Raw genomic sequence first — 57,671 nt, forward strand, 5'->3', positions numbered from 1 at the left:
AGTGTTGCAGCGATTTCTTGCTCATAATTTAGCATACTATGTAATGAAGAGCCTTGTTAATTGATAATTGTTAACTTATTACTCTCTCTCAACTTCAACAATTTCACTATATTCAAACTCATTCGGGCTTTGCTTCACTAAAGGATATCTTTCCCCGCTCAATTCAATAAAATCTTGTTCGCAATCTGGTTTGGAAGAATAATAAGTCAACACATATTCTCTACCAACTCGGTATGACATTTCGTCTTCTACTTCACCTCTCCATTGAGTCTTAGTTACCAAAACTATCAATTGATTTGCTAATTTTGGAATGATTTGAGCTATGTGTTTTCGGTAAATTACATCCAAGCTACCGAAAGGTGAATCCATCACAATTGGAAATGTGCTGCTATCGGCTACCATCAGCATTTTATTTTGACTCCAATCCCGCACTCTATCGATAATGCTGCTAATAAACGATAAGCTCAAAACCTGGTTTTCTCCGGTGGATGCTGCAACTGGCATTGCGAAACCAGAAGTATTTTCTATCAGCGTTAATTCGTATTTTTCGCTGATTGTGGGAATATAAGGTGTAAAGGAAATTTCGCTAAATATTTCTTGAACTCGTTTTTCTAACTGCAAGCGAAATTGCTGCTCTTGCAATACTTTGACTTGTGTTAATCTATCTATCGCGTCTTGGGTGGCGGTGATGCGACGCTGGGCTAATATCTGTTTTTCTTCGTTTAATTTCTGCTTGGATATTTGTTTATTTAAACTTTCTAATTCAGCTTTTAAGTTAATTACCTTTTGCTGATTAGCGCCTTGTTCTAAAGTTAACTCTGTAATTTTTTCTTCTATTTTATCCAACCGCTTTTGTAAACTTCTAATCTCTTCACTCGGATCTTTTCTTAGTCTTTCTTCGATATTATCTAACTCTGCTTCAATTTCAGCTATAACCTGTCTTAACTGACTAATTCTAGCTTGTTCTTTATCAATTTCTTCCCAAAATAATCCTGCTTGCTTATCTATTTCATCAACTTGAGCGCTGATTCTGATTGCTGTTTCTTCAACTTCCGAGGAGCCAGCTTTCTCCAACCAGGTTTCGACATTTGCGCGAGTTGTATTTCCCTCACTTAAACTTGTACCGCAAATACAATTATGTGAGTTTAATAAATCTTGAATAAATTCCCGCGAAATCCCTGTCGTTAACTTTCCTTTCTGCTTCAAATTATCAATAATTTCTCGAAACTGTACGGTTGTTTCCGGTAACAATACTGTATAGCCGCGTGTAGATATGGCTTTTTTGATAGTTTCTCTAGTTTGCCGTAAATCATCTTGATGCGACGCTTTCTGTTTTTCTAATTCCTGCCGTCTTTCCTGTAAATCCTTTGCCGCATTCAGTTCCCGCAACCGCTTACTAGTTTCTTTTTTAAAAGTATTTTGATATTCTAACTCTTTAATTATTTCTTGCTGACGCTTGTTGATTATTTCAATTTCAAGTTCAATTTTACCCTGTTGTTTCAGTAATTTTTTAATTTCCGAATCACCAATTATTCTCAACTCATTTTCTAAACTTTTCTTTGCTTCTTGTAAATGTCGTATCGAACGATTGATTACCTCTATACCCAAAAATATCTTAGTAGCTTCCGCAATTTCCGCTTTCTTATCGGAACGAACTATTTCTTCAATTCTTTCGCCATCGAAAAAAAAGTATTGATGTAAACTAGCTGGTAAAATCTGTCCGATAATCTCTTCCGGTTGTTGCGGTGGAAGGTACCATCTACCGTCATCTCCAGCTACCTGCATATATATTTCTGTTTTACCAACGTCAAGATCGTTTTCGTGTTTGTAAACTCGACATTGACGTTTTACACGATAACGTTTACTATCATGTTCCCATGCTAACTCCACCCAACATTCCACACTCTGCCCAATTTTTGCTTCGGCGATCGCCCTTTTATTTACAAGTTGATCGATGGAGGCAAAAGCCGCACTAAATTTTTCGTATAATACCCATGTAAATGCATTCAGCAAACTCGTTTTACCCGCACCATTATTACCGTAAATAATAGTAGTATTGTTTGAATTTGTCCCCGCAATCTGGATTTCGCAAGTTTTACCGTAAAAAGAACGAAAATTACAAAGCTTGATAGAAGTCAGCTTCATTTTACAGCTTCCTTAACGATTGCTAAAATATCTTCGTTAATATGACCTAAACTTTTTTTATCAAGTCTGCTTTTTTCTAAATGCCATACTTGCTCGATTATTTGCCTTACTTCCGGTGATGCGCTAGTTATTGGCTCTTGTACTTCATCTATATTATGCTGTTTTTTCATTACGGTTTTTAACATAGCAATTCAAGCTATATTTTACCCGTAGTAGCTATACTCTGTTATCCGTAAAGTCACTGTAACGATGTTTGCTCGGATTATCCTTTTAAGCCCGATTATTAATAGCTAACTGATAGATGAATGTATTATTTGAAACCTTATAACGCGTTTAATAAACAATTTTTATGTATAATAAAGTGTAAATTAATTAAAATCATTTTTTAGTATTTATCTCGAAAAAATATTTATTTTAGAACCACTTTTCTGGTATTATCTTTATATAAGGAGTATTTTTATAATGGAAATATTAGTGCCCATAAAAATTTTACTTACATCCAATTATAAAAATATTTATCCCTATACCTAATTATCCCACATCACGGTAATTTTTATCTTATTTTTCAACGCAAAGGAGCGCAAAGTTTTTTTGATGAAATTCAAAAATCATATTATCCAATGCCCAATGCCCAAATCAAACATCCATCAACCCATACCGCTTTTGTAAATCTAATAATTTCATCCTGGCTTCACCAGCATTATCAGCTAAATCGGCAAATTCAACAAACCGCCGCAACTCTTTTCTCAACAAATTACGCTCCACCTCCAAAGTGTTTCTATCTAAATCTGGAGGCAGTACAATCATATCGAATATAGTTGCACGTTCCTTACCCGGATGAGGACGTAAAACACGCCCCCGGCGCTGGATAAATTGACGGGGATTACTTGAAGAAGCTAATATTACAGCAGTTTTAATAGCAGGAATATCAACGCCTTCATCCAAACAGCGAATTGCAACTAAACCTTGTAATTCTCCACTTTCAAATTGACTTCTTAAAGCTTCTCTTTCTACTAAAGAAGTTTCCGCCGTATAGGTACTAACTCTATAACCTAAATCTACTCCCAAAATGCGAGTTACTTCCTTTAATTGACGCAAATTCGCACGCCCTTCTGCTTCTTGGGAACCATCGCTGCAATAAAATAATGTATGAGTAGTTTCGCGACGACTTAACATTAATTCCCGCAAAGCAATTAACTTATTTTCAGCAGCACTTACCAATCTCGCACGTTGAATTAACAACGATTTGATATCTTCATTGTCTTCAATATTAATTAAGTCGCCACTTTCTCGCTGTTTATACTGTAAAAGCCGTCCGATTTTTTTCGTCAATTTGGCATAAGCAAGACTTTCAGATTCGGTTAATTCTATCAACACCGGATAATAAAGATAGCGCACCAAAGCACCTTGATTAATGGCATCTCTCAAAGTAAATTCCGGTTGCAAAACCGCACCAAAATAATTAAATACAGACTGAGTTCCTACCTCATCAAAATATCTTTCTGGTGTCGCTGATAACCCCAACCTTAATCCAATATTGTGCGGTAAACTTTCCTCCAACTTTGGCGAGCCTAAATTATGTGCTTCATCGCCAATAATCAAGCTTCTTTCAGGAAAATATTTTAATTGAGATTGGAAACCATCACTTATCAACGTAGAATTAGTAGTAATTATTGTCAGAAACTGTTGAGAAGCAGCACGTACATTATAAAGCTGCTCCGAAAGTTGCGTTTGCCAAGTACGAACACTTTCAAAAGCTAAAATCGGCTTTAAACCAAACTTTTCACATTCCCGCGCCCACTGAGTCACAAGATGGCGGTAAGGGCACACCACCAACAATACTTGCAAATTAATTTGACTATATAATTCCCAAGTAATTGCCAGTGCTGTAATAGTCTTACCGCTACCAGTCGCCATTTTTAGAGTACCCCTACCATTATTAGCAAACCAATTATTTACAGCTTGCTTTTGGTAGCCTCGCAATTGCAGAGATGGCGGAATTTTCGGACATCCCGGTAATAGCTGTTTTGCTTGATAAGTACCTTTCTTTTCCCCCGCACGATAAGGAATTTTTAGGCGAAAAGTAGTTGGTGTTTTTAGCTGAGATTTTTTTTGCGTCAGATACATAAAATGGCGGCTACCCTGGCGATGATTAGTGACTCGTAATTAAAGGGATGGGGGGATGGGGAGATGGGGAGATGGGGAGATGGGGAGATGGGGGGATGGTAAGCCACTGCGTTGGGCGGGTTCCCCGACTTGTAGCAAGTGGCGCAACCCGGAGGGGGAGATGGGGGAGATGGGGTTAAAATTTCTAACTCCTAACTCCTAACTCCTAACTCCCAATCCAAAACAAAAGCATCCGTTGTTAAAATCCAAAATCCTATGCCCCATGCCCCATGCCCAATTCCCTACTTCAGTTGTAATTACGCCAAACGGCAACTAAAGAACCTTGCACCTGTACCTGCCCTGCATCAACTTCAATTGGCTGATATTTAGAGTTTGCAGGTTCGAGGGTAATTCGTTCGGTACTTGTACGATAAAACCGCTTTAATGTGGTACCGTGCCCGTCTACCATTGCAGCGACAATGGTACCGTCTTTAAGCATATCGGGTTCCTGTACCGGACGCAGAAATACCATGTCTCCATCAACTATGGAATCCTCAATCATGCTGTCGCCAGTTACCCGCAAAGCATAAGTTTGGAATGGTAATTTTATCTCTTTAAAATCCAAATGTTCCACAGCATCGGTAAAGGGTTCGATTAAACCACCAGCAGCTATGGTTCCCAAAATCGGTACGCCGGGTTCTTCGGGATGCAAAACTCTAATAGTCCGGGCTTTACCTTCACTCCACTCAATATATCCTTTGTTGCGTAAATGCTCCAAACGACTTTGAATAGGTGCTGGCGACTTCAAATTCATCGCTTGCATCATCTGACGAATTGAAGGTGAATGTTGACGCATTCGGATATATTCCGTCAGCCAATCGTAAAGTTCTCTTTGTGCTTCTGTCAGTTTTTCCATAGATTTATAGGGAAGTAAAATACAAATGTCCTAAGAACATTAGTACTACAAAAAACCTCATAACGGCAAAGTTTTTTGCCTTTTATATTGCAAATTCTCAAACAAATTTTGAATTGGGAGTTGTTAACAGGAAGATTTTGGATTATGAATCGCGGAGAAATCCAAAATCTGTCGATGCTTAGTTTGAGGAGAAGAACATCTACGCCCTCAACGCCTTCCTCAACTTTCCGCAAAATCTACAATCCCGTACACTTGCTACAACGGTCGTGTTCCTCCGCAACGCAGTGTACTCAAAATTTAAACTGGTTCGGCTTCTAAAATACTGGCAAGTAAAGCCTTTTGAGCGTGGAGTCGATTTTCTGCTTGATCCCAAACTCGCGAATGTTCGCCTTCAATAACATCATTTGTTATTTCCTCATCGCGATGCGCTGGTAAACAGTGCAAAACAATCGCTTTTGGGTCGGCAAAACTCAACAATTCCTGATTAATTTGGTAAGGTTTGAAAATTGGCATTCTGTCGTCTGCTTCTTTTTCTTGCCCCATACTTGCCCATACATCAGTATAAAGTATATTAGCATTCTTTGCTGCCCCACAGGGATCTTTTGTAATAACAACTTCAGTTTTTCCACCTGAAATTGCGCGTGCTTGTTCTACAACATCTGAACAAGGTTCGTATCCCGGAGGAGTGGCAATTTTCACGTTTATTCCCACCAAAGCGCAACCCAACATCAAAGAATTTGCAACATTGTTACCATCGCCGACATAAGTTAAAGTCAAACCCTTTAAAGTTTGAAATTCCTCTTGAATTGTGAGCAAATCCGCCAAAATTTGACAGGGATGCTCTAAATCTGTTAGCGCATTAATTACCGGAATTTGGGCATAATTTGCAAAGGTTTGTAATTCTTGCTGTTCAAAGGTACGAATTGCCAAAACATCAAGATATCTATCCAAAACTCTTGCCGTATCTTGAATTGGCTCGCCGCGACTAACTTGAGTTACATTAGGATTAAGGTCAATAACCTGCCCGCCTAATTGATACATTGCAACCGTAAAACTAACTCGCGTTCTAGTAGAAGCTTTCTTAAACAAAAGTCCCAATACTTTATTACATTGCAACTTCAACTTTTGTGCTTTCAGCTGAGTTGCCATTTGCAAAAGTTCTTCAACCTCCATCTGACTCAAATCTGCTATGCTCAATAAATCTTTTTGGCTTAACGCTGTCATATTTTACTTACTTTAAGGAATGGTTAACGGTTAACTGTTAATAGTGGACGGCGAACAGTTAGCAGTTTTCAATCTATGAATTGCTTGGCGATCGCCCTTCACTGACTTAAGATAACTTGTAGCGGCAGCAACAAAGTTTTAATTTTTTTTATGTTCAAGATTCTGTATTTTTATTAAAGTAGCTTTGCTTTCGGGTTCAGGTAAATCATTCTCTAGACAGATAAAAATATTCGCGTCTTAATATAATCGTTTTAATTGAGTCAGAAGCAAGGCATAAATTACGATAATTTTTCTGACTTCAAACAATCAATTATTTTTGATGAAAGCTTTTTCATCGATTGATATTAAATTAGGGCTTTACAATATTATTTTTTCTGGTACAATTCTAAATGGTTATAACTTAATTATGCCAGCATGGCTCAGTGGTAGAGCAACGCACTTGTAATGCGTAGGTCGTCGGTTCAAATCCGACTGCTGGCTTTTTGATTTAATATCTTGTGTTTATGTTGTACATTTGTACAGTGACACATTATCGATTTTATTTTATTACTTTTAGTTTAATCGTCTTTTTAATCAGTAGTCAGAAAAATTAACTTCTTTGAAATGTAAGAATTTCCGTAATATCAGTCAGCATAATTTGATTAGCTTTAGCTTGATTATTCATTCTAGCCATTTGAGGAGTTTGATTTTGCTGGATTCTTCGGCTTGAATAAGCTTTATCGTAAAGAAGATAACCAGCTAATTCCCACTGAGAGCGAATTATGTCTGTAACCATGAAAATTTGTTTTTTGGCTACATCTCGATAGTTAGGAGAAATAACAGTGCAAAGACTTCCTGTTTGTTGTGCTACTGCACAGTTTTTGGCGATTGCAGCTATTGCTATCTTCCAATCATCCCAAATCATGTTAGCCAAATCTTCAGGTTTGTCAGAATATTGTTGGTTAGCCATACCATAGTAAGGAATGTCGATGACAATGTAATCAGGACTTTCAACTGGGAAGCTTTTTGTTGAGTTGTGTTGAAAAATTAAATGTTTGTATTTTCCGCGTGGAGTCAGATCAAACATTTTTAAATCAATATCATAGACGTGCTGACCCATCCATTCATGACGCGCTTGATATACACGCCAAATTTGACCAGAACCTGCCATTGGTGCTACTACCAAATTATCGGGCTTAGTGTAATACCACAAACAATTGGCATAAATTTCACCAGGAATGTAACCCCTATCTTCTCCGATTTTTTTCTCGATACGGCTGTAATTAACTGTGCTGAAATTCCAGTTGTCAGAAGGTTTAATGATAGGACTAAATAGTGGTTGTGCCGAATGTTTTTTATTGTTACTCTTAATAGCCCGTAATATTGCGGTTGTGGATAAAGCTGTCTGGTTTTTAATTGTTGCTTCAGTCCTTAAATCAGTTATGACACTTTCAAATATTTCTTGCGGAGTGCTTGCAAGCTTCTGGTACTTTGACAAATTATTTTTAGTGATATTAAGGTTTGATTTAAAATTTTCGTAATCCAAATCTATCTTAACTGAGCTTTGTTTCTGGCTTGTTATTTCTTCTTTTGTTTGAGTTTTCTGGCTAAATAATTTTCCTAATCGGCGTTCAATCCTTATTCGCAATTCAGTAGCATCAAGTTGCACCTCTTTATTTAATTGGAACTTTTTAGAAAGAGCTTCTAGCGCATTTACTTTATGCCAAATCTCTTGAGTTTCTTCTACAGTTTCAACTTGGCTTAACAATTCTGTCGCTGTTTTTAAAAATTGGATGATAACGGTTTCTTGATTTCCACTAACAATTGTAGGGACTATGGCAAATTCGTGTTTAGATGAAGCTTCTTTCATAGATTGATTCCCTGCTGACTACCAAAAAATAGTTCGGACGATAGAAAATGAAGCTAGAATCCTAGCTTTTGTTTCAATATTTTAGACACGGGCTAAATTTTATCTGGATCGAGAAGTTCTGCGCTGTGTTTGCGATTGAGATGCGGCTTGTTGTTCTTCTTGCTGCTGTAATAACTCTTCAGTAGTAAGCTGAAAAGGCGATAAACGCATTCTCGCATTAACTACTGCTGAGGCACCAAATAAATCTACAAGTGCTTCACCAGGACCAAAATTCTTAGTCATCGAAATTTGAGCATCTGCGGCTTTTTCTAATGCTCTTTGTGCTTCACTGGCTCGGTTATGGCGATGAATAATACGACTGTTTAAATTGTTCAAAATATCATCAGGTATTTGAGCATTCCCATTTAAAATGTTTATTGCATCTTGATTGGGTATATTAATATGCTGATAATCAGGTTTATGATCGTAAATAATAACTGAAAAGCCCATTTGTAAGGCAGCACAAATGTAATTGGCACAAGAATTTGTTTTTCCGCTCCCGGTCGCACCTGCAATCAAGCTTTGATAGAAAAGAGTTTTAGGATTAATATCAATACCAATGTTTGTGTCGATAATCAGGTATTGTGTACATTCCCAAATTAGATGTCGCTGTTCCCACATTAATGTAGCGACTTTATTTTTAACTTAAGAAGGTAGTGTTAGTCTAGGTTATCTTCTATTTGGATTTCTTGTTCGTATTGTGAGATGGCTTCTTCAATTACTTCATTACTAACATCGGAAATATCTGATTTAGAATAAATTGTAGCTAGGATTATTGCTTGATCGGTTTTCAAATAATAAATTACTCGATAGCCTCCACTTTTTCCTTTTTGAATGTTGCTATTTTTAAGACGAACTTTGAAAACCTGATATTTAACTCCAGCAATTCTATCCCCAGGAATTTCACCAGCCTGAAGCTGCTCAATTAAAGGTTGGATATCGCTACGAATTGAACGATAGCGTTTGGCGAGTTGTCGTAGATCCCTTTTAAAACGAGGTGTAAGAGCTACTTGAATCGGTGATGATTCACTCTGCATCAATCCCATCCCACATTTGTGAAAGGGGAATAGTTTGTCCGCTTAATGCCTCTCGTATGCCTTGATGAATGCCTTCTATAGCTATTTCTGTCGGTGTTTCATCTGGATCGGCTTCATCATCTTCGGAAAGTAAAACAATAATACGAACGCGCTGTGGCTTGGTAACTTCTAGCGATCGATCTAGTGTAAGTTCCCCATTTTCATTAATTGTGGCTGTGGTTTCAATTGCTTTCATATATCGTGTTAGTGTGTTGTGTGATGATTAGATTTTCACCAAAGAACGAACGCTGAGAATCTCATCTTTTGTTAAAGGCTTAATATCAGATGTGGGAACAATAACAACAGCTATTGATTCTCCTGTAGCATTAAATACTTCTAAAACACATCCATCTTCACCTGTTTGGGGGTGAGGAACAAAATCAATTAATGTTGCAACATCGTCTTTTTTTAATTGATGTTCGGGCAAATCAGTTTTTAAAGCTACACGTTGATATAGTATTATTTCTACCATTTTTTCCACTTTTTAGAGGCGAATAAGGTTAAAGGTTAAAGGTTAAAGGTTGAATTAAATAATTCCTAACTCTGGTGGTACTAACTCATCCCCTTGTCTCCCCATCTCCCCATCTCCCCATCTCCCCATCCCCCCATCTCCTCAATCCGGTCTTAAATCGTTCGATATCTCAATAATTCCCTTAGAACCATCAATCCGGACTCGCTGGCCGTCTTGTAATAACCAAGTAGCATTATGTACGTCCATGACTGCGGGAATACCGTATTCGCGGGCGATGATTGCACCATGACTCAGCCTTCCGCCTGCTTCGGCTATTAATCCGCCAGCCCTTGCCAGTAAAGCAACCCAGCCGGAATCGGTGTAAGGAACTACCAGAATTGTTTGTTTATCTATATCTGGAACAGCCTGTAAATTCCGTAACACTTTAACTTTACCTTCAATTTGCCCGTGACTGGCGGGAATTCCGGTTAGCATTCCATCGGGAACGAGAGAAGGAGTAGATAAGAAAACTGATAGCGGAGGTGCATTACCGTAAACTAGCAGCGGTACGGGATTAAGTTCGCCATCGGAAGCGAGTTGCCTTTTTCTTATTTTGACTAACTCTGTTAAATTACTAATCAGTTGATAATCCGAATCCCTAATAATTCTGCGTATTTCTTCGATTTCTAAGAAAAATATATCTCCGGGTTTTTGAATCGAACCGTTTTGCAACCAATTTCGTTCTAAAGCGATAAAAGTCCAGCGTAACTGTGCGAGCAGTCGGGAATAAACTTCTGTAACTCGTCCTTTCAAATCTACGCGACTTTGTACGACTCCCCCCCGCTTGCGCTTGTTTTTAGGAGGTTGGTTTCCTTGCATCAACTGAATAAACAATAGTTTTACAGCTTCCGGCTCTTCTCTCCAAGTGGGAACGGCGATATCGGTTCCCACATCACTCAAATAACCGTAACGGTTGAGCAAGGTTTCAAAGTCTTCGAGAATTTTTTGTCCCGGTGTGGAAACTGCCAAATCTTCAAATACCGTTTCTGAATCAAATTCCGGTAATATCAATTTTGCTTCTGCGGCTAATTCCCCAAGCTCTCGAAGGGCTGCAACTTCGGGAGCTGCCCTGTTATCAATGTCACTATCTTTTGGTTTAAAAATTCCTTGTCTAATCGCAGCGCTCAAGGGAGCCATAATACTGTAATAAGTGGCGCTACGAAGCAGTTCTAAAATAAATTCAATTCTTTCTAATAGCTCAGCTTGTGAAAGTTCAAGTAATGACTTTTGTTTTAATTCAGCTAATCCCGGCTTAAACCGCTTGCGGAAATCTCGTTTAAAATCTCTTTGTAAACTTAATTCTCTTGTCAGCAACCGCAGCAATCCGGGTAAATTTGACAAAGTAGAATTCAGAGGCGGTTTGCTCATCTTTGCGCCTCTAGTCAGAAATTCCAAACTTTCGGGAGGTAATCCCATGCGTAAAAAAATCTTTCCTAAAAGACTGGCGTTAAAATAAGCTCTAGAAAAGTGAAGCGTTGCCGTTTCGTTAAAATCTAAACCAATAGCACGCTCGCCCAATACTACCGCAAAAATTCCTCCCCAAGAACCGCAAGTTAAAGGACGATTAATTGACCAAGTTAAGGGGTGAATAATTCCCGGAATTACTTCTGCGGCAATTTTCCGCGTCCAAATTGGTAGTAAAGTGGTGATCGGACGAACTTGCAATATCCACAAAGTTTGACCGTCATAACTCCACTCGATATCTTGAGGAATACCGTGGTAGTGCTGTTCGATTTGGCGGGCTAAGTAAGCTACTTGCTTGATTAAAACTGCGGGGATCTGTCCTTCACCTTCCAAATGTACCGAAGACAAATTCTCAGTTTTCACCACAAAAGCCCGATATTGTTCCGGCGTATATCTCCCGGAAACTACTTGAGCCGCACTACCTGTCGCTGCTTCAATTACTACAGCATCATTTTCTTGAGTAATTGGATCGCGACTAAAAGCAACTCCAGAAAATACTCCTTGGATTTGTTGTTGAATCAATACCGCCATTGCAGTTTCTTTTAAATTGCGATCGCGACGATATTGAGCGGCGGCTGGATGCTCGTAAGAAGCGCGAACTGTATTAATAGCTTGCTGTAAACCTTCTTTTGTCGTAACGTTCAAAACAGTTTCGTACTGTCCGGCTGCGGAAGCTTCTTCGGTATCTTCTCCCAACGCTGAAGAACGTACTGCAAGGGGAGATAAATCCGACGGTTGAAGATAATCTATCAGCGTTTCTGGCTCATCCATCGGAGTCAGTACCCAACCTTTGGGAACTGGATAACCAACACGCTTCATTTCGGAGGATCTAGCTGCTTTATTTCCTACAATGGCAGCATCTAATTCATCATCCAGAGAAAGTATTTTTTGATCGCCGCGCAACAACTGAAACATCGCTTGCGATTCTGGTTTCGCTTCGGATGCTTTTAAATTTAAGTCATCGGGTATCTGTTGGTAAATCCAAGCAAGCAAACCCGCTAAAACAACCGCCGCCAAAATGTGGGATATATTGTCAAAATGCAGTACCGCGACAATCAAAGGAAACAAAATCAACACTCCATATTTTGCTAATTCTTTGGAACGCAAAAGCAGAAAGCTGATACTACCTACTAACAATACAAACGCCGCCGCCATCGGATCGTGTAGCGCAAATCCCCAGACAACATTAGTAGTACCCGCGCCCTTCCCCATCCAAAATCGACCTATTACCAAGGCAATTAAAGCAACCAATTCCCAATAGGAACCACTTGGAAAAAAAGCACGCGCGATTAAAACTGCAATCACTCCCTTAAGGGCTTCCGACAAAACAGCCAGAACTCCCACCACAGTACCACCGTGATAGAAAGCAGCACTAACGCCAATATTACCAGTACCGATTTGGGCCAACCGACGCTTAGCGAAAGCATTGGTAATCCACGAAATCACTGGTAATCCACCTAAAAGGGGACAAAAAATAAAAATAAATAAAGCACCCCACAGTTCAAGCATATAATTTATTTTTGATTTCTCTTCAATCTAATAATTAACAAAAATCTAAAATCTAAAATTTAACTAAAATCTTATTTTGACAAACGGGAAAACGGTCTAAGGGGTGATAATATAATCCACACCCCTTAGAATCCAACATCAGCGTTTAACGAATTGTCACTGATAAACAAAAACTAAAAATTATTGTTGTGTTTTTGTTCAACATTACTTTACAAAAAGGTAAGTAAAGAAAAGTCTACAGGTTTAACACATACGTAATACATTTCGTGCCCTAATATAAGCGAGTAGCTAGTTTCCTAGTTTACCGCGTAAGCCACCTGTAGTGCCCAAAATATAAGTAATGCAATCGAACCCAAGAGCAGAACGGTAGAAATAGTTACAGCTTTAGGAGTATCCGCACCCTTAAACTTCATTATTCCTCGATTTAAATCGGACATAAAAATAATCCTCCCTTATCAATCTGACGAAACGATCCGCCTCGATTTTAGTCCGTTACTTCCTATATAAGCAGATATAAGGAAAACATTCAGATAACAATTTCCTTAAGAAAAGTAAACAAAAATGGGAATGGGGCATTGGGCATTGGTAACTGGTAATTGGTAACTGGTAATTATTCTTCTCCCCTTGTCTCCCCATCTCCCCATCTCCCGTCGTGTATATTGGTGTAATTTGTGCCATCACACGAAAAAAGGAGATAAACGGTGAGATTTATTTTATTAATTATTGTTGCAGCGATTATTGGATTATTTGTAGTTACAGAAATTGGATTGCGGTTGTTGTTTGGTTTTGGCAATCCTTTAACTTATGTCGGTGATGAAAAAATAGGTTATTTATTAACTCCTTCTCAACGTACCCGTCGGTTTGGCAATCGTATCGAAATTAATCAGTATTCGATGCGAGGTGCGAATATTCAAGAAACACCTTTACCTTCAAACTTGCGAATACTGCTTTTAGGAGATTCTATCGCTAATGGTGGTTGGTGGACAGATCAAGAGAATACGATTTCTAATTTGATGATGCTTTCTCTGACATCTGAAGTCTCGCATTTATCTGATTTATCTGAAAATATTACGCAAGTCGAAGTATTAAACGCTTCAGCCAATTCCTGGGGACCGAGAAACGAATTAGCTTATTTACAAAGGTTTGGCGGCTTTGGCTCAAAAGCTATCGTGCTGCTAATTAATACCGATGATTTATTTTCAACCACACCAACTTCACTACAAGTAGGACGCGATCGCAATTATCCCTCAGAAAAACCGCCTCTGGCTGCTTTGGAAATATTAAACCGCTATATTATCAAGCAAAAACCCATACCAGGATTGAAAGAAATACAAAACGAAACTGGCGATCGCGTTGGTAGTAACTTAAAAGCCATTAGAAAAATTCAAGAATTCACAAAAGAACACAACGCTCAATTTGTACTGGCTATGACTCCATTGAAGCGAGAAATCGGGGAACCGGGACCTCGCGACTATGAAATTAAAGAACGCCAACGCCTACAAGAATTTACTCAAGCTGAAGGTATTCTCTATATAGATTTTCTACCGATATTCAATTCTTCTCAAGATCCAAAAGCCTTGTATCACGACCACATCCATTTTAATTTACAAGGAAATAAGTTAATTAGTGAAGTAATTGAACAAAAACTATTGGAATTACTACAGAAAGACGCAAAAACTAACTCTAAACTAGGATTAATTAAGTCATAGTCAAAATAATTCATGTAGAGACGTTGCATTGCAACGTCTAAAAGTTAAAAAATAAATAGAATTAAAAAATATTTATAAGAAAGGAAAACTTTTTAGTACTTTTACATCATTATTTTAAGTAAACGTTCCATACCAGAAAAATTTTAGCAGAATAAACTTATTGAGTTTAACTTAAATTTCAATAAAGTCAATAAAGGAAAGACGTAAATAAAAACATCTCGATTTATAAACTTATCTATTGCTAAAAGCAAAAGGTGAAAAATATGGACGTTAATAAGCTTTTAAGCCGATATAGAGCGGGAGAAAAAGATTTTAATGGAGCTATTCTCCATCAAGCAAATCTTCAAAATACTGACTTAAGCGGTATAAACCTGTGTGCGGCAGATTTAAGCGGAGCCGATTTAAGTGGGGCTAAACTTAAAGGATGTAATTTAAGTCGAGCAAATCTAACTGATGCCGATTTAAGTGGAGCCGATTTAAGTAATGCGAATCTTAGCGAGATAAATCTAATTGGTGCAGATTTAATTAATGCCAACTTAGAAAGAGCTAACTTGCAAAAAGCCGATTTGCGAAGTGCAAATTTAACAAATGCGAATATGTATGAAGCAAATCTCGCAGAAGCAGAACTTAGCGGTGCTGACTTAACTCAAGCTAATCTGAAAGATGCTAATTTGCCTAATAGCAATGATGCGGATTTAATCAAATCTAAGATCGCAAAGCAAGATACTGAAACAGAAATCCACACAGGTACATCCCATCGATGGGTAAGTTGGGCTGGTAGCCGTTAACATATTGTGTAGAGACGTTGCACTGCAACGTCTCCCTATATTTGCCGTAAAATCGACGTATTGTATTTACCCTTATCCAAAACTGGGTTTGTGTCGGATTAAATTCATAAATTCTTCGCGAGTTCTGGCATCTTCAGCAAATACTCCTCGCATCGCACTAGTAACAGTCCAAGAGCCAGGTTTTTGCACGCCTCGCATTACCATACACATATGACTAGCTTCTATAACCACAGCTACCCCTTGAGGTTTGAGCAAACCTTGTAATGCATCAGCAATTTGTACGGTAAGACGTTCCTGCACCTGTAATCGTCGTGCATACATTTCGCAAATTCGAGCAACTTTAGATAATCCGATTACCTTTCCATTGGGTATATAGGCAACATGAGCGGGCATCCCTGCCCGTCCGAATTTAACTAACTTTTTTTGTATTGCTATTCTTTCTTCTACGACTATTTTAATTATCTTGTGCGAGAAGATAAATATCATTAGATTCAATATCTGTAATTTTTTTATGAATTTTATACTGCTGTACGGGATTAGTCATCACCGAAATTACCGTTTCAATTGGCGGACAATCTTCTTCCTTACACTGTAACTGACTAAGAGAGATGGAAATATCATCATCAATTTCAAAATACTGATAAATCCATTTTTTGACTTGCTTAATTTGCCCAGAATTGATTTCAGTTGCAACTCTACTGAATGAAAAATTCATATTTATTCTTCAATTATCCGTTTTATTGGTTCTAAGTAATTATGCTTCGTTCGTCAAACAACATAGACATAACTACGCGATATTAGAAGCATTAATTGTTGTCTAAGTTCCCTGAATTAGCAAATAATTATATTCAACAATTCAAATTAATTAATATTTTAAAGTACCCTTTCGGGTACCCTATTTTCTGCGGAATTATAAAAATACACGCTGTTGATTTTTATAGGAATTAATAATTATGAGAAAAAAATTATGCCTCAAACTACACTTGCATACAAAACCCGTACCTATGACATAATTGCTTTTGGAGATGAACTTCCCGGTATACTCAGCTTAATTTGTGCAGCACGTGAATATTACCGCCGTACAAATCAATACCCGCGTAGCTTGCTAATGTTCAAAGGCGATTCGCGAAAAGGCGTAGGCGGGCACTTAGTACGCGGTGGTTTAAGCTACTTAGATCGATCGTCTATTCCTTTAGAAATTCGCAGAGCATACAATTTGCAATCTTTCGGAGATGCACCCGCTATCTACGAAGAATTTCTGCAAAAAGTTGGAGTAGTGCAGGTTGCTTTAGATCCTTACCTAGCAGATAAAGTATTGCGGGAGATGCTGCAAGAAATTCACGTCGATATATTAAGCAATATTGAAATTGAGTCAGTTACCAAGCATGGAAATCGAATTGTTGGAATTAATTTAACTAAAAAAGAAACATATTTAGCCAAACAATTTATTGACTCCACCGTAAATGCAGAATTAGCTCAAGCTGCTGGAGTGAAAAAGCTCAAAGGATTTGAAACTTTCGGCTTACCAGATTCAGAACTTTCAGTTACTTTAGTATTTCAAACTCAAGGCTTAAGCTTACAAAGACTCCAACACATAGAAAAACTTTACCTCGAACGTTTTACCAACCTTAACGATACACACGCTCAAAAATGGTTAAATCAAGCCGCAGGTAATAACCCCGAAATTGCCAACCGTCTCAGAGAAGACTTAATCGATCAAAATGGCAACTTCAAAACCATGTACGTAGGTAAAGACTACATCGATATCCGCTGCAAAGCTCTTTCCATCGCTTACCATTCCTTCCGAGGAACACCTTTAAATTTAGAAAAAAGCGGCGCAATTCTTGATAATGGTAACGTTGCCATTCTTTCAGGTGGCAGATTATCTTGGAACGCATTTTTATATGATGTAAATGCCGACGATGCAGAAGCATTAGCACGAGGTAAAGCCAAACCTACTTCAAAAATGCTTGCGGAAATGAATTATGTAATTCAATGGTTTAAAGCGATTGGCGCAAATACAGTTACTCCATTTGAAGAATTATACATTCGTCACGCAGGTAACGTTACGGGAGCGATCGATCCTTTAACCGGAGCAGAAATGCTTGCAGGTGGAGTTAGACAAGATGAAGCTTTAGGAACCTTTGGTTATCATTTTGATATTCGTGGAGGTATCAAAGGTTTAGATATAAGAGCAGAACAAAAACGTATAGAAAACCTTTTACACCTGCAACAACCCTTATTTAATATTGGCATTCAACACGCCATAATCAAAGATATACCTAATTTAGCAGTTATCAGTCCCGCTTCAGGGTTTGAGGGCTATGCAAGTTCCGCCGGTAGAATTGTAGAATTTAATTGCGGTGTTGCCCAAGGAATTGGCATTGCAGCAGGAATGGCGCTTCAAAGTAATATTAACCTCGGTGACTTTTCCAATAAACAAGTGCGAAATATATTAACGCAAACCGGAAGAGTTGCGAAAATATACGGTCAAAATTATATCGCTCAAGCACAAGAATTGGGTAAATTCGAGAATGGGATTGTAGCTTAAGGATATAGGGAGTAGGGAATGGGGAACAGGGAACAGGGAATGGGCAACAGCAAAAATTTGTTTCCTCCGTGTTTTGCAAGAGCGTTTTTTGCGTCTTTTAGGCACTGGGATATGTGAAAATATTCAGAAACCCGGCTTTTAAAAAAAACCGGGTTTGTTAACAGGAATATATAGGTTTTTTATTTGGAAGAAATACAAAGATTATTTTATGCCCTATTCCCTACTCCCCATTCTCTATTACCTATTCTCCAATTCCCCTTAAAACCTAAAACCGACACCACCCTGTACGGAAAGAGCAGTACTACTCTTCTCACGATAAGCATCAAAAGCAATAATCGCATTACCGAAAATCACAGTATTGCTGTTAGGTACCATGTAATCAACACCCGGTTGCAAAGCAAAACTGATTTTATTACCGACGGGAGAAGGGTTATCTCCACCAGCTAAAACTAATCCAGCCCCCAGATAAGCATCAGTTTGCCAGTTAAGAGGAACATCGTAAGAAACCATAGGTACAACTGCCGTGCTTTCGCCAATTAAAGCCTGTGTACGGAAAGATATGGGTGTTTCTAGAAGCTTGTAGCGGACGGCAAGAACGCCTCCAATTTGAGTACCATCGGATACACCAACTGTACCGCCAACACCAACATAACTACCGTATGCAACTTGAGCTTTTACTGGTTTCGCGGGGTAAGCTAAGCTCAAACTCGAACTAACTAAAATTACGGACGCTAAATATTTAAAACACTTCATTTTTCCACCCATGAACAGTGAACAGTTATCAGTTACCAGTTATCAGTGAGCAGTTACCATTTACATATCACTAATTAACAAGTATTAGTTTTAGATTTATAACTCTTAACTCTTAATTCCTAAGTCCTAATTCCTAACTCTTTTTACGGACAATACTTATTATGAAGTCCTCCTTGAGTACAAATGTAGGCTTTTTGATTATCATCTAAATTTTTAACTTGGCTAAAATCAACTCCTCTGATGACAGCAGATTGAACTCCTGTTGTGGGGGTTTCGACAAACTTGTCTGCTGGATTTTGCTGCCTTGGAGAAAGTATTGTACCTTGAAAATCTGCTCCTGCTAAATTTGCCCCCCGCAAATCTGCAAGACTAAGATCGGCATTTCGTAAGTTAGCGTTTTGCAAGTTGGAAGAGCGTAAAATAGCACCAGTAAGTCGCGTGGCACTTAGATTAGCATTACTCAGATTGGCGCGGTCAAGATAAGCTGAAGACAAGTCCGCTCCCTGCCATTCGGTTTTGATTAAATTAGCGTTAGACAATTGTGTCCCGATCGCCACAACGCGACCTAAACGAGCGCCGTATAAATCGGCATCGTTTAATTTGGCTTCACCTAAATCGGCCCCTGTAAGACTGGCATTTTCTAAAACAGCATTGCGTAAATCGGCTTTTGCTAACCTAGCGCTACTGAGGTTAGCACCAACCAAACGTGCGGCGGATAAGTTGGCTTGATTCAAGTTTGCTCGACTTAAATTTGTACGAACCATTAAGACGCGACTAAGATTAGCACCGCTTAAATCGGCTTGTTTTAGCTGGGCTTGACTAAAATCGGTAATCCAATCATCATAAGTATCCCAACGTTTATCTTCACCAGGTCCCCGAAAACGACTACCGCTAAAACTGGCTTTATCTAAATTTGCGTACTTGAAATCAATTCCCCATAAATCAACTTTGTCTAATGCCAAGTTTAAACCAGAATTTTTTGTCGAATCATTTTCAGACAATTGGGTGCGGCTTAAATCAATCCCATTCGTGTTACCGTTATAAACAAATAGAATTTTATTAATTGCCTGCTGATTGGCATACAAATTTTGTTCTCGTAATTCGCGTTCTCTGGTTTTATTACTAGATAAAGAATCCAACTCACGTTCTAATAAAAGATTCATCCTCTTAAGTTCTGGAATCGCTGGAAGACCAATACTTACTAAAGCTTGCTGGATACTTTTTAATAAATTTGGGTCGTTTTCTTTCACCAGCAAACCAGCAAGAAATATGGTTGCTTGGGTATCTCTTAAGGTTCCTAAAGCTACAATTGTATTTTGTTTACTAACTCCAGAGTTGGCATAATATTGTTTTTCAAGTGCCAGAAACTGTCTGCTGTTATTTTGCTTAACTGCTTTTTGATTTTCTTGAGTTTGAATATAAATTTGAGTTGCGACTAAAGTAGTTAAGACACCAGCCATACTCAACAGCGCCACTCCCAGCAAAGTCAAGCTGGGGTTTTGCCGCATCCAAACCCATAAACTATGCTTTTTTTGGTTTTGGTTTTGAGGTGTAACTACGATTGATTCTATGGCTGCTTCTTCATCTCCCTGCCCCCAATTAGATTTATTCCTTCTGCGTAACAATGACGGGTTGAAAGGAATAGTGGCATCCACTGTATAAGTATCTGCAACTCTATCATGGAGTGAGCGACCTTGCCGCAGCATCGGAAAACCCATTGCTTCAGCAAGCGACATCAACAATGCTAATACCGCGAAAAAAGCAAGGTTTGGGAACAAAAAAGTGTAACGCCACAACATATAGGCTGCGGAAATTGGTAGAGCTATACGACTTCCTTCCCGCAGCAAAACAGCCCTATAACCGGGCGGTTGATTTTTCTCAGTTATTACTTTAATGCCAAACAAACGCTTAGCAGTAGTACTGCCGGTTTTAGCTAGCAAATACCATTGCCAGCACGAAAGTGACAGAGGAGCTAATATTGCGATCGTCCATAAGAAATTTGTAGACCACGCGACATTGCGAGTACCATAACTTACAGGTAAAGCCAAAGGATAAGCAATTGTTCTTTCTGCTGCTACCAGTACCGGATTAAGCGGTACACGCTCCATATTCGTTTTAGTATTTGTATACGCACCAATACCAAAAGGCACCAAACCGCTCACGGCGCAAAGCGTAATTTCTGCTACCCAAGCCGCAACCCGCCGAGAAGAAAGCGAAAGCGGATTAGTTTTTCCGGGTTGTTTTGGGTTTCCCAATTGTTTACTACTTCTCCTTACCGTTGGAGTTGCCATTTACCACCATTCCTATAAATTGATTTTTACGCAAAAAAGGTAGCGATTGTTGAAATAAATTATTCTTTTATTTAAGAATTATTACCAGCCACGAAAAAATTGTATCCGAGGTACACTAATCCTGCTAGTAATGCCATACTTATAACAGAAGCAATCAGTTTTAGTGCTGCCTGTAACATAGCAAAACTGACACAAAATCCTACAATCACAACTACCAGTTTGGCTATAACTGGTAAATGGTAAAACCAATTCATGGATTTAACTGTGTGATAAATAATACCATTATTTTTCAGTTTATAAGTTGTTAAAATCGGCAAAGGTGCTAGTTCTGCTGAGTCAGAATCAATTTGAGTAACTAGCTTCTGGAGGCGATACTCGTTCAAATTTTCTTGTGTTTGAGGATTCATTAATATTTTCTACCTCTCCGAAAAGGAAATTTACATAACAACAAATAAACCGGCATTCCGTAATTGGCGGTTCTGTATGTGATTCTATCTAATAGAACTGTGTACAAGACAACTATGGATTGCCCAATTTAATCGTTTGATACACTATGTGTGTCTAGAAAATAATTCAAAACTTAAATATACAACAGGTGATTTAGTTACAATTTGAACTCAAAACATACGGATTAATAATATTTAAACTAGAAATAAGATTTTCCTTCTCTCGAATCCAGAATAACTAAATCCACCGTTTTTTTAATACGGTTGAATAAAATTACCATTCTCGTTACTGTAAAAATGAAACCCTCTACGTTAATTAAATTTTTCCCTGTAGTTTTGGCGATAATCATTATTTTCGCTAACCTTCAATTAGCCCGAGCAGAGGTAGTACAAATTGAACGCGATTTTCAACCCGATCCCTTAACTCTTAGCGGGAAATCTGGAGGATTTGAGAAAAGTAATTGCGGCAATATTAGTGCAACACCCAATCAAGTTCTGGAAGTAGCAGAATCACTACCTTATTTACGCTTAACAGTAGAAAGCAAAGGAAAACCAACACTGTTAATTGAAAGTCCAGAAGGTCGCTTTTGCGTATTAGGGGATAATTATTCTCAAGAGAAACCAGAAATTTCTGGATATTGGCAGGCGGGTAAGTACTCGCTGTATATAGGCGATTTGTCCGAACAGCAGAATGATTACACCATCTCAATATCTCAACAGAAGATGCCACAAAAATAGTTAAAAGTCAAGACTATACCATTCTATATTTTCGATTTTGACAACCGATGCGTTTATGCAGGAATTTTCGATTTTAGATTATCGAAGACAAATTAGTAATGCGTCCGTCGTTTTTGGACTGTGACAATTATTTTATCAATTTAGCAACGATCAATCTTCAATTGATTTTGCTGGTACTTCAATTGCTGTTACGTCAATAGTTCCTTCTGGGGTGAAGCGTATGAGATTTCGGTTTTCCACAAGCAATTTTTCGCCACAGCTAGGACACTGTAGCTGAGTATTGTTTAAACCTGTAATCTCAGTTCCGCAAACCGGACAGTTATCAGCAACCAAACTACGCTGCAACCACCAGCGAAAACCGAAAAAAGCCAGAATAGGTGCTAAAAATAGCAACCCCAGAATAATCAATAACGAATTAACTAACCAACCTAAGCCGAATGTACCCAGCAACCAAAAAATTGCGAACAAGACGAGCCAAGGACGCAAATGGGAGAAATTTGATTGAAATGTTCTAAAGCTCATTTTAAAATAATCCAAGTCTCTTTCTAGGATAGCGAGTTTATTCCAAAGTCAAGGCAAGTCCTAGAAATAAAATATTAAAAAATTATACAGTCGGGAGATGGGGAGATGGGGAGATGGGGAGATGGAGTAATATGGATTTTTTCTTTAATAATTTCCTCACCTCCTCACCCCCTAAGTATTAACTCCTAGCTATTAACTCCTAACTCCTAACTCCTAACTCTTTTTTACTGAAGATAAAAACTCCTGCTGCAATCGTTTTTGAAAGGCTTTGATACCGAATTCTGAAAGAACTTCCTTTCTCAACCATTCTCCATCACAACGTTGGTCATCTCCTTTGAGAATTTCGATACAAGCTGCTGCTACAGAATCGCGATCGCGATGCGGTACTCGCCATCCTAATTTACCATCTTGCAATGGATCGGCCGAACCATCAGCATCACCAGATAATACGGGTACGCCACAAGCCATTGCTTCTAAATAAACAATACCGAAACCTTCTTGAGACGGCATAATGTAAGCATCGGCAAGGTGATAATGGCGTACTAATTCCTCTGTAGCAACGAACCCAGCGAAAACGACTTTATTTTCTACCCCTAAATCTTTGGCTAACTGCATCAAGCGGGGTTTGTCGTCACCACGTCCAATTACTAAATATTTAACTTCGGGAAAAACTTCCGCAATTTGCGATAATGCTCGAATCGTAACATCTACTCCTTTGTAAATATCACCAGACCATAATCGCGTTACGCTCATCAGAACTTTTGCTCCTGCGAGATCGTAACGTTCTAATAAATCCGCCGGTTTGGCTCCAGGAGTAAAGCGATCGCCATCGACAGCGCAAGGCATAATTTGGATTTTACTGGTATTTAAACTATTGGCAGTACTAGCAATTTCACGAGTATAGCGACTGACAGTCCAAATTTGTGAAGCTTTTTGAAGATTGGTTTTAGTCCACTGAGGTAATGGCTGCCAAACCTCTTTACCATGAGTAATTACAGTATAAGGAATTCCCAAAGGTTGGCACAACGTACCAACTAAAGGTGCTAAATAAGCATGACCGCAAAATACACGATCTGGACGTTCTTGAATTAAACGCTTTAGTAAAGCCAAAGCCATCTTCATCCGTGCTATTTGAGAAGACTTAGCTTTGAAATAATGGAATTGTAATCGTTCCGATTCAAAAGGATTTGCACAACCTTTTTGATCTCGTAATAAAAAGACTTCTCCATTTATCGGTTCTGACAATGTGTTATAAGCTTGAAACACATCTTTTACATAAGACTGAATTCCACCTTCGCGAGAAAAAACTTCTAAAAAAACGAAAATGTGGTTGAGTTTTTTATTCTCTTTAGTGTTAATCAAGTTTAAGTAAGTGTTTTTACCTGATGGCGTCATTAACATTTTTTATATTCTCCTTCTTGGTGCTGCTGTCGATCGCGATGTATTATTCAATTGCAGTCACACTAATTTCATTTAATAACTTTATGTCAGTAATATGGTGGCGAAAATAATAGTTACATTCACACATAAGTATTTTAGACGATGCAGTTTTAGCGATTGTGCCTTTACTCCTTTTATTATTACTATTTTCTAGATGAGATGAAAAAATCGCTATCAATAAAATTATTTTAGCCTCTGAGTCGCACAGCAGTGGGTGAAAGACTAGCCACGAGCTACTTTTTGAGTCGCACTTGCTGTCAAATCCTAACAAAGAGAGAACTGCAATTTTAATGCTGTGTATACGGTATTTATGAAATTATTTTATACAGTTATTTTCGATTTAAAGTATTTATAAATTTTGCTTGGATTTTAATCAAATTCTCACGAGAAAATTATTGAATAATTTCTCATACCGCTTCAATTATTTTCTGTTCTTAGATACTCGCAGTTGTCTTACCCAGTAAGTAGTTGTGGTTGCTTATTGCTTACGCTAACAGGAACCTGCACCAGATTCCGATCTATTTCCCTAAAGTTAAGTCATCAAAAAATAGTCAAGACTTACGCAAAGCCCCCCAATTCATCGGGGGGTTGGTGAGTCTACTCCCGTGCGGAGGTTCCTAAGCCACTGCGTTGCGGAGGAACACGACCGTTGTAGCAAGTGGCGCTCCGTTGAGGGAAGTAGCGTTAGCGCCTAGCGGAGCGTACCGTAGGTATTGCGTCTCCGGAGGAGATACCCGTTCACCCGCAAGGGTGCGGCTCAGGGTGGGATCTTAAATGTCTGGAACACTATATTTTCCGTTATTGTTGCGTAAGTCCTAATAGTATTACACCGATTGTGTTCACTAATACTTCAATATTGCCAAGCAGAACAATAAATATTTTACTTTATCTCTCTACTCATTCCCTGCTTTCTCTGAGAATTTAAGAAAAATATAGACAGGCAAAAACGGTCATCAAACCTGAATTACATCGATTCTTAGCATAATCAAACATTAGTACAACTAATTTTTGATTAGCTTCGATTAATTTTCATACGTACCATACTTGACGATGAGCAAACAATTTCTGCCATCCGTATCGCGTTCGTACACGACTTCATCCGCCAATCGTCTTAATAAAAACCATCCATACCCCCCTACTTGTAAAGTACCGGGTTCTGGTTCGGCTACTGCATCTGGATTAAATGGCTTACCGTAATCCCAGATTTTAATTTCTAGTTTGTCATTCCATAGCAATACATCAATATCAATGTTTGTTTCTGGTGGTAAAGATTGATGTGCATGACGAACGGCATTCGTAAAGCCTTCAGCTAATGCTAGATTAAGTCGATACTGTTGACTTTCCAGCCAACTAAGCCCAGACAAATTACGCAGACAGAATTTTTCAAACCATTGTTGTACCTGGTTTAGAAGCTTAAGTTCGCTCTTAACCGTCAAATGGTCTTGCTCCACAATTGCTAGCATTGACCTTGACTTAAATATTAGTAGATTAACTTTACTTACATCTTTTATAGTTTATAAAGCTCAGATTGAGAAATCTGATTTGCTATTATTAATTTAAAAAATCCCAAATATACTCTAAATTCACCTTTCGGTGCTTCATGCACTTAAATACGTATTCAAGTTCACAAGCACTATATATGTAAACTATTTTACCACGCTACTATATCTCTTTAAGTATGATATTACGATTTTAAGAAAATGCTGTTTATCCTCAGTTGTTTTTTGCTGATATTTTCGTTGATACAAGTTTGGGGAATTTAGCCGATCGCGATCAAAAATAGTTTTAAGTAAAGATTATAGTTTATTATGTGACGGTTTCAATTTTTGGTTCCAAATTTTTTTGAATGTAATATATTTAACTGAAATATTTATACTGAGTCAAAGCTATCAACTTCTAAAATTTTGTCAGCATATAGATAAAATTTATTAAAATTAGCGCCGGACGCGGGTTTCTCACAAGTACCTATAAATAAGCACTTTTAAGAGAAACCCTACAGGCGCTAAAACACCTTCGCCTTCCAGCCGATTTAGAAGAGTCCTAAAGTAAGAGACTTATCCAAAGGCAAGGTTGCGCCGATACCCAAATAGATTGTTACCAAAGTTCCGAAAAGGAATACAGCGGTAGCTACGGGACGACGGAAAGGGTTTTGGAACTTGTTTACGTTCTCAATGAAAGGAACAATAATTAGTCCCAGAGGTACGGCAGCCATTGCCAATACTCCCAAAAGTTTGTTAGGAAGCGAACGCAAAATTTGGAAAACTGGGTATAAATACCACTCAGGTAAAATTTCCAAAGGTGTTGCAAAAGGATTCGCTGGTTCTCCTGTCATCGCAGGATCTAGCACTGCTAGAGCTACGATACAAGCGAAAGAACCCATGATTACAACTGGGAAAACGTAGAGCAAGTCATTAGGCCAAGCAGGTTCACCATAGTAGTTGTGACCCATGCCTTTAGCTAATTTGGCTCTCAATTGTGGATCGCTTAGATCCGGTTTCTTTAGTGTTGCCATTTTTTTAGTTACGATCGCTCTTTAAGTTGAGTATTGTGAATCTCAGTTAAAACGTCAGCCGTCCAGGCGCTCATAAAGAGGTTTAAAGCCTCTAAAACTGATATATTCAAGTATTTGCTTGCGCCGGTTTATTCTTAAACCAATTTAAAGGCAAATAACTCGTTACTTGGTGTTTCGCGGGTATCAAGTCCGTTATTTTTCAAGCTTCTTTATGATATGGCTCGAAATTATAATGGGCCACTTATACCTTGCTTGCGAATCATCAAGAAATGCGCCAGCATAAATACTGCAATCAACCAAGGCAGTACAAAGGTATGAGCGCTGTAGTAACGAGTCAAAGTAGCTTGTCCTACACTAGAACCGCCACGCAACATATCAGAAATTAAAACTCCTACTACAGGAATTGCTTCTGGTACGCCGCTAACGATTTTCACAGCCCAGTAACCTATCTGATCCCAAGGTAAAGAGTAGCCAGTTACGCCGAAGGATACCGTAATTACAGCTAGAACAACACCTGTTACCCAAGTCAATTCGCGGGGCTTCTTGAAACCACCAGTTAAATAAACCCGGAAGGTGTGCAAAATCATCATCAACACCATCATGCTGGCAGACCAGCGATGAACGGAACGAATCAGCCAACCGAAGCTGACTTCGTTCATGATGTACTCTACTGAAGAATAAGCTTCAGCAACGGTTGGCTTATAGTAAAAAGTCATTGCAAATCCAGTTGCGAACTGGATTAAAAAGCAAGTAAGAGTAATTCCACCCAAGCAGTAGAAAATATTTACGTGGGGAGGAACATACTTGCTTGTCACGTCTTCTGCAAGCGCTTGGACTTCTAAGCGCTCATCAAACCAGTCAATTACGTTGGTCATACAACCCGGATTCCTAGATAAAGATTGCGGTTGATAATTATCTCTTGGGATCGGCTAAAAGCGCCCAACCGAGATATTGAACGAACCTGTCAGAAAGTGAATTTACTTTTAAACTGTCATAGTAATGATAGTTTTAAGAAACATTTTCACTCTCTCAGGAGGGAATATATTGCGTTCTGCTTGCACCCGAACCACAAAAAAAATACATGGGGATACAAACTAGATCATAGCGTTTCATGGGCGCTATGTACCCGTTCGTTAGAAGTCAGTTGCCCGAAATTCATCGCGGCAAAAAACACTTCTATAAAAAAAGTAACATAATCGAGAGATAGATTTCATCTTATCGAAGCTCGCGAAAGCTACTTTGAGATATGTAAAGTTGGTTGAAATATAAAGTAAAAATCGAGTTTATGGATAATTTAAAGGTTTTTCGGGGTATTTTATCATTGCTTATGGCTCTTTGGGTCGCATTTGGTAGTTTTTGCTTCCCAGCAGCCGCTTTAACAAACGAACAAAAATTGGTATCCCAAGCTTGGCGAATTGTGAATCGGACTTATCTAGATGATACATTCAACCATCAAAATTGGGCACAACTGCGGCAAAAAGCTTTGAAAACAAGGCTAAACGATAGCCAAACAGCTTATGAAGCAATTCAGAATATGCTCAAAACCCTTGATGACCCTTTTACAAGGTTTTTAGACCCCCGACAGTATCGCAGTCTACAAGTCAATACTTCTGGAGAATTAACTGGGGTAGGATTGCAAATAGCTTTAAACCCTGAAACGGGTAAATTAGAAGTAGTTACACCTATTGCAGGTTCCCCAGCAGAAAAAGCAGGGATTCAACCGCGCGATCGCATTATCAAAATTGAAAACACACTCACAGAAAATATTACTCTTGATAAAGCAGCTTCCTTGATGCGCGGCACAATTGGCACTGCTGTAAGCTTAGTTATAGAAAGAGATGGCACTTCTCCAAAAGAAATTTCTATCATCCGCGATCGCATTACTTTGAATCCGGTGATTGCTAAATTGCAAAAAGATCGAGATTTAGATATTGGCTACATCCGCTTGACTCAATTTAATGCTAATGCTCCAACAGAATTAGCTCGTGCAATTAGCGAATTAAAAGAAAAAGGAGCAGATAGCTACATTCTGGACTTGCGAAACAATCCCGGTGGTTTGTTACAAGCTGGAATAGAAGTTGCTCGACTGTGGTTAGATTCAGGTATTGTAGTTTATACAGTAAACCGTCAAGGTATCCAAGGGAACTTTGAATCTTTTGGCCCAGCATTAACAAAAGATCCATTAGCTGTATTGGTAAACCAAGGAACAGCCAGCGCTAGCGAAATTCTTGCTGGTGCCCTACAAGACAACAAACGTGCAACTCTCGTAGGAGAAAAAACCTTTGGAAAAGGCTTAATCCAATCATTATTTGAATTATCTGACGGTTCCGGTTTAGCGGTAACAATCGCCAAATATGAAACCCCAAATCATCGAGATATCAATAAATTAGGCATTACTCCAGACAAAGTAATTTCTTCTGGCGAACCAATAAAAATTGATCGGGTAGCCACTTCTGATGACGTTCAATATCAAGCAGCAGTGGAACTTTTACAGTCAACAGTGAACAGTGAGCAGTTAGCAGTAAAGAGTTAGGAGTTAGGAGTTAGGAGTTGGGAAGACGGGAAGACGGGAGTTGGGAGTTAATCTTTTTTACCCCCTCTACTCCCTCTCCCCATGCCTAATCCCCGATGCCCAATCCCCCAAGCTATCTTCAAAGAACAGATTTTGCTGTAAGCAACTCTGCTAAATCGAGATTAGCTAAACTAGTATAAGCGTTATCTATCAAACGTTCTCCTCGGAGAAAGCCCGTGTTTGCGCCAGGGCAGATGTATTTGAGTGTTTGGGGTGTGAAATTCTCTAGTAATAATTTGATGCTTTTGATTTGTCGGTGCCAGTGAAAGGTTTTAGATGTTCTTAAAGGTACTGGCTCGGCTTGTCGGTTGGGAACTAAGTGTCTTCCTGAAAATAATATTCCTCCTTCCGAATTGTGGTAAAAACAAGACGAACCGGGGGAATGACCGGGTGTCCAAATTGCTTGTGATACTGAATCAATAGTAAATTTATCGGTAAAAGCAGTTACCTTTGATTCAGGCAATAAATAAGCTTCTTGCTCTTGAACTAAAATTTCACAGCCAAAAGTTTTCTGAATTTCTGCACTTTTACCAATGGCACCGCGATGGCTAATAAACAACCACCTTACACCACCATTACTTTCTAGAAAATCTCGATTATTTTTGTCCCAAGCTGGAGAATCAATCAAAATATTGCCTTCGTTTCTTACAATAAAGTAAGCGGTTCCTCCTAAAGTATCCCTATTGGGGGGAAATGCTTTAATTGAAGAAAGAATTGCCCTTGGTGGCTTGGGTGTATGATTACTCGGCTCTTGAAATGGTGAGCGCATAGGTTCTTATTGTGTGAAGGAGATAGGTTTTTAATTTGTGTTGATAAGACGGTTAATTAGAATTTAGATGCGGGAATTTTAGATTCTCTTTTTTTTAAAAGAACAGGCAATCGAGATCGATTACACATAAGTGTGAATAAAAATTCGGATTTTAGTTTGTTTTTCGACGTTAATATGCAGTACTAACACAACAGCTTCACATTGCCAACGCCCATTAAAATGAAAATAAAATGAAATCCTGGATTCTTCTACTTGTTTTAGGAATATTTTTAGGAATATTTACTTACTATACTCTCAGACGAAATGTTGCGAAAGTGACAAAAACTCCTGTTTGGCTGTTGTGGTTAATGTTGATGATACCACCGATAACATGGACTGGTTGGGCAATAAAATACGGTACTCGAACACCATTACCGTTAGTTTTTGGGTCATTAGTAGTTAGTTCTTTGTTATACTGGGTGCTATTTGAGCGGGGGCGCAGTTCCGTTAAAGATCCAAAACAAACATCTCCCACACCCGACGCAACACAACCGGCTATACAACAACCCGTAGAATCAGTACCAGTGCGTCCTATTGAGCCAGCAGAAGAAAGTAAACTGCGTTCGTGTTTTTCTTGGTCTACATACTTTATTCATAATATTGAATATCGTCCCCAAGCAGTGATTTGTCGAGGTCAGTTAAGAACTTCAGGGGATAAGGCTTACCAGCAGGTAAAAGAAAATATTGAAGCACAATTTGGCGATCGCTTCATTTTAATTTTTCAAAAAGGTATTAATGATAAACCAATATTTTTACTAGTTCCCAATCATCAGCTTTATAAAGCAGGTGAGGGCAAAAAAGAAAAATTAACTAAACCAGGGTTGGCTTTGCTCTTGCTAGGAGCGACTCTAATAACTACTACTTTAATGGGAGCGATAATAGCTGGTGTTGAAGCTGAAGATATATCGTCCAATCCTGTCTTACTATTGCAGGGATTACCCTATGCCTTATCATTGATAACCATTTTGGGCATACACGAAATGGGTCATTATTTGACGGCAAAGTTTTATAAAATTCGCACTACATTGCCTTATTTTATTCCCATACCTTTTTTCCTGGGGACATTTGGCGCATTTATTCGGATGCGTAGTCCAGTACCCAATCGTAAAGCTTTATTTGACGTTAGCATTGCTGGACCTATTGCTGGTTTTTTAGCAAGTTTACCTTTGTTGATATGGGGTTTAGCTAATTCGCAGGTAGTTCCGATAGAAGAAAAAATGCGGATATTTAATATAGAAGCTTTAAATCCCAGCCATTCGATATTAATCGCGCTGCTGTCAAAATTAACATTAGGCGTTCAGTTAAGCTCTAATATAGCAATAGACCTACATCCAGTAGCGGTAGCTGCTTTTCTAGGAATAATTGTCACGGCATTAAATTTGATGCCCGTAGGACAACTTGATGGCGGGCACATTGTTCATGCTATGTTTGGTCAGAAAACAGCAATGATTATTGGATATACTGCTCGTTTATTGCTGCTGTTACTTTCCTTTATTCAGTCACAATATTTACCGTGGGCGATTTTCTTGATATTATTTATACGCTTAGCAGACGAACCTGCTTTGAACGATGTGACTGAACTGGATAATAAACGGGATTTTTTCGGACTTTTAGCAATTGCGCTATTAATTTTAATTGTGCTGCCATTACCGCAAACAGTTGCTCGTTTTTTAAATATATAATTTAAACATCTCAGTGGTGTAGAGTCAAAGGCAAGCAATCTTTAATCATTCGTAACGCTGGTCTAAGCCGCTCTCACCGTATTGCAGCAAAAGTTAGTGTTACTATTATTTCACCTTATTTCATCTTAAATATTTGCATTTAATGGAAATAATCTCGAATAGTAAAGTTTTGACTCTACAATATGGCTTTACTTACTATATGATGATGTATCATTCTATATTTTATTAATAATAAATCTAGGATGAATAATTAACTATATTTACGTGAGGATAAAACTAGGGATGACACTGCAAATTCTCTCCACGGTATCAGTATTTTTTGTATTAATAGTTACTATATTGGTTTTTCAAATAAAGAGTGCTATTAATGCTAGTAAAGTTGAACAGGAAAAGTTATTAAAGCTTGTAGAAGATACAAGTGAGTTGAATAAGCAGTTAACTCAAATAGTTTCTGATAATAGTAAAAATCAAACCGAATCTTCCCAAGTTTTAAAAAAGCAGGTTGATAATTTAACTCAAACCACAGAAAAACTTGAAACTCGTTTTGATAATTTAGATAAAGCGAATACTCTTTCAAGAGAAAGTCTTACTCAAGCAATAAATAGCAGCAAAAATATTTCTCAAGAAAATTTACAAGCACTCAGCCAGAAATTAGAAGTTGTTTCTACTATTTCAGGTAAAGTTGATAATTTAGCTGAAGCTACAGAAAAACTTGAAGCTCATCTTAACGAATTAGATAAAGCTAATACTCACACCAGAGAAAGTCTTACTCAAGCCTTAGAAAATACTAAGAATCAGCAACAGGAAAATTTACAAGCACTCAGCGAGAAATTAGAAGCTGTTGATTCCATTTCCGGTAAAGTTGATAATTTAGCTGAAGCTACAAAAAAATTAGAAGCTCATCTCAACGAATTAGATAAAGCAAATACTCTTTCTAGAGAAAGTCTTACTCAAGCCTTAGAAAATACTAAGAATCAGCAACAGGAAAATTTACAAGCACTCAGCGAGAAATTAGAAGCTGTTGATTCCATTTCCGGTAAAGTTGATAATTTAGCTGAAGCTACAAAAAAATTAGAAGCTCATCTCAACGAATTAGATAAAGCAAATACTCTTTCTAGAGAAAGTCTTACTCAAGCCTTAGAAAATACTAAGAATCAGCAACAGGAAAATTTACAAGCACTCAGCGAGAAATTAGAAGCTGTTGATTCCATTTCCGGTAAAGTTGATAATTTAACTGAAGCTACAGAAAAATTAGAAGCTGATTTAAACGGATTAGATAAAGCAAATACTCTTTCTAGAGAAAGCCTGACTAAAACTATAGAAGGTAATAATAATCTTTCTCAAAAAAGCTTAAAAGCATTGAGCGAAAAATTAGAAGCTGTTTCTTCTATTTCGGACAAAGTTGAGAATTTAACTAAGACTACAGAAAAGCTTGAGAAACATCTGAATCAGTTAGATAAAGCTAATACTTACACCAGAGAAAGCCTGAGTAAAACCATAGAAGGTAATAATCAGACACAAAACGAATTACAAGCACTAAGTGAAAAATTAGAGTCAGTTTCTTCTGTTTCAAGTAAAGTTGATACTTTAACTAAAACTACAGAGAAAATTGAGAAAAATATCGCTCAATTAGATAAAGCAGATACTCAATCGCAACAAAATCTAAATCTAGGAGAAATAGATGCACAGCTAAATAATCAGCAAGAACAGTTAAAAGCTGTTGTTGAAAAATTAGCGGGATTTGAGACAATAAAAACTCAAATTGATCATGTTGCTAAGACAGTAACAAAGCTTGAAACTAACTCTAATAAAGCAACACAACCTAAAACATCAAGAAGCAGACCTAATAAGACTGCTAGCAAGAAGAATACATCAACTGGTTCGTAGTTAATAGGATTTACACAACAGCAACGTTAGCGTCGCGTGTCCCGCAAGGGACATAAAATTAAGTATTTTAGCCGTTAAAACCCCCCAACCCCCCTTAAAAAAGGGGGGCTTTTTGTAAGCGTTAATAATTAGTAATTGATTTTAATTAGGATGCGGTGTTAGCTGCTGCATCATCTGTTTTCGCAGCAGATGGATTTCCACCCATGCGAATTTCGGAAGTGAAAGAAGCCATACTGAAACCCCCGAAGCGCTTCAGAATACCAACGCGCATCCGTAAATTTGGACTTGCGAACCACAAACGTTCTTCAGACCACATGGTTTCGTATTCTGTAGTTAAGGTAAGCGCATCATCGCTACCCATTTTATAACTTCCGGCAACTGGAGTTTTTTCTGCATAGCCCATTTCTCGTAGCAACTTACCTTCGAGGGGGTTATCTAAGTTTGGTATTGCAACTAAAACTGTAGAGCCTTCGTGTTTTTCTTTATCCCATTCCATTGTGCCGTTCCAAGTTACTCTAGCACCACTATTTCCACTGCTAGGTTCAACTTGATGTTGTTCGCACAATTTAATTACTTCTGGATGATCGGCTGCTAAAGTTTCAATAATAATATCTGATTTACCGCCTTCTGATTGTTTAAAAGCCAAATGATGACTAGTACGATGAGAAAACCATTTACCAGCACTTAATTCAAAAAACTCTTCAATATTCATTTTCGCAAATTACCTTACATCAATATTTTTATAAAGGATGGGAAATAGGGAGTGGGGACAATGTTTTTAAAGAGGTTAAAGGTCAAAAGTCAAAGGTGTTAAACGAAATAAACATATTCTGATTTTCCCCTATTCCCTATTCCCCATTCCCTATTCCCTGTTCCCTGTATTATTCAAATACTGATTATCCCACTTGATTGTTCGCTTGTTCAAGTCTTGATAGCGAAATTCTTGCCGATTCACTAACGTGATTGTGGCTATCTTTTTCTAAATACTTCAAAGCTGAGATACTTTTATCAGTTGGAAGATTGCCCAAAGCTTCTGCCAAACGCTGACGTACTAACCAATCCTCCGATTGAGCAAAGCTAAGAATCTTGTCTACAGAATCGATATCTTTGATTTCTCCTAACGCTGCGATCGCCGCTTGTTGGATGACAATTTCTTCACTTTCCAAGGCTTTGTAAAGTACTTCCTTAGCGCGAGTATCTTTCAAATTACCAAGCGCTACAGCAGCGCTAAAACGTACCAGCCAATCGGTATCTTCATAAAAAGCTCGCGACAGCGGTTCCAAAGCTCTAGCATCACCCAAATATCCTAAAGCACCCGCAGCATCCGCTCTGATGCCATAATCCGAGTCTGCTTGTAGTGTTTCTATTAAAATTGGATAGCAATCTGGTGTTTGTTTAATTCCTAAAGCAAATATCGCCATAGAGCGCAGTTGCAAAGATTCATCATCAAGTACTTTTTTAATTAAAGGAACTGCATCCTCTGCGGGGACATTCCTCAAAGAAGCAAGGGCTACCATCCTATCTCTCAAAGAAGAACTTTCTAATTGAGTAGTAATTTCCTGTAAACTTGTATCTGCCATTTTTATTTATTTGAATATAGTTACTAATCGTTACATTTCTATAAGTAACATTACTAGAGCTAAGATACATTAGCCCGATGGCAGGTTTTTTTGATGATTATTTTGCAGGCATAGGGGAGAGGGGGAGAGGGGGAGATGGGGGGACAAGGGGACAAGGGGACAGGGAAAAATATAAACTCCTAACTCCTAACTCCTAACTCCTAACTCCTCATTCCTCTTTCTTCCGTTTTTCTTCGAGCTTAAGTAACATTTCGGCGTGCATTTCGCGGGTGATGGGATAAAAATAAGTTAAAAATAATCCGCAAATTAAACATACTACGGGAATCGGACCGACAGCGATACGAATGGCTGTTAGGGCGGCATCTGGCTGTATTGGTAATTCAGTTTGTCCGGGAACGTTTTCCTGGAAGCCTGAAGCCTGCAAAGCGATTCCCACTAAAAATAAACCGAAAGCTAAACCAAATTTTTGTAATAAAACCATAAAGCCGTAAAATAATCCTTCACGTCTTTGTCCGGTTTGTAGTTCATCTAATTCAATTACATCTGGCATCATTGACCAAGGTACCAAATAAGCAACTGATACTCCGCAACCTGCCAATACGGCTAAAACGTACATTAAACCAATTTGACCGGGCTGTAAGAAGAATAATCCTGTAGCTGCAATTATCCATAAAAACATTCCCATGAAGTAAACGGCTTTTTTCCCTACTCGTTTACTCAATGCACCCCAAATAAACAGCATCAATAAAGCGGTTCCCTGTACCCCAATCATCACTGTAGGTACATCTGATTCCTTTAGCCTCATGCAATAGATTACAAAATAAGGAATAACGCTGGCTGTTATTTGTACCCCTAACCAGGAAAAAAGATATATACCAATTACGAATAAAAAAGGTTTGTTATTAAAGACGATTTTGATTTGTTCTTTGATGGGAATCGATTCGCTTTCGTCGCTTTGAGTACGTTTCGCTTCAAAAGCCAAAACGCGATCGCGAGTTCCCCAGACGCACCAAAATAGTCCCAAAATCGAAATTACAGCGCAAACTCCTGCTAAAACTAAATACTGCTGTTGCCGATTCTCAATTAAGGCAAATATTAATCGTGCTAATAATAATGAAAGAATACTACCGCCAATAGAAAAAGCGAAGCGAATACTATTAAGGCTGGTTCGTTCGTCGTAATCTTGAGTTAATTCTGGAGTCATCGCCGTATAAGGCAAATTGACTATCGTATAAAATACCTGAGATATCACCCCAATGATGACGTAATACCAAAACAATCCCCAAACATTAGTAGTTGGTACAATCCACTGTAAAAAGAAGAAAATACCAAAAGGTATCGCGCCATACAGCAACCAAGGAAGACGACGACCCCAACGCCGCGATTTTGTTTTATCCGTTAAAACCCCTACAAATGGGTCATTTACAGCATCCCAAATCTTCCCCACCATTAAAATACTGCCAGCTAAACCCGCCGGAATACCCGCGACATTAGTAAAAAAAACTAACAGAAAGAATACGGAAATATTCGCAGTAATAGCAGGTCCCAAATCCCCAGCACCGTAAGCCAACTTGGTCTTTAAGTTGAGTTTTTTATCTTTATCAACCTTTTGGGGATAACCATCAGCCACAGAATCGCTCATAATACCTACACTCGTATTACAATAAAAGATTTGGCATCTACTATTAGCTTTAAATTACCTCTCTTATGCCAGACCTTTATATCTCGTGGTCAGATTATCACCACAAAATAGAACAACTCGCTGCTCAAATCTATCAATCCGGCTGGGAATTCAATCAAATAGTCTGCCTTGCCAGGGGTGGACTGCGAGTCGGAGATATTATATCCCGTATATACAAGCAGCCGCTAGCAATATTAGCCACATCATCTTACAGCGGTGCGGGCAAGCAAGAAAGGGGGCAACTAACCTTTTCTCAACATTTAACAATGACTTCAGAAACGTTAGGTTCCCGAATCCTTTTAGTTGATGACTTAGTAGATTCAGGAGTTACGCTTGAAGAGACTATTCCTTGGCTAAAGAAAAATAGCAAAACCACTATAGAAGAAATTCGTACCGCCGTTATTTGGTATAAAGCTTGTTCGGAAATAGTCCCCGATTACTATGCGGATTATCTATCTGATAACCCCTGGATACATCAACCGTTTGAAGGTTATGAATTTACAAACCCAGCGGAGCTTGCACAGAAGGTGAGTCAGTTTTGTTGATGTGATAGGCAGATGGGGTGATGGGGAGACAAGGAGAAGAGGGGACAAGGGGACAAGGGGACAAGGAGAGACAAGGAGAAGAGGGGAGACAAGGAGAAGAGGGGACAAGGGGACAAGGGGACAAGGAGAAATTTTTAATATCACTCTTAACTCCTAACTATCCCCCATGCCCAATTACCAATTACCAATTACCAATCCAAAATCTAAAATACTAACAGCCACATCGGAAGAGTTAAAAGTAATAGTAATGTTCCTGCTGCTACTGTGGTAACTGCTAAGTCGCTGTCGAGATTGAAGATTTCGGCAATTATTAAGGTGGAGAAAGCCGGAGGCATTGCAGCTTGCAGTAAAATTACTTTCGCCGGAGTGCCTGTTAAACCGACAAGTTGGAAAATGCTGCCCAAGATGAGGGGTACTAATAGCATTTTGATGGCGAGGCTAATTCCTGAAGCGGGTAAATTGTGCCAATTCGTCAACTTGCTCAATCGCATTCCCATTAAAATTAATGACAAACCTACACCACTCCAACCCAAGTTGCCCAAAAGAAACTCTGCTAACTGGGGAATTTCTACTTGCCGAAACAATAAGCCGAATCCGAAACTCCATAAAGCAGGATTGATTAATATTACTTTGCTAATCTGCCAGAAATTACTAGCGCTACCGCCAAAACGGGCTGCGATAACTGCGCCAAAACCCCAAGTGACAAACAGCGAACCTAATAAATCGTAAAATAATCCCCAGGCAAAATACTGAGTACCATATACTGCCAAAGTGATAGGATAGCCAAGAAAACCCGTATTTCCTGCCATCGCCGATATAATTAAACTTCCCTGAGTCGGCGGTAATGGGACTGTAGTTGTAAAATAACTTTGCAATTTTATGCTAACGACAGCAAAAAATGCTCCGAGTAACATCGCTGCGTAAGCTACTGTCGGTGCAATCCAAATTGCTCCCGATAAATCAGTTTTGCGTAGAAAAGCGACAATTCCTATTGGTACTCCGATCCAAAACAGGAACTTACCTAAGCGATTTATAACTGTATTCGGTAGCAACCGCCCTAAGAAAAATCCTATTGAAACCGTTCCAATCAGCTTAAAGTAAAGTTCTAAGATGTTTTCTAACACAAAATCAGCAATTGCATATGTAACCTACTATCTAACAGGTTTCTTTCTCTACAGTCTACAATCTCTAATAATTACCGAACATTCATCAGGAGTTGAGCCTTGAATAATGAGTTTTACGAGGAAGCACAAAACTCAACCCCCTCCGAAATTAGCGAAGATATTCCCCAAGCTTTGCGCGATACTCCTGATGCGGCTCCCAAATTAGGTTTACGCCCTTCATTTTTGGCGATCGCCGGAGTAATGGGTTTTGCTGTGCTTGCTGCAATCAGTGGTTTGATATTTTACATAGCTGCACCGAAAAATACTGCAAAACAGCAACCTTTGCCTACCAGTTCGGCTTCGCTTAATACACAAGATAGCGATTCTGTCAACAAAGAAAAGAATAATGCGCTTTTAGGTCATTTAGAATATCAAGAAGCTCCAGAATCGGAAATTGTAGCAGTTAATGCAGGCGGAAAACGGATAAGGTTACGAAAATCCGCAGGTAAAAAGTTTGAGCAGATGGTAAAAGATGCTCGAAAAGCCGGTATAAGATTGGTACCAATTTCAGGATTTCGCTCGGTAAAAGAACAGGAACAGTTATTTTTTAAAGTCGGTGCCCAACGCAATCAAACACCAGCCCAAAGAGCATCAGTCAGCGCTCCTCCCGGACATAGCGAACATCACACGGGTTACGCTTTAGATGTAGGTGATGGTGCAGTACCCGCAACTAATTTAAGTACAAATTTTGAAAATACCAAAGCTTTTAAATGGTTAGAAGCAAATGCTCCACGTTATGGATTTGAACTTTCATTTCCTAAAGATAATCCACAAGGTGTAAGTTACGAACCTTGGCACTGGAGGTTTGTTGGCGATAGAGATAGTTTGGAGACATTTTATAAAGCAAAGGATATTAAGCCAGTTCCGACACCGGAGTCTTAGAGGTTGTTTGAAAAGTATTATGTTTTACCTCAAAATACCGGAAACCTAACCCCCCTACCCCCCTTCCCTACGAGGGAATGGGGATAATAAGCCTCTCTCCTTGCAGGAGAGAGGTTTGGAGAGAGGTTTTAGGTATATTTTTTATAGACTTTCCAAACATTCTCTTAGAGGAAGGAAATTTACCTGGCGAATATAATTCGCGGCTACACAGGCAAAACCCACCTGCGTGGGTTAAAAAGTTAATGATGTAGAGACGTAGCAGTGCTACGTCTCTTTATTTATGGGGATAACGAGAAATCTTTGTTTCGGGAATGAAAATTTTGATACCAATTCTGCAACCGTCGTCAGCCCGCGAAGGCTAGGGCTACAACTACAAAGCCCACCTGCACAAGCTAAATTTAACGATTTTACCTCCAACCGTAAAAAGATAAGTATTTTTGCATAAAACTTCGTATTCAATCAATAAAAATACTGATAAATTATCTGAGCTACTGCAAAAATTATTGCATACCCTCTACTTGCTCAGAGATATAAAAAATTGTTAGTAAAATCTTTTAAAGGATTGAATCATGCACTACAGTCTTAAATTGCTTGCTGCAACCGTGTTTTTAGTTTCCTCACCCGTGGAAGCTGTATTGACGAATAACTCATCCGTTGCCAAATCATCTGTTGCTAGTGAAGAAGTGAAGATAGCGCAGGTAGAAGGTAACAAACAGCGTAATAATGAAGCGTTGCGGTTGAATGAATTAGGTGTGCAGCAGTTGAGAAGAGGTGAATATCGAGAAGCGTTAAATAATTTTGAGCAAGCTTTAGTTATTTTTAGATAAATTAAGGAGCGTAAAGAAGAAGGTGATATTGTCACCAATATTGGCTTAGTTTACCGCTATTTAGGAGAATACCTCAAAGCATTAGATTATTACCAACAAGCTTTAGATATTCACAAACAAGTTGGTAATAAAGCTGGTGTTGGTATTACTCTCAACAATATTGGTTTAGTTTACCGCCTGAAGGGAGAATACCCCAAAGCATTAGATTACTATCAACAAGCTTTAGCTATTCACAAACAAGTTGAGGATAAAGCTGGTGTTGGTATTACTCTCAACAATATTGGAGCAGTTTACAGCCATTTAGGAGAATACAAAAAAGCATTGGATTACTACCAACAAGCTTTAGATATTCACAAACAAGTTGGTAATAAAGCAAGTGTTGGTACTACTCTCAACAATATTGGAGAAGTTTATAACAGTTTGGGAGAATACCCCAAAGCATTAGATTACTACCAACAAGCTTTAGCTATTCACAAACAAGTTGGTAATAAGTTGATGGAAGGTACTACTCTCCACAATATTGGCTTAGTTTACGAAAATTTGGGAGAATACACTCTCAGCTTGGATTACTACCAAAAATCTTTAGCTATTAAAAAACAAATTGGCGATAAAGTAGGGGAAGGTACTACTCTCAACAGTATTGGAGAAGTTTACAACAATTTAGGAGAATACCCCAAAGCATTGGATTACTATCAACAAGCTTTAGCTATTCACAAACAAGTTGGCGATAAGCTAATGGAAGGTACTACTCTTAACAATATTGGAGGAGTTTATAACAGTTTGGGAGAATACACCCTCAGCTTGGATTACTACCAACAAGCTTTAGCTATTGTCAAACAAATTGATTATAAAGCGGGGGAAGGTAAAACTCTCAACAATATTGGCGCACTCTACAATACTATTAACAAATATCCAGAAGCTGAAAAAAATCTATTCGCTGCAATAAAGATTTTAGAATCTCTAAGACCTGGATTAACTGACGACCAGAAAATCTCAATATTTGAAACACAAGCTCATACTTACCGTCATCTCCAAATAGCCTTAATCGCACAAAATAAAACTACCGAAGCATTAGAAATATCCGAACGCGGTCGAGCTAGGGCATTAATAGAATTATTATCCTCTAAATTTAACCCCAACCAACTATCAAATATCAAACCCCCCAACATCGAACAAATTAAGCAAATTGCACAACAGCAAAAAGCAACGTTTGTAGAATATTCCGTAATTGATAAATCACAACTCTACATTTGGGTAATCAAACCTACGGGAGAAGTCACTTTTAAACAAGTTGATATAAAATCCCTCGATACACCTTTAGCAGAACTTGTAAAAAACAGTCGTGTTTCAATCGGTGCAAGGGGTATAAATGTAGAACCAACTAAACCAGTTAATCAAAAACAAAACTTACAAAAGCTGCATGAAATACTAATCAAACCTATCGCTTCACATCTCCCCACAAACCCAGACGATCGCGTAATTTTTATTCCTCACGAATCGTTATTTTTAGTTCCTTTCTCAGCGTTGATGGATGCATCGGGTAAATATCTAATTGAAAAACATACCGTCATGAGTGCGCCAGCAATTCAAGTTTTGGAACTGACAAATAAAAATAATACAGCGAAATTAAACTTAAACTCTTTACAACCAAAAGATTTCTTAATTGTAGGTAATCCTACCATGCCGATTGTAGGAATTCCACCGGCGCAACTACCTCCACTACCAGGTGCAGAAACAGAAGCAAAGGCGATCGCTAAACTTTTCAACACTACTTCATTTACAGGAAATCAAGCTACCAAATCTACCGTACTGCAAAAAATATCTAGCGCTAGAGTTATTCACTTTGCAACACATGGATTGCTTGACGGCAAGGATTTTGGGGAACGTACTCCTGGAGCTATAGCGCTTGCACCAGATACCCGCTTTAATAAAGCCGATCAATTGAGCAATGTAAACGAAGGTTTACTCAAAACCACAGAAATTATAGATTTAAAACTAAATGCCGACTTAATTGTACTTAGTGCTTGCGATACGGGTAGAGGACAAATTACCGGGGATGGAGTGATAGGCTTATCTCGTTCGCTGATAACTGCTGGTGCATCAAGTGTAATTGTTTCGTTGTGGAAGATTCCTGATGATTCCACATCGGATTTGATGAGTGAATTTTATCGTCAGTGGGAGAAAACAGGAGATAAAGCTGCTTCCTTACGTAATGCTATGTTGAAAACTATGAAAACACACCCAGAACCGATACATTGGGCGGCGTTTACGTTGATTGGTGAAGCGGAGTAGGATTATTTTAAGGGAAAAAGTATTGTTAAATTTAGCAATTGTACAGCACTTTGCAATTAAATGATGTTCAACGAGCCAAGGTATTAATTCTAACTTTGGGTTTTGTAATTGAGCGCGGTTAAAAAAGTACAAGCTGCGAAAAACCATTTCTACAGAAATACTCAATCGTAATCACTTGACACAAATCCATTTTTCTTAACTTGACACCAATGGCAGGGATGCCCCGAACTTTGCTCAACGGGGGGAACCTCTGCACGTTATATAGTTGGTTTGATTTCTGGCGACTTACTTAAGTAAGTATACAAAAATATTTACTTACATTTTGTAATTTGTGTAATTAATTATGTTTAACTATTTATATAACCGTCGATATTACCTAATCCCTATCCCGAAATATTAAGTCAAGGTTTCGTTTTGTTCAACCTTTTCGGAGCGGTGTAATGAGAAGCACTAAGTTTAATAACTTTTGGAATTTGAGAATAAAGATTTTACTATTAGGATGTATTGGTGGAAGCGTAACATCAATTAATCCCTGTTTTGCTCAAAGCAATATTAATATTGTCCCAGATAAAAGTTTAGGAATTGAAGCTTCAGCAATTAACAATAATATAAATAATCCAGATGGTATTCCCAGCACTTTGATAGAAGGTGGAGCCGAGCGGGGTCAAAATTTATTTCATAGTTTGCAGGAATTTAACATCAATCAAGGGCGAGGAGCTTATTTTGTTGTTCCCAATGATACGATTCAAAATGTTTTAACAAGAGTAACTGGAAATAATAGTTCTTCTATAAATGGAATTTTGGGAACGATATCAAATAGAAATTTCGATCCAACTAATGCAAATCTGTTTTTAATTAATCCCAACGGAATTGTTTTTGGAGAAAATGCCACTTTAGATGTAAACGGTTCCTTTATGGGGACAAGTGCGAATGCAATTAAATTTGGTGAACAAGGATTTTTTAGCGCTACCAACCCCCAAGCACCACCTTTATTAACTGTGAATCCGGATGCGTTGTTATTTAATCAAATTAATCAAAATGCAGCGATTCAAAATAATTCAGTTGCGCCAGCAGGAACAGATCCAGCAGGTTTTGACGTATCCGGTTTGCGGGTTCCCGATGGTAAAAGTTTGCTGCTTTTAGGTGGTAATGTCAACATGAATGGGGGGAACTTAAACGCTTATGGTGGGAGAGTTGAGTTAGGAGGATTGGCAGCACCTGGAACTGTAGCGCTAGATATAGATGGTGATGATTTTAAATTGGGATTTCCCGAAAATGTGACTCGCGGGGATGTATCGCTGACAAATGCGTTTGTATTTGTAGAAGCCGCTGGTGGTGGTGATATTGCCGTTAATGCTCGAAATATAGAAATATTGTCAGGAAGTCAGCTTTCTGCTGGTATTGGGCAAGGTTTGGGGACACCTGAAACTGTTGCGGGGGATATTACGCTTAATGCTACAGATGTAGTTTCTTTTGATGGAATCACGAGCGATGGATTTCCTAGTGCCCCATTTAATATAGTGCGATCGCAATCACAGGGTAATGCTGGAAATATCGATATTACAACAGGTTCGCTGTCTGTAACTAATGGCGCTCAAATAAACTCTTTTACTCTTGGGCAAGGAAACGCAGGAAATATCACGATTCAAGCCACAGATACAATCACTTTCGATGGAGTTGGCAATGGATTTCCCAGCGCTTCATTTAGTGATGTATACAATGGAGCCACAGGGCGTGGTGGTGACATTAGTATTCTAGCTGAAAACGTTTTTATTAAAAATGGTGCGGTAATCAGTTCCAGCACCTATGATGAAGGCGATTCAGGTAAAATTTCCATCACAGCCCGTGACACACTTTCTCTGTTTGGAGAAGGTAGAAGTGGAATTAAAAATGATGTTCGTTTTGGAGGAGTTGGCGATAGTGGAGGTATTAGCATTAACACGGGTTCTTTATTTCTCAGCGATCTAGCTGTTATTACCTCAAATGTTGATGGACGCGGAAATTCTGGAGGAATAAGTATTGTCGCCCGCGACTTAGTTTCTCTAGAGCAACCAGGTGAGCTTACTCGCGCTGGACAAGCTGGAACTTTGATTCTAAGCCGAGTTAACGATAGCGGTGAAGGCAATAGTGGCGACATTTACATCAAAACAGGCTCTTTACGCGCATCGAATTCTCAAATCACTACCAGCACATCGAGTAAAGGCGATTCTGGCAGTGTGATCGTTGAAGCATCAGATGAAGTAGTTTTATTACGAAGCACTGATATTTTTACGGAAGTTACTTGTGCTTGTGAAACTCAAAATGAGAATGGAGGCGATGGTAAAGGAGGAGATATTAAAATTACAACAGGCTCACTGCTACTAGATAGTGGTTCTAACTTGCGTGCAGACACTGAAGCTAAAGGCGATGCAGGTGATATTATTATCAATGCGCGAGATAGCATCACATTTAGTGGTAGTTCTGAAGAATTTACTAGTGGTGCTTTTAGCCAAGTAGAACCTGAAGCAGTGGGACAAGGTGGCGATATCATAATTAATACAGATAGTCTATCTCTCTCTGGCGATCAAGAAATAAATACTAGAACTCAGGGACAAGGCGATGCAGGGAATATATTGATTAACGCAAACTCTATCACTTTGACAGGTTCCGATGTCCGCATTATCAGTGCTGCTAGTCAACAAAATCGGCTTCCAGGAACTTCCGGTAAAGGTGGAGATATTAATATCACCACAAATTCTCTGCTTGTAACTGACGGAGCAAAGCTATCAGCTAACACGGAAATTCAAGATGCTGCTGGAAACATTAATATTAATGCATCCCAGCTTACTCTTAATAAACGAAGCTTTATAAGTTCTGAATCAATTGCTGATGCTAATGGTGGCAATATTTTACTCAATCTCAGCGATTTTTTGCTGCTCCGTCACGGTAGCCAAATCAGCACCAATGCAGGTACTCAACAACAAGGCGGTGATGGTGGTAACATCAATATTGATTCAAAATTTATCGTCGCCATACCCAAAGAAAACAGCGATATCACTGCCAATGCTTTCACCGGTAGTGGTGGTAGCGTTGCAATTGACTCTCAAGGTGTCTTTGGTATCGAAGCTCGTATCCAACAAACCGATCAAAGCGATATTACAGCCAGTTCCCAACAAGGTGTTCAAGGTGTAACAACTATTAATGCACCTAATAATAGTAATATTCAAAACAGCCTCATAGAATTAGCCCAAAACACAATTGATAGCGAAGCCTTAATTGCTACTAGCTGTGTAGTCAGAAGTAAGAAAAGAAACGGCACTTTCTATATTATTGGTAGTCAAGGTTTCCCCTATCGTCCCGGTGATGCAGTTCCTTCAAAATACTCTGCTGTTGATGTACAATCCGTACCTGATGATACCTCGGTAAAACCTCGCCGTCGCTGGAAAATGGGCGATCCGATTGTCGAACCAACCGGCGTTTATCGTTTGGCGAATGGGCAAAGTATCCTGAGTCGGGAGTGTGGGAAGTGAGGGAATGCAGGGATTGCTTGTTTAATTATCAACTTTGATTTATTCTCAAATTGGTCTTAAGCCAATAAATCATCCACCGCTACACTAAAACCTTTCAACACCTTTTGCGTACTCACAATTTGACCAGATTTAAACATCAAACCCTGGTTTTCAATAATAACCATCACCCAGCGACTCTCAGGATAAACTAACCAAACTTCTTCACCACCAGATTCTAAATATTCCTGCGCTTTTAACAATACATTCTCTGCTAAATCCGTAGGGGAAACAATCTCAGCACTCAAAGGAAAACTTTGCGGTAAAGTCGCAACATCACCAAATTGGGCTACGAGTTCGGGAGTCAAATAAGCTACATCGGGAGAACGCCCTTGTTGATTTGTACGACAAGGCACATCTGTATAAACTTCGCCTCCTTGTCCGCTAGAATCTTTATAATCTTGCCAATAGCGACCAAGCCTTAATTGAATTTTCCCATGTCTGAGGGTCATATCCGCTTTTTCTATTAATTGACCATCCACCCATTCTGTTTTTTCTGGTGGATTGATCGTAAAATCTTCTAGAGAAAAATTATCCCATTTAACCTTCGCTACTACCATAATTAATTCCTTTAAATATTCCCTAAAATCTCATCCACGCTAATATTTACATCACTAAAAGCCTGAATAATTAAACTTTCACCCCTGCTAAATTTCTGCACTTTCTTATATTCACCATTAGCAGGTTCTTGATAAACTTCTATACATTCATCATTAATATCAACTAACCAAACTTCTATTACACTTTCTTCAGCATAAAGAGGAATTTTCACCTCTCTATCATATTTAATAGTAATATCAGCAACTTCTATGACGAGAAAAACATCTTTTGGCTGTGGATGTGCTGATGCGTAAAAATCTTCACGAGGTTTTAATAAAACTACGTCTGGTTGCGTCTCGGAAATTTCATTTCGTAAAACAGCATTTTGAATACTGATAATTACTTTATCGCCTAATTTTTGAGACAAAAAATAATTTAAACGTCTTCTACAAGCAGCGTGCTTTAATCCTATCGCAGCCATTTCAATTATTTCACCGCGAATCAATTCCACCCTGTCATCTTCATTCAGAATGCCAGATTCTGCCATTTTATGGAATTGTTCGACAGTAAATTTCCGTCTGAGCAATTGTACAACCATTTCAATTTTGGGTCTTAGATTTACTGGTTTTACTGGTTCCCAGTCTCTGGGTGGGAACCCATAAACCGGAGGCTCTGCCTCCAGTATAAATGGAAGGCAGAGCCTTACTTAAATGCATTACAAGGCAAAACCTTATAACAAACGAAAACGAGAAAATTTAACCTGCGGAGGCAGGTTTTGCCTGTGCAGCCGCGACTTCTAGTCGCCAGGTATCCTAATTTATGACCCACTTAAAAATATGGAGCTAAGCGGATTCGAACCGCTGACTTCCTCAATGCCATTGAGGCACTCTACCAACTGAGCTATAACCCCGCAAAATGCATCTTTAATGATGCCTTAATTCTATACTATTTGTCAATATACAAATTTTAATAATAAGTATAAGCAAGTATAACAATCAAATTAATTACTTAGTAACAAAAAAATTATGATGAAGCTTGTAGTAAGTAGCTCATACAGTGCCCCATGAGGAAGTAAACTACCATCATGGCGGCGGCTGCTAGGGCAACCAACATACCAGCCAGCATCAATGAAAATTCTTTGTCTTCAAATGCTCTTTCCATTAGGTGTAAAGACCATGCTACTAAAGCTACATCAAATACTAAAATAGGAATCAACATATTTCTTAAGTTTTATTAATTATTGTTAATTTATATTAACATCGTTTCTAAGAACCGTGTTGAAGTAATTTAGACATTGATAATCGCTTCATTTTTTCTTGCCAAAGCTAATTTCGCACGGGAATTTTTCGCTCATTTAAGTAGTTCTTGATTTGCGCTACACTAAGCTGTCCGTAGTGCAAAAGCGATGCTAATAGTGCCGCTTCCGCTTGACCTTCGGTAACGGCTGAGTATATATGTTCGCAATTTCCAGCGCCGCCGGAAGCAATTACTGGAATACCTACAGAGTCCGCAATTGACTTTGTTAATTCAATGTCATAACCGGCTTGAGTTCCATCAGCATCCATGCTTGTTACTAATAGTTCTCCCGCGCCTCTTTCTTCAAGCTCTTTGGCCCATTTTAGGGCATCTAAACCAGTATTCTCCCGTCCACCACGAATATAAACATCCCAACCATAGTTTTCCGTATCTGACCTTCGTTTAGCATCAATAGCGACAACAATACATTGATTGCCAAAGCGATCGCTGGCCCGATTAATAAAGTCTGGATTTCGTACCGCTGTTGAATTAATACTAACCTTATCTGCCCCAGCTCGTAACAGTTCTTTAACATTTTCTAAGGTTTGGATTCCTCCACCTACAGTTAATGGAATAAATACCTGTTCGGCAGTTCGATAAACTACGTCGATAATCGTGCCTCGATCTTCATGAGTGGCTGTAATATCCAGAAACACTATCTCATCTGCACCAGCTTCGTCGTAAACCTTTGCTAGCTCTACCGGATCGCCAGCATCTTTGAGGTCTACAAAGTTAACTCCTTTTACAACACGTCCCGCCTTGACATCTAAGCACGGTAAGATTCTCTTAGCTAGCATGATTTTATGAAAGCACTCCCATCGTATTTACCCGAAATATACCCGAAATATAAATTCTAAAGCTGACGCAGCTTACTCGACAAAAAAATTTTGATACCGTGTTTTCTCGCATTTATTGCGGCGACGAAAACAAGCATTGCTCTCATTTTTAGAACAAGTAAAACATTATCTATGAGCGGACTATGGCGATTATCTCCTCTAAAAAACAGCCCCAGCCTCAAGAACCAGACAAGGAACCCCGTCATCTGAAGAAAACTGCTCCTGAACCGGGCGACGAAAAACTTTTGCAACCCCAAGCAGCTGCTTATGATATTGATAATAGTGAAGTTGGTATTCGTCCACAGCAATTTGCCGATTATATTGGGCAAAAAGATTTAAAAGATGTACTTGACATTGCAATAAAAGCAGCTAAATCCAGAGGTGAAGTATTAGACCACCTGCTGCTTTATGGTCCCCCAGGATTGGGTAAAACTACAATGGCAATGATTTTAGCATCTGAAATGGGAGTTAACTATAAAATTACTAGCGCTCCGGCTTTGGAACGTCCCAGAGATATTATGGGACTGCTTGTCAATCTTAAACCTGGGGATATTATCTTTATTGATGAGATTCATCGCCTCTCTCGAATGACCGAAGAAATATTATATCCGGCGATGGAAGATTATCGTTTAGATATTACTATAGGCAAAGGTTCTAGCGCTCGTACCCGCAGTATCCCTTTATCAAAATTTACTTTAGTTGGAGCGACAACCCGTGTCGGAGCGTTGAGTTCTCCCTTGCGCGATCGCTTTGGTTTAATTCAAAAACTGAGATTTTATGAAGTAGAAGAACTCAGTCAAATTGTCTTACGAACCGCTCAAGTACTTAAAACCGATGTAACTAAAGATGGGGCGTTAGAAATTGCACGTAGAGCGCGAGGAACGCCGCGTATTGCCAATAGATTACTCAAGCGAGTTCGCGATTATGCTGAAGTTAAATCATCCGGCAAAATAAATGAAGGTGTCGCAGCAGAAGCGCTGCAACTGTTCCAGGTAGACCCTTGCGGCTTAGATTGGACTGACAGAACAATGTTAAGCGTGATAGTAGAACAGTTTAGTGGTGGTCCCGTAGGCTTAGACACGATTGCCGCTGCATCGGGTGAGGACACGCAAACTATTGAAGAAGTATACGAACCATATTTGATGCAAATTGGTTACTTACAGCGGACTCCTCGTGGTAGGGTAGCAACACCTGCGGCTTACAAGCACTTAGGTTTTAAGCCGCCAAACGAACAGCTATCTTTGCTTTCTTAACGTAAAAATAGGAAATTGTAGAGACGTAGCATTGCTACGTCTCATAGGAGTTATGAGTTATTAATTATTTCTTTCTTCCAAATTCATAACTTATAGCTATAGCAATTATTACTGGATTCAAATACACTTTTGTGGTATAAGCTTCGGTTCCGTCTTTTATACCTCAATTTGATTATCAATTAATTATTATGATCAAACTACTTGGAATATTACTAAGCCTAATTCTATTATTTAGCTGGATTGAACCTGTTTATGCTTTCACAAATCAAAATTCTGAGCTAACAAAAGAAGAATTAAAACAACGAGATGAGTTAGGGAATAAGGCTTTTGCTGCTACTAATAAAGGTGATTTTGCTGTAGCTGAAGAGTATTGGACAAAAATCATTGAAAAATTTCCCGATAATGCAGCAGTTTGGAGTAATCGGGGAAATTCTAGAATTAGTCAAAATAAGTTAGAAGAAGCCCTGGCAGATTTTAACAAATCGATAGAACTTGCTCCTAATGCAACAGATCCTTATTTGAATAGAGGAGCTGCTTTAGAAGGTTTGGGAAGATGGGATGAAGCGATCGCCGATTATAACTATATTTTAGAATTAGATCCGTCGGATGCAATGGCGTATAACAATCGGGGGAATGCCAAAGCTGGTTTGAAAAGGTGGGAAGAAGCGATAGCAGACTATCAAAAATCGGCGGAAAAAGCTCCAAATTTCGCTTTTGCCCGTGCTAACTACGCTCTCGCGCTTTATGAAACTGGTCAAGAAGATAAAGCTATAAGAGAAATGAAAAATATTATTCGTAAATATCCTCAGTTTCCCGATGTACGCGCATCCCTCACCGCTGCACTTTGGGCTAAAGGAGAAAAAGGTGAAGCTGAGAGCAATTGGGTAGCTGCTTACGGATTAGATCGTCGTTATAAAGATATTGATTGGGTAAAAAACGTGCGACGGTGGCCCGATAGTATGGTAGCTGCTTTAGATAAGTTTTTGAAATTGCAGTGATAGTGATTTTAGTTGTTGATAAGTTCTTTAAATCTTACATCTTGCACCATTGTTGTTAAGCCCGAATACCCGCCTTGTAAGCCGGAGGCTTTCTCGCAGAGAAATCAATTTCAAGGCTAATATACAAAGTACGTTAAAACGTACTAAAAGCCTTGCTCAGTCTGATTTATCAGACTTTGTATTTGAGCCTTGGAATAAATTCCAAGGCGGTGTTGAAAATGGTGCAAGATGTCAGTTAAATTACAAATTGCAATTCGAGATGTTTAGAAACAATATGTTGTTAGAAGTTTGTAGTAAGGACTTTAGTCCTAAATCCGAGAGAAGACAGCCCTTACTACGAAGCCTTTAGAATTAATGTGGTGAAGTATTAGTGTGGTGTAGTATTAGCATTTTAATACATTAATTATGAGGGTTTTGCGGCTACTAATATCATCTAAAGAACTGCATCTATAAATAAGCCAGTATTAGTTCAAAGATAGCAATATGAATTTTTTTTTCATGTTATGAACTAACATTAAGACCCTGCAATTACGAATAAATTCTGTATTAGCAAACAGTAATTTTTTCAAAATATCGGGGCTTAATGACAAAAAATAAATATGCGCGTCAACCCGAAACTAATAAAGGGTTTAGCGTTTTTAAAACTTTTCAAATAGATGCAGATCGAATCAAAGAGTTATCCGCCGATGACGCTACAGTTTCCAACGAACCTGTTATTAGTATGTCGTCTTTGGGCGATTTAGGGAGATTTGGAAACCAACTATTTCAATATGCTTTTTTAAAAATCTGTGCGAAGAAGTCTAATGCACGAATGGAATGTTCTCCTTGGATAGGACAAACTTTATTTGGACTTGAGGATGCACCAATTTCTAAACGCTTACCTTTAGCGGTTGAAAAATCGTATTATGGCCCCAATCTTTTTGATTACATTCCTGAATTCATTCCTTATATAGAGAAACTATCAGATCAAAACAGTTTTCGGATTCATGGAGAAGAAATGATTGAAAGTGATTTGGTAAATGTCGATTTATGGGGATATTTCCAAGTTCACACTAATTATTTACAGCCATATAAAGAAGATATTCGTTCTTGGTTTGAACCCGTCAGCGATTTAAAGTCTGCATTATTAGATGGATTAGAAGTTCTTCGTTCCCAAGGTAAAACAATAGTTGGGGTTCATATTCGACGGGGTGATTTTTTTTCGGTGCCAATGGCTGGGTTTACCCTTGTAGTTCCTTCAAAATGGTGGTGCGAGTGGCTTGAAAGTATCTGGGATGAATTAGAAAATCCGGTTCTTTTTCTGTGTAGCGATGATTTAGATAATGTAATTAATGATTTTAAAAAATTTTCACCCATCACATATAAAGATTTAGATATCAAGCTACCCGAAAGAATGAAAGATTTAGATATCGGGTTTTACACCGATTTTTTCTTATTCAGCAATTGCGATATAGCGGCTATCAGCAATAGTATCTTTAGTTTTACTGCGTGTATGTTAAACCAGCGCGGTACAAAGTTTGTTCGCCCTACGTGGAATTTTTCAGAAAAATTTGAGCAATTCGATCCTTGGAATAGCGTACCGCTTTTACACATAGGATACCCACAGCAAAAATCTTTCAAAACTTACGGTGATGCTGTTTATACTACTCGCATTACTCAAGGGATATGGGGAATGCTCAAATTCATCTTTATTTACTATCCTAAAAATTCTTTAAAAACATGGATGATTCAAGCATTTTTAGGATATCAAATTCAAGGAATGCTGGGTGTTTTTAAAAGTTTACTATATACATTAGGTTGGCGTAATATTTGGAAAAGCAATAGCTAAACTTTGTTTGTTAATATCAAATTTTCGGAAACCTAACCCCCCAGCCCCCTTCCCAGATGTGGGAATGGGGGGTAATAAGCCCATCATATTTAATGTGGTGGAGTACTAGTTTTGATTACAAACCTCAGAAATAACACAAATCATATCCGAAGCTAAAGTTTTTACTGTTTCCGTACTAATTGAAGGTTGGGAAAAGATAAAATTCAAGAACATTTGTCCTCTAAAAGTGGAAACAGCAGCAGCAAAAATACCTCCAAATGCTGCTTGTGCTGCAACAAAACTAATTTCTTCCAATTCAAATTGCCCGTAATTTTGGGGAATTGTAAGGCGACCTGCATTAGTTAAATGAGCGCTACCGGGCGATTGTTCGGGATTATTTAACAAAGATTGTAAAAGCATTTTAGATACCGTAAGGAATCTGAATACATCGCTGGTTGCTAAACGTTTTTCAAGTTTTTGTTTAATATCTCGTGCTAAATCCCAAAAATTATTATTTTCTTTTAAATTATGAAAAGAAAGGATACAAGAAACAATTGCACCTAGATGCTCGTTGTTTACTTGTGGTTGTAAACGCGGACGTACATTGACAGCTGAACGAAAGCTAAAATAATTATTTTTTCTTTGAGTATTAGTTTTTTTGGCAAGTGCAAACAACATTGCAGCACCTAAAGCAGCTTGTACTGTAGTTTTTTGTTGCCTACAAACATCTACTAAGCACGCAGTTAATTCTGAATCGAGCTTTCTATGAACCATACCGCAGCTACGAGATTCTAAAGCTACGTTTTTTTCAAAATTTAAACTTGCTGGTTTAGATCGAATCAACTGCAATTTTAACCGCGATAGATACAAAACATTACCTATTTCTCCAGTAAAACCCTGAAGTGATTTTGGTATAAGTTTGTAAATAGAAGGTAGTTGAGCTAACTGAGTAATATTAGTTTCTACTTCCCCTTCGGTAATTTTTTGACAATTAGTTAGTATTTCCGAGTGCAATTGGATACATGATAAAGCGTCTGCGATCGCGTGGTGTATGGTTGTGATGAGATAACAAATATTTTCTTCTTCCTCAAAGTTAATAAGTGTGACTCGCAACAGATTTTTATCGCTACTAATTTTTTGATTTAATTCTTCGACAACAACTTCTTCCCACTGATGTATCTGTTGCTTTTTCACAACTGATAACGGAATTTTATCTGCTTTATCTTCAAACCAAAAACTATTTGATTTGGCGACAATCCGAGCATTAAGTAAAGGATGACGACTTTGGGTAATATTAAGCGCTTGTCTTAGTAATTCCTCACTAATAATTCTTTTTATACGGCTAATCGTCACAATATTAAACGAAGCTGCAAGATTATTTAAAATTTCCATTGCTTGCTCGTGAGCAGCAAGTTCTCTGTTTTCAAGCATGGTGTTAATGGGGATGGGGACAAGGGAGAGGGGAAGAGGGGGTAGAGGGGGTAGAAGGGGTAGAAGGGGTAGAAAAATTCCTAACTTTTAAATTAGTTCGTGAATCTTTTCTGGAGTTAATTCTTGTACGTTACTTAAAACTATTGCTGCTCCGGCTTTCTTAAGTGACTGGGTGTAAGCATCGCGTTTTTGTGCTGTTTCCTGTACGTGAGGCGGTAATACTCCTACACCAATCCAAGTACCATCTGGCTGATTGTTTCGTGCTTTTTCTACGGTATACATATCGGCTACCGTATCACCTACGTAAATCACTGGTGGCGAATTATTCGTATTATCAATATTATCAACACCATTTTTTAGTAACTCAAGTGTAGAAAATAGTCCCGTTGGATCTGGTTTACCTGGTGCATCTTCCATTGCAATTAATACGGGGGATTGTAAATTGAGACGTTGCTGCAAAACATAGGTAGCTGAAGCGCGAGTTGCACCGCTAAAAAATCCCCAGCGAATACCAGCTTCAGAAAGTTGGTTTAAGTAGCTAGGCTGTAATAGTAAGGGTTCATCGCAAATATATCCCGTCAAATTATTAGAATCCGTACCTCGGTAGCGCGATTGAAAAAAGTCAACAATCGAGTTGTAATCAAGATTTACTTGCTCGCGGGATTGTTTTTGAGTTTCAAAGTAACGATAAATTAACTCTTGAGAACCTTCCCAATCATTGTTCCATACACCTTCGGACTTAAGACGGTCAATATCATCTGCTGTAGGACGATATGCTTGGGCTGTAAATTCCTCTACAGTATCTGCTAGCGCTCGTCGATAGGAACCCGACACATCGCGCACTACGCCATCAATATCAAAGACAACAATGGCTGGAATTGAATTTTCTTGATTCACGGTTTTCAGTTATCAGTTAACAGTTAACAGTTAACAGTTAACAGCAATCAGTTATCAGTTTCCAGTTAAGAGCTATAAGATTTTGGATTTTAGATTTTGGATTAGGAGTTAGGAGGCCCGGAGTTAGGAGTTAAGAGTTAAGAATCTTTCTACCCCCTCTCTCCCCATCCCCCCATCTCCCCATCTCCCCATCCTAATTGCTCAGATGGTAAGGTATTAAGTTAAAATAGGCGATTGCTGTTGTTATTAATGGTTGCTGAAATATATGGAAAATCAAACTCAAACTGAAACTCAAACTGAAACTCAAGAGCAGTTAGCCAAGTTTATTTTGAAGATTCTATGGTTGGATGATAATGTGGCTCTGGCTGTCGATCAGGTGGTAGGTAAGGGTTTTAGCCCTTTGACTAAGTACTTTTTTTGGCCTCGGACTGATGCGTGGGAAGAGTTGAAAAATGAGTTAGAGTCGAAACACTGGATTGCTGAATTGGAGCGGGTTGAGTTGCTTAATAAAGCTACGGAAGTTATTAATTATTGGCAAGAAGAAGGTAGAAAACGACCAATGACTGAGGCTCAAGGCAAATTCCCTGAAGTCATCTTTACAGGTAGTAATTAAGACTGCGTTATTCTGACATCCCTTGATGTAGCATTGTTAAATCATACATTTTAACTTCGGACTGCGCCAACGTAAGAATTTAGGAACCCGGTTAAAAAAAAACCGGGTTCTTTAGCTGTTGGGTAATTCTTCAATTAACTAATAAATCAACTAAAAATTAATTAAACCGCGTTTTCATAGTACAAAATACGAAAAAATACTTAGCTAACGAATCTACAATCAATAGCATTAATAAACATTCTTAAATGCATTCGTTAAATTTGATTGCGTGTAATTCAACATCTTTTTTTCAGTGTATTAACTCAAGCCGGAAGTATCATATAGTTGCAATATAGTTAACAGATACTAGCAGGGAAGGCGATCGCAAATTCCAATATCGGTAAAGTATCAATCAAACAGGCGTTGCTGGATAAAAACCGTAATGGAATATAACCAGGTTAAAACAATTTATTAATGAATTAAATAACTCAGATCATCTGGAGCTTTATATTCGCCAGTTGGAAAGAAATGCGGAAGCTGATTTAGAAGATAACACTAGTTCTGGGTTGGGATTTTTAAGCATAATCAATGACTATTCAGCCAAATTGGGCTAGAAGTTCCAAACCGTGGATCAAAGTTCGTTGGTGATGAGTGTTACTACTTTAGTGTGTCTAATGTTACGAAATGATTTGGGCATAGGGCATGGGGCATGGTTAGGAGTTATGAGTAGCAAGTTCGTAATTATTTATTTCTCCCCCCTCCTCCTACGCCCAATTCCCGATGCCCAAATACCTTGTAAAATTAAAAACTCCTCCTTATAGATCAAAAGGAGGAGTTTTTAGTTTAAATTCCAAGTAAGCAAATAACCAGATACTTACACCATACCGCCAGCGGCTTGAAAGCGAGCGCGGGTGCGTTTGTAGGTTTGGGTTGCTTTGATTTGGCCTTGTCTGTCCCCTTGTGCTACCTGGTTCAAACGAGTTTGGGCTTCGTTGAAAGCACTACGGGCTTCCTCAAGATCAATTGAATCACCCTGCTCGGCAGCATTAACCAAAATTGTGACTTCATCATCTTCGACTTCTGCAAAGCCGCCAGAAAGTGCGATCGCTACCCAATTTTGATTGTTATCGGCACGCACTCGCATTACACCTGTATCTAAGGCGCTCAACATTGGTGCGTGTCCGCTAAGAATACCGAGTTGTCCGGTGGTGCTTGGTAAAACGACTTCTTCAGCCGTTGAATCCCATACTGTTTTATCTGGGGAAATTACACGAACGGTTAATGTCATTCGATTTTAGATTTTAGATTTGCGTTAGCGGAGCGTGTCCAGAGGACATATTTGGATTGTCCTCTTATTGAAAAAAGAGGTGATTATCATAGTTGTTAGTTGCTAGCTAATGCTTTGAGTTTATGGGTAATATATAGTTGCTCTTATTAATCACAACTAACAACTAACCACTAACAACTAACAACTAACCTTTATTTCGATTTCATTTTTTCTGCTTTTGCTTTGGCTTCATCGATGCTGCCAACCATGTAGAAAGCTTGCTCTGGTAATTCGTCAAATTCGCCAGAAAGAATCGACTTAAAGCCTTTGATGGTGTCGTCAAGCTTCACGTATTTACCAGGTGCGCCGGTGAATACTTCTGCAACGAAGAATGGTTGTGATAAGAAACGCTCTACTTTACGAGCGCGAGCAACGACGAGACGGTCATCTTCAGATAATTCATCCAAACCAAGAATGGCGATGATGTCCTGAAGTTCTTTGTAGCGTTGCAGTGTGGATTGTACCGCACGAGCTGTTTGATAGTGATCTTCACCAACAATGTTGGGTTGCAACATTGTTGAAGTAGAACCTAATGGATCCACAGCGGGGTAAATACCTTTTGCCGCCAAACCACGAGATAGTACTGTGGTTCCATCCAAGTGAGCAAAAGTAGTTGCTGGTGCGGGATCTGTTAAGTCATC

50 protein-coding genes, 2 tRNA genes and 1 pseudogene (1 of these 53 running past the window's edge) are annotated in these 57,671 nt (G+C 38.6%); 17 read left to right on the forward strand and 36 right to left on the reverse strand.

The window, feature by feature from the left end:
• Positions 1–78 precede the first annotated feature (78 nt).
• The 5 genes from ACM03V_RS20055 to argF form a co-directional block, all read right to left on the reverse strand.
• Positions 79–2,145, reverse strand: a complete 2,067-nt coding sequence (locus tag ACM03V_RS20055) for an AAA family ATPase (RefSeq protein WP_414622561.1) — start codon at positions 2,143–2,145, stop codon at positions 79–81.
• A complete protein-coding gene (locus tag ACM03V_RS20060; RefSeq protein ID WP_414622649.1) occupies positions 2,142–2,330 on the reverse strand; it encodes a hypothetical protein in 189 nt (62 codons plus the stop codon). The genes ACM03V_RS20055 and ACM03V_RS20060 overlap by 4 nt, the downstream gene beginning before the upstream one ends.
• A gap of 451 nt (positions 2,331–2,781) precedes the next feature.
• Positions 2,782–4,272: a DNA phosphorothioation system restriction enzyme gene (locus ACM03V_RS20065; protein ID WP_414622562.1), complete on the reverse strand. Its 1,491-nt coding sequence runs from the start codon at positions 4,270–4,272 to the stop codon at positions 2,782–2,784.
• A 286-nt stretch (positions 4,273–4,558) separates the two neighbouring features.
• Positions 4,559–5,167, reverse strand: a complete 609-nt coding sequence (gene lexA, locus ACM03V_RS20070) for a transcriptional repressor LexA (protein ID WP_414622563.1) — start codon at positions 5,165–5,167, stop codon at positions 4,559–4,561.
• A gap of 297 nt (positions 5,168–5,464) precedes the next feature.
• Positions 5,465–6,391, reverse strand: a complete 927-nt coding sequence (argF, locus tag ACM03V_RS20075; protein ID WP_414622564.1) for an ornithine carbamoyltransferase — start codon at positions 6,389–6,391, stop codon at positions 5,465–5,467.
• Positions 6,392–6,799: 408 nt separating this feature from the next.
• Here argF and ACM03V_RS20080 point away from each other — a divergent pair.
• Positions 6,800–6,871: transfer RNA gene (locus ACM03V_RS20080), tRNA-Thr, on the forward strand.
• A gap of 109 nt (positions 6,872–6,980) precedes the next feature.
• Here ACM03V_RS20080 and ACM03V_RS20085 read toward each other — a convergent pair.
• The 7 genes from ACM03V_RS20085 to ACM03V_RS20115 form a co-directional block, all read right to left on the reverse strand.
• A complete protein-coding gene (locus ACM03V_RS20085) occupies positions 6,981–8,240 on the reverse strand; it encodes a hypothetical protein (RefSeq protein WP_414622565.1) in 1,260 nt (419 codons plus the stop codon).
• Between the two features lie 99 nt (positions 8,241–8,339).
• Entirely contained in the window at positions 8,340–8,900 is a 561-nt protein-coding gene (locus tag ACM03V_RS20090) for a helicase HerA domain-containing protein (RefSeq protein WP_414622566.1), read from the reverse strand.
• Positions 8,901–8,938: 38 nt separating this feature from the next.
• Complete coding sequence (locus ACM03V_RS20095) at positions 8,939–9,316, reverse strand: type II toxin-antitoxin system RelE/ParE family toxin (RefSeq protein ID WP_414622567.1); 378 nt, start codon at positions 9,314–9,316, stop codon at positions 8,939–8,941.
• Positions 9,306–9,551 carry a hypothetical protein gene (locus tag ACM03V_RS20100; RefSeq protein ID WP_414622568.1) on the reverse strand — a complete coding sequence of 82 codons (246 nt, stop codon included), beginning with the start codon at positions 9,549–9,551 and terminating at the stop codon, positions 9,306–9,308. Before ACM03V_RS20100 ends, ACM03V_RS20095 begins: the two co-directional genes overlap by 11 nt.
• 27 nt (positions 9,552–9,578) lie before the next feature.
• A complete protein-coding gene (locus tag ACM03V_RS20105) occupies positions 9,579–9,827 on the reverse strand; it encodes a DUF4926 domain-containing protein (RefSeq protein ID WP_414622569.1) in 249 nt (82 codons plus the stop codon).
• Positions 9,828–9,968: 141 nt separating this feature from the next.
• Positions 9,969–12,839: a glycerol-3-phosphate acyltransferase gene (locus tag ACM03V_RS20110; protein ID WP_414622570.1), complete on the reverse strand. Its 2,871-nt coding sequence runs from the start codon at positions 12,837–12,839 to the stop codon at positions 9,969–9,971.
• 296 nt (positions 12,840–13,135) lie between these two features.
• A complete protein-coding gene (locus ACM03V_RS20115) occupies positions 13,136–13,276 on the reverse strand; it encodes a hypothetical protein (RefSeq protein ID WP_414622571.1) in 141 nt (46 codons plus the stop codon).
• Positions 13,277–13,540: 264 nt separating this feature from the next.
• On the opposite strand from ACM03V_RS20115, the gene ACM03V_RS20120 reads away from it, so the two are divergent.
• Positions 13,541–14,548 (forward strand): SGNH/GDSL hydrolase family protein, encoded by a 1,008-nt coding sequence (locus tag ACM03V_RS20120; RefSeq protein WP_414622572.1) that lies wholly within the window; start codon positions 13,541–13,543, stop codon positions 14,546–14,548.
• Between the two features lie 263 nt (positions 14,549–14,811).
• A complete protein-coding gene (locus tag ACM03V_RS20125) occupies positions 14,812–15,336 on the forward strand; it encodes a pentapeptide repeat-containing protein (RefSeq protein WP_414622573.1) in 525 nt (174 codons plus the stop codon).
• A gap of 72 nt (positions 15,337–15,408) precedes the next feature.
• Here ACM03V_RS20125 and folE read toward each other — a convergent pair.
• Together folE and ACM03V_RS20135 are read right to left on the reverse strand one after the other, a co-directional pair.
• Positions 15,409–15,723 (reverse strand): annotated as a pseudogene (gene folE / locus ACM03V_RS20130) (GTP cyclohydrolase I); the annotation flags it as partial.
• Positions 15,724–15,790: 67 nt separating this feature from the next.
• A complete protein-coding gene (locus ACM03V_RS20135; RefSeq protein ID WP_414622574.1) occupies positions 15,791–16,051 on the reverse strand; it encodes a hypothetical protein in 261 nt (86 codons plus the stop codon).
• Between the two features lie 252 nt (positions 16,052–16,303).
• Here ACM03V_RS20135 and ACM03V_RS20140 point away from each other — a divergent pair, with 252 nt between their 5' ends.
• Positions 16,304–17,887: an FAD-dependent oxidoreductase gene (locus ACM03V_RS20140; RefSeq protein WP_414622575.1), complete on the forward strand. Its 1,584-nt coding sequence runs from the start codon at positions 16,304–16,306 to the stop codon at positions 17,885–17,887.
• A 258-nt stretch (positions 17,888–18,145) separates the two neighbouring features.
• Here ACM03V_RS20140 and ACM03V_RS20145 read toward each other — a convergent pair whose 3' ends face one another.
• The 3 genes from ACM03V_RS20145 to ACM03V_RS20155 all read right to left on the reverse strand — a co-directional run bounded on the left by ACM03V_RS20145 (position 18,146) and on the right by ACM03V_RS20155 (position 21,338).
• Positions 18,146–18,640 carry a hypothetical protein gene (locus ACM03V_RS20145; RefSeq protein ID WP_414622576.1) on the reverse strand — a complete coding sequence of 165 codons (495 nt, stop codon included), beginning with the start codon at positions 18,638–18,640 and terminating at the stop codon, positions 18,146–18,148.
• A 143-nt stretch (positions 18,641–18,783) separates the two neighbouring features.
• Positions 18,784–20,931: a pentapeptide repeat-containing protein gene (locus ACM03V_RS20150; protein ID WP_414622577.1), complete on the reverse strand. Its 2,148-nt coding sequence runs from the start codon at positions 20,929–20,931 to the stop codon at positions 18,784–18,786.
• A gap of 71 nt (positions 20,932–21,002) precedes the next feature.
• Complete coding sequence (locus ACM03V_RS20155; RefSeq protein ID WP_414622578.1) at positions 21,003–21,338, reverse strand: hypothetical protein; 336 nt, start codon at positions 21,336–21,338, stop codon at positions 21,003–21,005.
• 336 nt (positions 21,339–21,674) lie between these two features.
• On the opposite strand from ACM03V_RS20155, the gene ACM03V_RS20160 reads away from it, so the two are divergent.
• On the forward strand, positions 21,675–22,115 hold the full coding sequence (locus ACM03V_RS20160) for a hypothetical protein (protein ID WP_414622579.1): 441 nt from the start codon (positions 21,675–21,677) through the stop codon (positions 22,113–22,115).
• Positions 22,116–22,265: 150 nt separating this feature from the next.
• Here the strand turns inward: ACM03V_RS20160 and ACM03V_RS20165 are convergent, their stop codons facing one another.
• The 5 genes from ACM03V_RS20165 to petB all read right to left on the reverse strand — a co-directional run bounded on the left by ACM03V_RS20165 (position 22,266) and on the right by petB (position 27,464).
• Positions 22,266–22,637: a hypothetical protein gene (locus tag ACM03V_RS20165; protein WP_414622580.1), complete on the reverse strand. Its 372-nt coding sequence runs from the start codon at positions 22,635–22,637 to the stop codon at positions 22,266–22,268.
• 213 nt (positions 22,638–22,850) lie between these two features.
• Positions 22,851–24,038 carry a glycosyltransferase gene (locus tag ACM03V_RS20170; RefSeq protein ID WP_414622581.1) on the reverse strand — a complete coding sequence of 396 codons (1,188 nt, stop codon included), beginning with the start codon at positions 24,036–24,038 and terminating at the stop codon, positions 22,851–22,853.
• Between the two features lie 1,061 nt (positions 24,039–25,099).
• Complete coding sequence (locus ACM03V_RS20175) at positions 25,100–25,540, reverse strand: ATP-binding protein (RefSeq protein ID WP_414622582.1); 441 nt, start codon at positions 25,538–25,540, stop codon at positions 25,100–25,102.
• A 566-nt stretch (positions 25,541–26,106) separates the two neighbouring features.
• Positions 26,107–26,589, reverse strand: a complete 483-nt coding sequence (gene petD / locus ACM03V_RS20180) for a cytochrome b6-f complex subunit IV (RefSeq protein ID WP_414622583.1) — start codon at positions 26,587–26,589, stop codon at positions 26,107–26,109.
• Positions 26,590–26,816: 227 nt separating this feature from the next.
• On the reverse strand, positions 26,817–27,464 hold the full coding sequence (gene petB / locus ACM03V_RS20185; RefSeq protein WP_414622584.1) for a cytochrome b6: 648 nt from the start codon (positions 27,462–27,464) through the stop codon (positions 26,817–26,819).
• A 452-nt stretch (positions 27,465–27,916) separates the two neighbouring features.
• Here petB and ctpA point away from each other — a divergent pair, with 452 nt between their 5' ends.
• A complete protein-coding gene (ctpA, locus tag ACM03V_RS20190; RefSeq protein WP_414622585.1) occupies positions 27,917–29,122 on the forward strand; it encodes a carboxyl-terminal processing protease CtpA in 1,206 nt (401 codons plus the stop codon).
• A gap of 118 nt (positions 29,123–29,240) precedes the next feature.
• Here the strand turns inward: ctpA and ACM03V_RS20195 are convergent, their stop codons facing one another.
• On the reverse strand, positions 29,241–29,930 hold the full coding sequence (locus tag ACM03V_RS20195) for an MBL fold metallo-hydrolase (RefSeq protein WP_414622586.1): 690 nt from the start codon (positions 29,928–29,930) through the stop codon (positions 29,241–29,243).
• Positions 29,931–30,160: 230 nt separating this feature from the next.
• Here ACM03V_RS20195 and ACM03V_RS20200 point away from each other — a divergent pair, with 230 nt between their 5' ends.
• The gene (locus ACM03V_RS20200) at positions 30,161–31,651 is read left to right on the forward strand and encodes a site-2 protease family protein (protein WP_414622587.1); all 1,491 of its coding nucleotides are present in this window, start codon (positions 30,161–30,163) and stop codon (positions 31,649–31,651) included.
• Between the two features lie 282 nt (positions 31,652–31,933).
• A complete protein-coding gene (locus tag ACM03V_RS20205) occupies positions 31,934–33,538 on the forward strand; it encodes a hypothetical protein (RefSeq protein WP_414622588.1) in 1,605 nt (534 codons plus the stop codon).
• 145 nt (positions 33,539–33,683) lie between these two features.
• Here ACM03V_RS20205 and ACM03V_RS20210 read toward each other — a convergent pair whose 3' ends face one another.
• From ACM03V_RS20210 to ACM03V_RS20220, 3 genes are all read right to left on the reverse strand, one after another.
• Complete coding sequence (locus ACM03V_RS20210) at positions 33,684–34,250, reverse strand: phycobiliprotein lyase (protein WP_414622589.1); 567 nt, start codon at positions 34,248–34,250, stop codon at positions 33,684–33,686.
• A 184-nt stretch (positions 34,251–34,434) separates the two neighbouring features.
• Positions 34,435–35,118: a HEAT repeat domain-containing protein gene (locus ACM03V_RS20215; RefSeq protein WP_414622590.1), complete on the reverse strand. Its 684-nt coding sequence runs from the start codon at positions 35,116–35,118 to the stop codon at positions 34,435–34,437.
• A gap of 208 nt (positions 35,119–35,326) precedes the next feature.
• The gene (locus tag ACM03V_RS20220; protein WP_414622591.1) at positions 35,327–36,760 is read right to left on the reverse strand and encodes an MFS transporter; all 1,434 of its coding nucleotides are present in this window, start codon (positions 36,758–36,760) and stop codon (positions 35,327–35,329) included.
• A 65-nt stretch (positions 36,761–36,825) separates the two neighbouring features.
• On the opposite strand from ACM03V_RS20220, the gene ACM03V_RS20225 reads away from it, so the two are divergent.
• Positions 36,826–37,344 (forward strand): phosphoribosyltransferase, encoded by a 519-nt coding sequence (locus ACM03V_RS20225; protein WP_414622592.1) that lies wholly within the window; start codon positions 36,826–36,828, stop codon positions 37,342–37,344.
• Between the two features lie 203 nt (positions 37,345–37,547).
• On the opposite strand, the gene ACM03V_RS20230 is transcribed toward ACM03V_RS20225, so the two are convergent.
• Positions 37,548–38,468, reverse strand: coding sequence for an AEC family transporter (locus ACM03V_RS20230; RefSeq protein ID WP_414622593.1), 921 nt, complete (start codon positions 38,466–38,468; stop codon positions 37,548–37,550).
• Between the two features lie 99 nt (positions 38,469–38,567).
• On the opposite strand from ACM03V_RS20230, the gene ACM03V_RS20235 reads away from it, so the two are divergent.
• The 4 genes from ACM03V_RS20235 (at position 38,568) to ACM03V_RS20250 (ending at position 46,017) form a co-directional block, all read left to right on the forward strand.
• Positions 38,568–39,389: a D-alanyl-D-alanine carboxypeptidase family protein gene (locus ACM03V_RS20235; protein ID WP_414622594.1), complete on the forward strand. Its 822-nt coding sequence runs from the start codon at positions 38,568–38,570 to the stop codon at positions 39,387–39,389.
• A 569-nt stretch (positions 39,390–39,958) separates the two neighbouring features.
• A complete protein-coding gene (locus ACM03V_RS20240; protein ID WP_414622595.1) occupies positions 39,959–40,216 on the forward strand; it encodes a hypothetical protein in 258 nt (85 codons plus the stop codon).
• A gap of 39 nt (positions 40,217–40,255) precedes the next feature.
• Positions 40,256–42,508, forward strand: coding sequence for a tetratricopeptide repeat protein (locus tag ACM03V_RS20245; protein ID WP_414622648.1), 2,253 nt, complete (start codon positions 40,256–40,258; stop codon positions 42,506–42,508).
• 440 nt (positions 42,509–42,948) lie between these two features.
• Positions 42,949–46,017, forward strand: a complete 3,069-nt coding sequence (locus ACM03V_RS20250; RefSeq protein WP_414622596.1) for a filamentous hemagglutinin N-terminal domain-containing protein — start codon at positions 42,949–42,951, stop codon at positions 46,015–46,017.
• 56 nt (positions 46,018–46,073) lie between these two features.
• On the opposite strand, the gene ACM03V_RS20255 is transcribed toward ACM03V_RS20250, so the two are convergent.
• From ACM03V_RS20255 to hisF, 5 genes are all read right to left on the reverse strand, one after another.
• On the reverse strand, positions 46,074–46,613 hold the full coding sequence (locus ACM03V_RS20255; RefSeq protein ID WP_414622597.1) for a Uma2 family endonuclease: 540 nt from the start codon (positions 46,611–46,613) through the stop codon (positions 46,074–46,076).
• Positions 46,614–46,624: 11 nt separating this feature from the next.
• Positions 46,625–47,191, reverse strand: a complete 567-nt coding sequence (locus ACM03V_RS20260) for a Uma2 family endonuclease (RefSeq protein ID WP_414622598.1) — start codon at positions 47,189–47,191, stop codon at positions 46,625–46,627.
• Between the two features lie 239 nt (positions 47,192–47,430).
• A tRNA-Ala gene (locus tag ACM03V_RS20265) sits at positions 47,431–47,503 on the reverse strand.
• 113 nt (positions 47,504–47,616) lie between these two features.
• Positions 47,617–47,811: a hypothetical protein gene (locus tag ACM03V_RS20270; RefSeq protein WP_414622599.1), complete on the reverse strand. Its 195-nt coding sequence runs from the start codon at positions 47,809–47,811 to the stop codon at positions 47,617–47,619.
• 107 nt (positions 47,812–47,918) lie between these two features.
• On the reverse strand, positions 47,919–48,686 hold the full coding sequence (hisF, locus tag ACM03V_RS20275) for an imidazole glycerol phosphate synthase subunit HisF (protein WP_414622600.1): 768 nt from the start codon (positions 48,684–48,686) through the stop codon (positions 47,919–47,921).
• Between the two features lie 182 nt (positions 48,687–48,868).
• On the opposite strand from hisF, the gene ruvB reads away from it, so the two are divergent.
• The 3 genes from ruvB (at position 48,869) to ACM03V_RS20290 (ending at position 52,804) form a co-directional block, all read left to right on the forward strand.
• Positions 48,869–49,978, forward strand: a complete 1,110-nt coding sequence (ruvB, locus tag ACM03V_RS20280) for a Holliday junction branch migration DNA helicase RuvB (protein WP_414622601.1) — start codon at positions 48,869–48,871, stop codon at positions 49,976–49,978.
• Positions 49,979–50,166: 188 nt separating this feature from the next.
• Positions 50,167–50,976, forward strand: a complete 810-nt coding sequence (locus ACM03V_RS20285) for a tetratricopeptide repeat protein (RefSeq protein ID WP_414622602.1) — start codon at positions 50,167–50,169, stop codon at positions 50,974–50,976.
• A 583-nt stretch (positions 50,977–51,559) separates the two neighbouring features.
• Positions 51,560–52,804: an alpha-1,2-fucosyltransferase gene (locus ACM03V_RS20290; RefSeq protein ID WP_414622603.1), complete on the forward strand. Its 1,245-nt coding sequence runs from the start codon at positions 51,560–51,562 to the stop codon at positions 52,802–52,804.
• A gap of 105 nt (positions 52,805–52,909) precedes the next feature.
• Here ACM03V_RS20290 and ACM03V_RS20295 read toward each other — a convergent pair whose 3' ends face one another.
• Positions 52,910–54,214: a phthiocerol/phthiodiolone dimycocerosyl transferase family protein gene (locus tag ACM03V_RS20295; protein WP_414622604.1), complete on the reverse strand. Its 1,305-nt coding sequence runs from the start codon at positions 54,212–54,214 to the stop codon at positions 52,910–52,912.
• Between the two features lie 87 nt (positions 54,215–54,301).
• Positions 54,302–55,111 carry a TIGR01548 family HAD-type hydrolase gene (locus ACM03V_RS20300; RefSeq protein ID WP_414622605.1) on the reverse strand — a complete coding sequence of 270 codons (810 nt, stop codon included), beginning with the start codon at positions 55,109–55,111 and terminating at the stop codon, positions 54,302–54,304.
• A gap of 265 nt (positions 55,112–55,376) precedes the next feature.
• Between ACM03V_RS20300 and ACM03V_RS20305 the strand changes: the two genes are divergently transcribed.
• Positions 55,377–55,724 carry a 30S ribosomal protein PSRP-3 gene (locus tag ACM03V_RS20305; RefSeq protein ID WP_414622606.1) on the forward strand — a complete coding sequence of 116 codons (348 nt, stop codon included), beginning with the start codon at positions 55,377–55,379 and terminating at the stop codon, positions 55,722–55,724.
• Positions 55,725–56,577: 853 nt separating this feature from the next.
• Here the strand turns inward: ACM03V_RS20305 and atpC are convergent.
• Together atpC and atpD are read right to left on the reverse strand one after the other, a co-directional pair.
• A complete protein-coding gene (gene atpC / locus ACM03V_RS20310) occupies positions 56,578–56,991 on the reverse strand; it encodes an ATP synthase F1 subunit epsilon (RefSeq protein WP_414622607.1) in 414 nt (137 codons plus the stop codon).
• Positions 56,992–57,182: 191 nt separating this feature from the next.
• Positions 57,183–57,671: the final stretch of a F0F1 ATP synthase subunit beta gene (gene atpD / locus ACM03V_RS20315; RefSeq protein ID WP_414622608.1), read on the reverse strand. It continues 963 nt past the right edge of the window; only the last 489 of its 1,452 coding nucleotides appear in the window; its start codon lies beyond the right edge, outside the window; it ends in the stop codon at positions 57,183–57,185.

Source organism: Calothrix sp. CCY 0018, assembly GCF_963920925.1.
Taxonomy (GTDB): Bacteria; Cyanobacteriota; Cyanobacteriia; order Cyanobacteriales; family Nostocaceae; genus Rivularia.

Coding starts and splice junctions, on each gene's coding strand:
- ACM03V_RS20055 (WP_414622561.1), bottom strand. CDS start 2,145: ATGAAGCTGACTTCTATCAAGCTTTGTAATTTTCGTTCTTTTTACGGT.
- ACM03V_RS20060 (WP_414622649.1), bottom strand. CDS start 2,330: ATGTTAAAAACCGTAATGAAAAAACAGCATAATATAGATGAAGTACAA.
- ACM03V_RS20065 (WP_414622562.1), bottom strand. CDS start 4,272: ATGTATCTGACGCAAAAAAAATCTCAGCTAAAAACACCAACTACTTTT.
- lexA (WP_414622563.1), bottom strand. CDS start 5,167: ATGGAAAAACTGACAGAAGCACAAAGAGAACTTTACGATTGGCTGACG.
- argF (WP_414622564.1), bottom strand. CDS start 6,391: ATGACAGCGTTAAGCCAAAAAGATTTATTGAGCATAGCAGATTTGAGT.
- ACM03V_RS20085 (WP_414622565.1), bottom strand. CDS start 8,240: ATGAAAGAAGCTTCATCTAAACACGAATTTGCCATAGTCCCTACAATT.
- ACM03V_RS20090 (WP_414622566.1), bottom strand. CDS start 8,900: ATGTGGGAACAGCGACATCTAATTTGGGAATGTACACAATACCTGATT.
- ACM03V_RS20095 (WP_414622567.1), bottom strand. CDS start 9,316: ATGCAGAGTGAATCATCACCGATTCAAGTAGCTCTTACACCTCGTTTT.
- ACM03V_RS20100 (WP_414622568.1), bottom strand. CDS start 9,551: ATGAAAGCAATTGAAACCACAGCCACAATTAATGAAAATGGGGAACTT.
- ACM03V_RS20105 (WP_414622569.1), bottom strand. CDS start 9,827: ATGGTAGAAATAATACTATATCAACGTGTAGCTTTAAAAACTGATTTG.
- ACM03V_RS20110 (WP_414622570.1), bottom strand. CDS start 12,839: ATGCTTGAACTGTGGGGTGCTTTATTTATTTTTATTTTTTGTCCCCTT.
- ACM03V_RS20115 (WP_414622571.1), bottom strand. CDS start 13,276: ATGTCCGATTTAAATCGAGGAATAATGAAGTTTAAGGGTGCGGATACT.
- ACM03V_RS20125 (WP_414622573.1), top strand. CDS start 14,812: ATGGACGTTAATAAGCTTTTAAGCCGATATAGAGCGGGAGAAAAAGAT.
- ACM03V_RS20135 (WP_414622574.1), bottom strand. CDS start 16,051: ATGAATTTTTCATTCAGTAGAGTTGCAACTGAAATCAATTCTGGGCAA.
- ACM03V_RS20140 (WP_414622575.1), top strand. CDS start 16,304: ATGCCTCAAACTACACTTGCATACAAAACCCGTACCTATGACATAATT.
- ACM03V_RS20145 (WP_414622576.1), bottom strand. CDS start 18,640: ATGAAGTGTTTTAAATATTTAGCGTCCGTAATTTTAGTTAGTTCGAGT.
- ACM03V_RS20150 (WP_414622577.1), bottom strand. CDS start 20,931: ATGGCAACTCCAACGGTAAGGAGAAGTAGTAAACAATTGGGAAACCCA.
- ACM03V_RS20155 (WP_414622578.1), bottom strand. CDS start 21,338: ATGAATCCTCAAACACAAGAAAATTTGAACGAGTATCGCCTCCAGAAG.
- ACM03V_RS20160 (WP_414622579.1), top strand. CDS start 21,675: ATGAAACCCTCTACGTTAATTAAATTTTTCCCTGTAGTTTTGGCGATA.
- ACM03V_RS20165 (WP_414622580.1), bottom strand. CDS start 22,637: ATGAGCTTTAGAACATTTCAATCAAATTTCTCCCATTTGCGTCCTTGG.
- ACM03V_RS20170 (WP_414622581.1), bottom strand. CDS start 24,038: ATGTTAATGACGCCATCAGGTAAAAACACTTACTTAAACTTGATTAAC.
- ACM03V_RS20175 (WP_414622582.1), bottom strand. CDS start 25,540: ATGCTAGCAATTGTGGAGCAAGACCATTTGACGGTTAAGAGCGAACTT.
- petD (WP_414622583.1), bottom strand. CDS start 26,589: ATGGCAACACTAAAGAAACCGGATCTAAGCGATCCACAATTGAGAGCC.
- petB (WP_414622584.1), bottom strand. CDS start 27,464: ATGACCAACGTAATTGACTGGTTTGATGAGCGCTTAGAAGTCCAAGCG.
- ctpA (WP_414622585.1), top strand. CDS start 27,917: ATGGCTCTTTGGGTCGCATTTGGTAGTTTTTGCTTCCCAGCAGCCGCT.
- ACM03V_RS20195 (WP_414622586.1), bottom strand. CDS start 29,930: ATGCGCTCACCATTTCAAGAGCCGAGTAATCATACACCCAAGCCACCA.
- ACM03V_RS20200 (WP_414622587.1), top strand. CDS start 30,161: ATGAAATCCTGGATTCTTCTACTTGTTTTAGGAATATTTTTAGGAATA.
- ACM03V_RS20205 (WP_414622588.1), top strand. CDS start 31,934: ATGACACTGCAAATTCTCTCCACGGTATCAGTATTTTTTGTATTAATA.
- ACM03V_RS20210 (WP_414622589.1), bottom strand. CDS start 34,250: ATGAATATTGAAGAGTTTTTTGAATTAAGTGCTGGTAAATGGTTTTCT.
- ACM03V_RS20215 (WP_414622590.1), bottom strand. CDS start 35,118: ATGGCAGATACAAGTTTACAGGAAATTACTACTCAATTAGAAAGTTCT.
- ACM03V_RS20220 (WP_414622591.1), bottom strand. CDS start 36,760: ATGAGCGATTCTGTGGCTGATGGTTATCCCCAAAAGGTTGATAAAGAT.
- ACM03V_RS20225 (WP_414622592.1), top strand. CDS start 36,826: ATGCCAGACCTTTATATCTCGTGGTCAGATTATCACCACAAAATAGAA.
- ACM03V_RS20240 (WP_414622595.1), top strand. CDS start 39,959: ATGCACTACAGTCTTAAATTGCTTGCTGCAACCGTGTTTTTAGTTTCC.
- ACM03V_RS20250 (WP_414622596.1), top strand. CDS start 42,949: ATGAGAAGCACTAAGTTTAATAACTTTTGGAATTTGAGAATAAAGATT.
- ACM03V_RS20255 (WP_414622597.1), bottom strand. CDS start 46,613: ATGGTAGTAGCGAAGGTTAAATGGGATAATTTTTCTCTAGAAGATTTT.
- ACM03V_RS20260 (WP_414622598.1), bottom strand. CDS start 47,191: ATGGTTGTACAATTGCTCAGACGGAAATTTACTGTCGAACAATTCCAT.
- ACM03V_RS20270 (WP_414622599.1), bottom strand. CDS start 47,811: ATGTTGATTCCTATTTTAGTATTTGATGTAGCTTTAGTAGCATGGTCT.
- hisF (WP_414622600.1), bottom strand. CDS start 48,686: ATGCTAGCTAAGAGAATCTTACCGTGCTTAGATGTCAAGGCGGGACGT.
- ruvB (WP_414622601.1), top strand. CDS start 48,869: ATGGCGATTATCTCCTCTAAAAAACAGCCCCAGCCTCAAGAACCAGAC.
- ACM03V_RS20285 (WP_414622602.1), top strand. CDS start 50,167: ATGATCAAACTACTTGGAATATTACTAAGCCTAATTCTATTATTTAGC.
- ACM03V_RS20290 (WP_414622603.1), top strand. CDS start 51,560: ATGACAAAAAATAAATATGCGCGTCAACCCGAAACTAATAAAGGGTTT.
- ACM03V_RS20295 (WP_414622604.1), bottom strand. CDS start 54,214: ATGCTTGAAAACAGAGAACTTGCTGCTCACGAGCAAGCAATGGAAATT.
- ACM03V_RS20305 (WP_414622606.1), top strand. CDS start 55,377: ATGGAAAATCAAACTCAAACTGAAACTCAAACTGAAACTCAAGAGCAG.
- atpC (WP_414622607.1), bottom strand. CDS start 56,991: ATGACATTAACCGTTCGTGTAATTTCCCCAGATAAAACAGTATGGGAT.